The sequence below is a fragment of the Rhodoferax saidenbachensis genome, from assembly GCF_031457975.1.
In the GTDB taxonomy this organism is placed as follows: domain Bacteria; phylum Pseudomonadota; class Gammaproteobacteria; order Burkholderiales; family Burkholderiaceae_C; genus Allorhodoferax; species Allorhodoferax saidenbachensis_A.
Window position 1 is genome coordinate 56,792 of sequence record NZ_JAVDXO010000002.1, and the last position, 56,664, is coordinate 113,455.

Genomic DNA, 56,664 nt, shown 5'->3' on the forward strand with positions numbered 1-56,664 from the left:
GCACGGTGCCATGGCCGAGCTGCATGCCGGTGATGCGACTGCGCGCGAACGCGCCAGCAATGCCATCCAGCACTTCTTCCTGCGCAACAGCCGTTAGCGACGCTGCCCCGCAGCAGCCCTGCCCTTGGCGCGCGCCGGGGGCCTTCCCCAATTTTCCGTCTGAGTAGTGCCATGAAACCGTTTTTGCGCCAACAACTTGCCCGCTATGCCGACCGCCTGGGAGAGCTGGAATTTCTGCTGTCCCGCGAGGACATCATGAAAGACATGGAGCAGTTCCTCAAGCTTTCGCGCGAGCACACTGATGTGGCCGCCGTGGCCACCCGCTGGGCCCGCTACCAGCAGCGCGAGGCCGACCTGGCCAGCGCGCAGGACATGAAATCCGACCCCGACATGGCGGAAATGGCCGAGGAAGAAATCACCAGTGCCACGGCCGAACTGACCCAGCTGGAGACCGAGCTGCAGCGCATGCTGCTGCCCAAAGACCCGGACGATGCACGCCCCGCGTTTGTGGAAATTCGCGCAGGCACGGGGGGCGACGAATCGGCCCTGTTTGCGGGCGACCTGCTGCGCATGTACATGCGCTACGCCGACCGCTGCGGCTGGAAAAGTGAGATCGTCAGCGAATCGCAAAGCGAGCTGGGCGGCTACAAAGAAGTGGTGGTGCGTATGGAAGGCCACCACAACGGCACGGGCGCCTACGGCGCGCTGAAGTTTGAGTCCGGCGGCCACCGCGTGCAGCGCGTGCCCGCCACCGAAACCCAGGGCCGCATCCACACCAGCGCCTGCACGATTGCCGTGCTGGCCGAGCAAGACGAGGCTGAGGCGATCAAGATCAACCCATCCGACCTGCGCATCGACACCTACCGCGCCAGCGGTGCGGGTGGCCAGCACATCAACAAGACCGACTCGGCCGTGCGCATCACCCACATCCCCACCGGCATCGTGGCCGAGTGCCAGGACGGCCGCAGCCAGCACAGCAACAAGGCCCAAGCCCTGAAAGTGCTGACCGCGCGCATCCACGAAAAGGACCGGTCTGAGCGCGCCGCCAAAGATGCTGCCGAGCGCAAGAGCCTGGTGGGCAGTGGTGATCGCAGCGACCGCATCCGCACCTACAACTTCCCGCAGGGGCGCCTGACCGACCACCGCATCAACCTGACGCTGTACAAGCTGCTGACCATCATGGAAGGCGACCTGGACGACGTGGTGGAACCCCTGCAGGCCTACGAGGCGGCGGAGCAACTGGTGGCGCTGGAGAAGGGGCTGAACTAGCCATGATGCAGACCGTGACCGACGCACTGGCATACCTACACGCCATGGGACTGGATCGGCTGGATGCCCAGCTGCTGGCGCTGCATGTGGCGGGCCGCCCCGCCCACGACCGCGCCTGGCTGTTGACCCACGACACCGGCACCCTGCCCGCCCCCGCGCTGGCCAGCCTGCAGACGCTGGCGCAGCGCCGCCTGCAGGGCGAACCCATTGCCTACCTCACGGGCCACAAGGCGTTTTATGGGCTGGACCTGCAGGTGGACGCGCGCGTGCTGGTGCCCCGGCCGGATACGGAAACGCTGGTGGACTGGGCGCTGGAAGTGCTGGCCCCTACGCCGAACGCCACGGTGGTGGACCTGGGCACGGGCAGTGGTGCGATTGCGCTGGCGCTGAAGCACACGCGCCCCGCACTGCGGGTGCAAGCGGTGGACTACAGCGCCGATGCGCTGACCGTGGCGCAAGCCAATGCGCAGCGCCTGGGCCTGGAGGTGGCGTTTGCCCAGGGTTCTTGGCTATCGGGCGTTACCGGCCCGTTCCACGCCATCGTCTCCAACCCGCCCTACATCCGCGAAGACGACGAGCACATGCCTGCGCTGCGCCACGAACCGCGCCAAGCCCTGACTGCGGGTGCCGACGGGCTGGACGACATCCGCGCTATCGTCGACCAGGCGCGCCAGCGCCTGTTGCCTAACGGCTGGCTGCTGCTGGAGCATGGCTACGACCAAGCCCCCGCCGTGCGCGCGCTGCTCATGGCGGCCGGTTTCACCGAAGTGCAAAGCCGCCAGGATCTGGCGGGCATAGAACGCTGTAGTGGTGGAAACTGGGCCTAGCCCTCGTATTCGTTGCGCAAGCAGCTCTCTTTTTAATAGCAACCACTTAACTCAACCCATGTCTACCAGCCCCGCCTGCCCTCAATGCACTTTGGAAAACACCTATCCCGACGGCAGCAACTTCGTATGCGCCGACTGCGGCTTTGAATGGCCCCAAACGGAGGCCTCCAGTGCGGACGATGAAGCCGACGCCGTGGTGAAAGACTCCAACGGCCAGGTCCTGCAGGACGGTGACGCGGTGGTGCTGATCAAGGACCTGAAGGTCAAAGGCAGCTCTACCGTGCTGAAGATGGGCACCAAGGTCAAAAGCATCCGGCTAGTGGGCGGCGACCACGAGGTGGACTGCAAGATGGACGGTGGCAGCTTTATGCTGAAAGCCTGCTTTTTAAAGAAGGCCTGAAGCTGCGCACCGCCAGCCTGATCAGGCCACCTCGGTCTCCAGCGCGCCGGCCCGCACCAACCCCAGGCGGTTCACACCGCTGATGAGGGCCTGGATGGAGGCGGTGACGATGTTGGTGTCCATGCCCACGCCAAAGCGCTCCCCGCCCTTGCCGGTATCGCCATTGGCAGACACCAGCTCCAGGAAGGCACAGGCCTGGGCGTCGCCGCCATCGGTGCTAGCCTTCGTGGAGCGCTCTTCATAGCTGCGCACCTGCACTTTCACCCCCATGCCTTGCAACGCGTGCACCGCTGCGTCGATGGGGCCATTGCCTTCGCCACTGAGCAGCATGGGCTGGCCATTCACCTCTACGCCAATGCGGATGCCCTGCACATGCTTGCCCGTCTGGCCGGGGTGGTCGAACAGGTGGTGTTCCACATAACGCACCGCGGCGCCGGGGTTGTTGAGGTAGGTGGCATCGAACAGGTCCCAGATGTTTTGGGCCGTCATCTCGCCGCCATGGGCGTCGGTGTGGGCCTGCACCTCTGCGGAGAACTCCACCTGCAGGCGGCGCGGCATCACCACACCAAACTCGGCTTCCATCAAGTACGCCACGCCGCCCTTGCCGCTCTGGCTGTTCACGCGGATGACCGAGTCATAGCTGCGGCCCAGGTCAGCCGGGTCAATCGGCATGTAGGGCACGTTCCACAGGGTATTGGGCTGCTGGGCGGCGAAGCCTTTTTTGATCGCATCTTGGTGCGAGCCGCTGAAGGCGGTGAACACGAGGTCGCCCACATAGGGGTGGCGCGGGTGAATGGGCAGCTGGTTGCAGTGCTCCACGGTACGGGCCACGGCATTGATGTCCGAAAAATCCAGCCCCGGTGCGATGCCTTGGGTGTACATGTTCAGCGCGAGCGTGACCACGTCCACATTGCCGGTACGCTCGCCATTGCCAAACAGGCAGCCTTCCACGCGGTCGGCGCCGGCCATCAGCCCCAGCTCGGCTGCGGCCACACCGGAGCCGCGGTCGTTGTGCGGGTGCAGGCTCAAGATCACGCTGTCCCGGCGTGCCAGGTTGCGGTGCATCCATTCGATCTGGTCGGCATACACATTGGGGCTGGCCACTTCCACCGTGGCAGGCAGGTTGAGGATGACCTTGTTGGCGGGCGTAGCGCCCCACTCGGCGGTCACTGCGTTGCAGACCTCCAGCGCAAAGTCCAGCTCGGTGCTGGTGAACACTTCGGGGCTGTACTCCAGCACCCATTCGGTCTCGGGCGCCTGGGCGCACAGCTCTTTGATGAGACGCACGGACGACACGGCCAGCTCTTTCACCTCGCCGCGGCTCATGCCGAACACCACGTCGCGGAACACGGGGGCCGTGGCGTTGTACACGTGCACGATGGCGCGGCGCGCGCCCTTGAGCGACTCCATGGTGCGGCGGATCAGGTGTTCGCGGGACTGGGTGAGCACCTCGATGGTCACATCGTCAGGGATATGCCCACCTTCAATGAGGTTGCGGACGAAGTCAAAGTCGGTTTGCGAGGCGCTGGGGAACGCAACCTCAATCTCCTTGAACCCCACCTGGCACAGGGTGCGGAACATGCGCATCTTGCGCTCGGCGTTCATGGGCTCGAACAGCGACTGGTTGCCGTCCCGCAGGTCGGTGCTCATCCAGATCGGTGCCGCGGTGATGGTGCGGCTGGGCCACTGCCGGTCTGGCAGGTTGACGGGGGGAAAGGCGCGGTATTTGGTGGCGGGGTGGGTCAACATGGCTTACGTCTCCTCTGGGGCCGATACAGGTTTAAGTTCCTTGTATCGTAGGCCCACAGAGGGGGCAGTCGATTGCGAATGTGTGCTCACATCGCCATCAACGGAGCTGAATATGGCGTATATTTTTAAATATCAGCAATATTCAGCTTATCAACGGGGATATCAGGCAATCAGTGGTGATGGCCGTGGGCGCCGTGCACGTGGCCGTGGGCGATTTCCTCTTCGCTGGCGGCGCGCACTTCCAGCACCTTCACCGCAAAGCGCAGGGCCTTGCCGGCGTGCGGGTGGTTGCCATCCAGGTGCACCACGGGACCCTTGATCTTGGTCACGGTGAAGACGATGGTGTTGCCATCTTCGGCACGGCCTTCGAGCTGGCCGCCCACCTTCACACCGGGGGGAAACTGGGTTTTGGGGATGGTTTGCAGCAGGGCTTCGTTGTAGTCACCAAAGGCGTCAGCGGGCTGCAGTTCAATGGTGGCGGCAAAGCCTACGCCCTGGCCTTCCAGCGCTTCCTCAATCTTGGGGAAGGTGTTGCCGTAGCCGCCGTGCAGGTAAGAAATGGGCTCCTGGCTTTGGTCCAGCAGTTTGCCGGTGGTGTCGGAGACTTTGAATTGCAGTGTGACTGCGGTGTTTTTGGTGATGTTCATGGCCCCTATTATCCGAAAAATTCCGAAAAAGCCCTGCCCGCTGCGCGCCTTGTACGTCACCCCACGCACCGGGGCCAGCGAAGGTGAAATAATCGGGGGTATCTATTCTCAGGAAACTGCACCATGAGCGACGCACAGCAACGCATTGACGATCTCGTCAAATCCAACGACATCCTGCTCTTCATGAAGGGCACGGCCAGTTTTCCCCAGTGCGGTTTCTCCGGCCGCGCCATCCAGATCCTCAAGGCCTGCGGCGTGGATACCAAGACGGTGAAGACCGTGAACGTGCTGGAAGACGACGGTATCCGCCAGGGCATCAAGGAATACAGCAGTTGGCCCACGATTCCCCAGCTCTACATCAAGGGCGAGTTCATCGGCGGCTCGGACATCATGATGGAGATGTATGAGAACGGTGAGCTGCAACAGGTCATTGGGACTCCTGCGGCCTGATCTTTTTCTGCGCTGTTGAACAGCCACCTTCGGGTGGCTTTTTGTTTTGCGCCGTTCGTTGTTGGCGCCCGCCACAGGCCCGGGGTGAGTGCCGCCGCTCATGTCCCCCGGCCTACGGCCTCCTCCTTGACTTCGCTTTGGCACTCACCCCGGACCTGCGGCTTGGTAGCTGCGCGTGAGCGAGCGCTGACCGTGTGGTTCAGGTGGGTGGGGTGTTCTGCACAGTGAGGTCAAGGAGGAGGCCCCTCACGGGCCGGGGGACACGAACGGCGCAGAGCACCCACCCGCCTGAACCCGAAAAAACAGTACCTAACAAGGCTGTTCGAAGGCTTTGGGCTGGCACAGCCCATGCTTTAATGAATGCGTGGTTTGTTGACAAGGAGTACTTTATGGATTCCCGCAGTCTCGTTCCCCATGCCCCCGGCTTTCGCCTGCCGATAGCCAACATGCGCAACGTCTTCGCCCCCGACGACGTGGAGCGCAAGCTGGCCAAACTCCCCGACCGCGAATACGAAAACCTGCGCAGCACCTACCAGCGCATGCTGGAGCGTGGCCCCGAACGCTTCCAGGTCAAACCCTCCGGCATCCCCGACATGGGCGAGCTCTACGCCCAGTTGCCTAACTTCACCAACGTGCTCGACGACGTCAAACGGCACGTGGCACTCAGCCATGACTGCCAGGACGGGCTGGAAGTCACCCCCATCCTGCTGCTGGGCAACCCCGGCATTGGCAAAACCCACTTTGCCAAGAAACTGGCCCAGCTGCTGGGCACCGGCATGAACCTGGTGCCCATGAGCTCCATGACCGCGGGCTGGCTGCTGTCCGGGTCATCCTCCCAATGGAAGGGCGCCAAACCCGGCAAGGTGTTCGAGACGCTGGTGGATGGCCAGTACGCCAACCCGGTGATCGTGGTGGACGAGATCGACAAGGCGGCCTGCGACGCGCAGTACGACCCGCTGGGCGCGCTCTACAGCCTGCTGGAACACGACACGGCGGGCAGCTTTACCGACGAATTCGCGGAAGTCGCCATCGACGCCAGCCAGGTGATCTGGATCACCACGGCCAACGATGCACGCGCGATTCCAGACCCGATCTTGAACCGCATGAATGTGTTTGAGATTGACCCGCCCACGCCGGAGCAGGCCCGCGCAATTGCGCGCAACCTGTACCAAAGCATTCGGGGCGAACACGATTGGGGCCGCCACTTTGGCGCCGAGCCGCACAGCGATGTGCTGGACCAGCTAGCCGAACTCGCACCCCGGGAAATGCGCCGCGCGCTGATGACGGGCTTTGGCAATGCGCGCCTGGCGGGCAGCGAAGAAATTCGCAGCGACGACCTGCCCAAGGCCAGCACGGGCAAAAGCAAGATTGGATTTTTGCAGTAGGTGCCACGCGGCGCTTAACCGGCAAAGTCCCACAGCCGTTTGGCGCCCAGCACGGCGTTGGGGTACGGCGCTTTGCCGCGTGAGCCGTTGTAGCGGCCCAGCGCCATGAACACGTCACCACGCTCACGGTCCAGGTAGTGGCGCAGGATCACGCAGCCAAAGCGCAGGTTGGTGCCCATGTGGAACAGCTTGCCCGCGTCGCCATCGCCAAGCACGCGTGTCCAGAACGGCATGACCTGCATGTAGCCACGGGCACCCACACTACTCACTGCAAATTTGCGAAAGTTGCTTTCCACCTGGATCAGGCCCAGCACCAGGGACACATCCAGCCCCGCGCGCTTGCTCTCGTACCAGACGGTTTGCAGAAAGTCCTTGCGGGTCTGCCAGTCGGGCTTTTTCTTCTTGAGCCGCTCGCTCATGGCACCGAGCCAGCGCAGGTACTTGAGGCGAGACTCGGTGTCGGCAAACACCGGCTCGGGCGGCGCGGTATTGGCAATGGCCGCGCTCAACGCCGTGCGCACGGCGTCGGCCAAAGGCTCCTCCACCTGTGCACCGGCCTGCGCTTGCTCCGCAAATGAGAGCACCCCGCACAGCGCCAACAAGCGCTGCAGGCCAATTCGCCTTGAAACCGGTGGCTCGACCAGGTCTGGCGTCATGCCTTCAGGCGTGACAACAGCAAGCCGGCAATCTCCGCCACCGGCACCTTGGTTGCCTCAGTATCACGGCGGTGCTGGTACTCCACCACGCCTTCTTTCAGGGCGCGGTCGCCAATCGTCACGCGGTGCGGCACGCCAATCAGTTCCCAGTCGGCAAACATCGCGCCAGGGCGCTCATTGCGGTCGTCCAGGATCACGTCCACACCGGCGGCCAGCAGTTCGGCATACAGCGTGTCGGCCGCGGCCTTCACGTCGGCAAACCGGTCGGGGCTGATGGGGCACAGCACCACGGTGAAGGGCGCCAACGCGTCGGGCCAGATGATGCCCTTGTCGTCGTGGTTCTGTTCAATGGCCGCAGCGGGCAGGCGCGTGATGCCGATGCCGTAGCAACCCATTTCCATGAACTGGGGCTTGCCGTTTTCACCGAGGAAGGTGGCGTTCATCGCCTTGCTGTACTTGGTGCCCAGGTAGAACACATGGCCCACCTCGATGCCACGCTCGATCGCCAGCACACCCTTGCCGTCGGGCGAAGCATCGCCCGCCACCACATTGCGCAGGTCCGCCACCAAGTCAGGCTCGGGCAAGTCACGGCCCCAGTTGACGCCGCTCAAGTGGTAGTCCACCTCATTGGCGCCGCAGACCATGTCTGCCATCAACGCCACTTCGCGGTCCGCAATCACTTTGAGCGGCTTCTTCAAGCCCACCGGACCGAGATAGCCGGGCTCGCAACCAAAGTGCTCATCAATTTCAGCGAGTGTGGCAAAGCGGAAGTCTGCCAAGCCGGGGAGCTTGCCAACCTTGACCTCGTTCATGCTGCGGTCGCCACGGATCAGCAGCAGCCAGACCTGGGATTTCACCACCGCACCCTTGTCGTCGCGCACATCCGTCGCGACCACCAAGGACTTGAGCGACTGCGCCAAAGGCAAATTCAAATAGGTGGCCACATCCTCACAAGTGCTCTTGCCCGGCGTTGCTACCCTTTTCATAGCGGCTTGCGCAGCAGCTCTGGGGGCTGTAGGGGCTAAAGCCTCTGCCTTCTCCATATTGGCCGCGTATTCGCTGTCCGGGCAATAAACGATGGCGTCTTCGCCCGTGGCGGCAATCACCTGGAACTCTTCGCTCAGATCTCCACCAATGGCGCCACTGTCGGCGGCCACCGCGCGGTAGCGCAGGCCAAAGCGGTCAAAGATCTTGCGGTAGGCAGCAGCCATGACCTGGTAGCTGGCCTTGGCCGCGTCCTGGTCGCGGTCGAAGCTGTAGGCGTCCTTCATGATGAATTCGCGGCCACGCATCAGGCCAAAGCGAGGACGGCGTTCGTCGCGGAACTTGGTCTGGATCTGGTACAGGTTTTTGGGCAGCTGCTTGTAGCTCTTGATTTCCTGGCGCGCGATGTCGGTCACCACCTCTTCACTGGTGGGCTGGATGACGAAATCACGGTCATGGCGGTCCTTGATGCGCAACAGCTCGGGGCCCATCTTGTCAAAGCGACCGGTTTCCTGCCAGAGCTCGGCCGGTTGCACCACGGGCATGGTCAGCTCCACGGCGCCAGCGCGGTTCATTTCTTCCCGCACGATGGCTTCTACCTTGCGGATGACGCGCAGCCCCATGGGCATGTAGTTGTAAATGCCAGCGCCCAGCTTCTTGATCATGCCCGCGCGCATCATGAGTTTGTGACTGACCACCTCGGCGTCCGCAGGCGCGTCTTTGAGGGTGGAGATAAGGAATTGGGAGGCTTTCATGGGGGAACTCGCTGACGACGGAGGCGTTCTGCGCTTGATGCACTGCATTCGCTGTGCATAATGAACGAAGTTTAAAAATTGGGGTTTGATTATGCTCGACCGGGACGGATTTCGGCCCAATGTCGGCATCGTCCTGCTCAACCAGAAAAATCAGGTATTTTGGGGCAAGCGCATACGTACCCATTCGTGGCAGTTTCCGCAGGGCGGCATTGACCGGGGCGAAACTCCCGAGCAGGCCATGTTCCGCGAATTGCACGAGGAAGTGGGGCTCCAGCCGGAGCACGTGAGCATTGTGGCCCGTACCCGAGACTGGTTGCGCTACGAGGTGCCAGACCGGTACATCCGACGTGACGCACGCGGTCACTACAAAGGCCAAAAGCAGATCTGGTTTTTGCTCCAACTCGTGGGGCACGACTGGGATTTGAACCTGCGTGCCACCGACCATCCAGAGTTCGACGCTTGGCGCTGGAACGACTACTGGGTGCCGCTGGACGCGGTCGTCGAGTTCAAACGCGGCGTCTATGAAATGGCGTTGACCGAACTGGCGCGCTACTTGCCGCGGCACGAGCCACGCAACCGCTTTTTGCGCCATGGCCATCGGTCGCGGGAGATGGATGAATCCGCCCCCGACCACCTGGCACCACCGACCATGGAATTGCCCCCTGGCGCATCCTTTGAACCCGACCCCGGCACCAACCTGCCTACGCACCATGACTAAGGGATTTATCACTAAAAAAGGCGTCGCACTAGCGCTGTACTGGTTCGCTAGTGTTGTCAGTGCACAAAATACGTTGGACAACCCGGACTGGGTGGAGGAGAAAGAGCCCCCTCCACCTGCCTACTCCACTACCAAAGTCTTGGCATTGGAAATGCCTCACTACGTCTCCGTAAAGGTGTCCATAGATCCTTCCACCATTTTGGTTGGCAACGATGGCATCGTGCGTTATGTGGCCGTGATGACCAATCGCACAGGAACAACGAATGCCGTGTACGAAGGCATTCGCTGTGTCAGCGACGAAGTGAAAACTTACGCCCGCGCAGGATCTAGTGGGGAATGGTCCCTGGTATCTGAGCCTGCATGGAAGCCGGTCAATGACAACCTTCCGTCCAAGCATGCCTACGCGTTCGCTCGGCAAGCGGCATGCCAGTCCAGAGTGGCCAGTAGCAAATCTGAAATCATCAAGGCACTGCAAACCGGCATCAAACCGGGTCAGAGCAACCAAGTCTTTTACAACTGAGCAAGCCTCAGCGCGTCAGCACCAAGTTGTCCCGGTGCAGCATTTCCGGCTCTGCCGCATAGCCTAGCAGGCGCTCAAATTCTGACGAGGCCTTGCGGCAAAGCAATCGGGCCTCCGAACTGGAATAATTGGCCAAGCCACGCGCGATCTCCAGTCCGGCATCGTCGCGTACCGCGATTACGTCACCGCGCGAGAAATCACCGTCGACTTGGACCATACCAATCGGCAGCAGGCTCTTGCCCTCATCGCGCACTTTGATGGCTGCACCCGCGTCGACCACCACTGCACCACGCAACTGCAGATGGTCCGCCATCCACTGCTTGCGGGCCTGGCTCTTTTTGGTTTGCGCAATGAGCAAGGTGCCAATCGCATCGCCCTGCGTCAAACGCATCAAAGCATCGGTCTCACGGCCCCAAGCAATCACAGTAGACGCGCCTGAACCCGCAGCGCGCTTGGCCGCCAGGATTTTGGTCAACATGCCACCACGGCCTATGGAAGAACCAGCGCCGCCAGCCATCAGCTCCAGCGCGGGGTCGCCTGCCTTCGCTTCGTGCACAAATTCGGCCGCTGGGTCCTTGCGCGGATCGGCGGTGTACAGACCCTTTTGATCTGTCAGGATCACCAGCGCATCGGCTTCCACCAGGTTGGCAACCAAGGCCCCCAAGGTGTCGTTGTCGCCGAATTTGATTTCGTCGTTGACCACCGTGTCGTTTTCGTTGATCACCGGTACCACGCCCAGCTTCAACAAAGTCAGCAGGGTGGACCGGGCATTGAGGTAGCGCTCGCGATCCGCCAGGTCGGCATGGGTCAGCAGCACCTGGGCGCTGCCCAGGCCGTTGGCGCGTAACTTGGTCTCGTACATCTGGGCCAGGCCCATTTGGCCAACCGCAGCGGCCGCTTGCAACTCATGGATGGCTTTGGGGCGATTCACCCAGCCCAGGCGCTTCATACCTTCGGCAATCGCGCCACTGGACACCATGATGACTTCACGCCCATCGCGGATCAAGTGCGCCAGTTGCCGGCACCACTCTCCAATTGCCTGCTCATCCAGTCCGCGCCCCTCGTTGGTCACCAAGCTGGAGCCCACCTTGACCACCACACGCCGCGCGTCACGCAATACAGGAGAACTGAACTTCTGGGTCATTTTGGCCTGTAGCCCTTGAATTCACTGCGCAAGCAGCTACGAAATTGATAGTGCTTTAGGAAGCAGGAGTATCGGAGGAATCAGCAGAACCAGCGGTAAAGCGAGGATCCACTTCCACATGCGGCTGTTCCGCCAATTGCTGGGCTTTGACGTGCTTGTAGATTTCTTTGATCAGCGGCTCGCAGCCTTCGCGCGTCAAAGCAGAGATTTCAAACACTGGGCCCTTGAATTTGTAGCGTTTGACAAAATCCTTGATCAGCGCAGGACGTTCGTCGCCGGGCACCATGTCGAGCTTGTTCAGCACCAGCCAACGTGGTTTTTTGTACAGGTTTTCGTCGTACTTCTTGAGTTCGTTGACGATGGCCTTGGCCTGCGCCACCGTATCCACGCCTTCGTCAAACGGAGCCATGTCCACCACGTGCAACAGCAAACGGGTGCGCTGCAAATGGCGTAAAAACTGGTGGCCCAGACCCGCACCCTCGGCGGCGCCTTCAATCAGACCGGGCAAGTCGGCGACTACGAAGCTTTGTTCAGGCCCCACGCGCACCACACCCAGATTGGGGTGCAGGGTGGTAAACGGATAGTCCGCAATGCGGGGACGTGCATTGGAAACGGCGGAAATGAAAGTGGACTTGCCCGCGTTGGGCATGCCCAGCAGGCCCACATCGGCCAATACCTTGAGTTCGAGCTTGAGGTTGCGCTTCTCACCGGGCCAGCCCGGTGTTTTCTGGCGTGGCGCACGGTTGATCGCGCTTTTGAAGCGCATATTGCCAAAGCCGCCGTCGCCGCCCTTGGCGATGGTGATCACCTCGCCCGGGGTCAGCAGTTCAAACAGTACTTCGCCGGTTTCAGCATCCGTAATGATGGTGCCCACGGGCATCTTGAGCGTGATGTCATCACCCGCAGCCCCAAACATGTCTGAGCCCATGCCGTGCTCGCCACGCTTGGCGTCGTAGCGGCGCGCAAAGCGGTAGTCCACCAAGGTATTGAGGTTGATGTCCGCAACTGCGTAGACGTGACCCCCGCGGCCGCCATCCCCGCCATTGGGGCCACCGAATTCCTTGTACTTCTCATGCCGGAAAGAGACGCAGCCAGCGCCACCATCTCCCGCGGAGATATCAATGTAGGCTTCGTCAACAAACTTCATGGCATGTACCGAGGTTAGAAATGAAAAACCCCGCGCAAAGGGCGCAGGGTTTCTCGGGGAGCATGGGCAGATTACGCTGCGGTCACGCTCACTGTGTGCTTGTTCAGCGCGCCCTTGACGGCGAACGACACGTGGCCGTCTACCAGTGCAAACAGGGTGTGATCCACGCCGATACCGACGTTGTTGCCGGGGTGGAACTTGGTTCCACGTTGGCGCACGATGATGGAGCCAGCGCTGATCAACTCACCGCCGAAGGCCTTCACACCGAGCATCTTGGGCTTGGAATCGCGCCCGTTTCGCGTAGAGCCGCCGCCTTTTTTCTGTGCCATGACCTGTGCCCCTTATGCGGAAATCGCGCCGATTTGCAGTTCAGTGAACTGCTGGCGATGCCCTTGACGTTTCTGGTAGTGCTTACGACGACGCATTTTGAAAATGCGCACTTTGTCGTGCTTGCCATGAGAAATTACTGTGACCGTAACGGTCGCACCGGACACCAAGGGTGTGCCAACCTTCAATTCAGCGCCGTTTCCGACCGCCAGAACCTGATCAAACACAATCTCTTGGCCTACGTCCGCAGCAATCTGTTCTACTTTAATTTTTTCGCCGGCAGCAACGCGATATTGCTTACCGCCGGTTTTTATGACCGCGTACATGTTGACCTCTTCGACTAGGAATTCTGCAAAAGAATTTTTACAGAGCCTTGGAGTATACCATTTTGGCAAATTTGTCCAACCCCCGGCCCTGACCGCCAAAAGCGCGGTGGAGGGCTTCCTATAATGACGGGATAACAAACCGGTCATCGCCTTGCAAGTCACTATTCCCGGCTCATCGACGGGGCTCTCCATCGTCGAACAGGACATGCGTCATGTGGACAGGGTCATTGCCCAGAGGTTGGACTCTGGTGTGCCTCTGGTCGGCAGCGTTTCCCAATACATTATCGCGGCCGGCGGCAAGCGCCTGCGCCCCGCCCTACTGCTGCTGTGCTGTGGTGCGCTGGGCTACCAGGGCGAGCAACGCTACAACTTGGCCGCAGTGGTGGAATTCATTCACACCGCCACACTTTTGCACGATGACGTCGTAGACGACTCCGCACTGCGCCGCGGCCACGCCACCGCCAACGCCAAATTTGGCAATCCGGCCAGCGTGCTGGTGGGTGACTTTTTATATTCGCGTGCATTCCAGATGATGGTGGAAGCGCAAAGCATGCGCATCATGCAAGTGTTGGCGGATGCCACCAATGTGATTGCCGAAGGCGAGGTGCTGCAGTTGATGAACATGCACAACGCCGCGCTGGACGAAGCGGGCTACCTGCAGGTCATTCGCTCCAAGACCGCCAAGCTGTTCGAAGCCAGCGCCCGCGTAGGCGCCATTTTGTCGGGAGCCAGCGCAGTTCAGGAAGAGGCCTGTGCGGAATTCGGTCAAGCCCTGGGCACCGCGTTCCAAGTAATCGACGACGTACTGGACTACACCGGGGACGCAGCGGTGATGGGTAAAAACCTGGGCGACGACTTGCGTGAAGGCAAGACCACGCTGCCGCTGATAGCCGCCATGCAGCGCGGCACCCCAGCAGAACGCCTCGCCATCCAAACCGCCATCGAAACCGGCGAACTGAGCATGCTGGAGCAGGTCATCGCCATCGTCAAGAAGACGGGAGCTTTGGACGTAGCGCGCGAAGCGGCCTATGCCGAAGCACAACGCGCCGTCGCCGCCGCACAACGGCTTCCAGCGTCAGCACATACAGACTGCTTGCTACAATTAGCGACCCAATTGCTAGAGCGAGATCATTGATTTTTCGGGTTCCTAGAAGCCCACACCACGGGGTGTAGCTTAGCCTGGTAGAGCGCTACGTTCGGGACGTAGAGGCCGGAGGTTCGAATCCTCTCACCCCGACCATATTTGCATGGTTCGATCCCGATTTCCCATGAAAAAAGGGCTTGTCTTTCGACAAGCCCTTTTTGCTAAGCGTATGAATTACGCTTTTGCAGCTTGCTTACGGCGGCGAGCGATACCGCCCATCAAGCCCAAACCAGCCAACAGCATGGCGTAGGTTTCGGGTTCTGGTACTGCAGTCACCGTCACGCTACCGGTGTAGTTGCTGATAGCAGAACCAGACTTAGTTCCGGCAACGCTCAGCAACACAGGCTGTGTACCAGTGAATGTCACGCTTGCAAAACGAAATGCAGTGCCAGAAGCAAACAAATCCCAGGAATGTCCGTCCAACACGACAGAACTGAAGGACACATTGGTACCACTCAGATCACCTTGAATGTCGTAAGTACCGGCAGTTACACCGGTAAAAGACCAAGTGTCGTTGAAGCTGGTACCGGTATTGGCGGCATACCGCTTGAAAATGTTGGCAAAACCGTCGGAGTCAAAGCTCGTAGAGTAATTGCCGGCAAAACTGCTAACACTGGCCGCTGCAATTGCAACAGCAGCAAGAACTGACTTAATTTTCATATATTCCCTTTGTTTAAATACCTTGGCACTGGCCAAGCCCATTGATAAAACCGCTTTCACAGTTTTATTGTGAAACTTTTTGTAAAAGCACTCTATAGCCCGAAGGGACTACCCAGGACAGAAATCTGTGCGGTAAGTCACGTTATGGCCTAGCAAACCTACCGGCCGTAGACATCTTCAAAACGAACAATGTCGTCTTCGCCTAAATAACTGCCGGACTGGACTTCAATCATCTCCAGCTCCACTTTCCCAGGGTTCTGCAGGCGGTGCGTGGTGCCAAGCGGGATGTAGGTTGATTCGTTTTCAGAGAGCAGGAAGGTTTTCTCACCCTGCGTCACTTTGGCGGTACCGCTGACCACAATCCAGTGCTCTGCCCGGTGGTGGTGCATCTGCAGCGACAGAGCTGCACCGGGTTTGACCACAATGCGTTTGACCTGAAAGCGCTCACCCGAGTCCACACTGTCGTACCAGCCCCAGGGCCGGAAAACCTTACGATGTATCTGTCCCTCGCTACGACCAGCACTCTTCAGGCGATCCACAATCTTCTTCACATCCTGCGTCTTGTTCTTGTGAGCCACCAAAATTGCATCGGCGGTCTCCACCACAATCAAATCGTCCACGCCCACGCAGGCGATCAAACGCCCTTCCGACAAAGCCAGGGTGTTGCGACTGTCTTGCATCAACACGTCACCCTGCGCCACATTGCCCTCAGCATCTTTGGGCAATACATTCCACAACGCCTCCCAGGCGCCCACATCCGACCACCCGGCAGACAGTGGAATCACCACCCCCACAGGCAAGCTGGCGTTTTGGCCAGCCGCGATCCGTTCCATCACCGCGTAATCGATGGAATCGCTGGGGCACTGGCTGAATGCATCCTTGCCCACCCGCACAAACTCGCCATCCGCACTGCCTTGTGTCCAGGCAGTTTCGCAAGCTGCGGCAATATCAGGTCGGCAAGCCTCCAAAGCCGCTAACCACACTGACGCGCGCATCATGAACAGTCCACTGTTCCAGGAATAGCTCCCCTCGTCCAAATAGGCCTGCGCGGTCTCCACATTGGGTTTTTCCACGAAACGGGCAATCCGCTTGGCCCCGTCACTGCCAAAGCTCTCCCCTGACTGGATATAGCCGTAGCCAGTCTCGGGTGCATCCGGAGTAATGCCGAAGGTCACTACCACGCCATCATTCGCCAAGGCCGCGCCTTTGCGAACCACATCCTGGAAGGCCTGGGTGTCCACGATTACATGGTCTGCCGGCATGACCAACAGCACAGGATCTGCTCCGTTTTTCATAGCTGCTCGCGCAGCAATGGTGAGGGCTGGGGCCGTATTTCTACCAGCGGGCTCCAGCACCACCGTGCCGGGCTTTCCCATCAGCCGCAGCTGCTCCGCTATCACGAAGCGGTATTCCTCGTTGCACACCACCAGGGGTGCAGCCAATTCAACGCCCGCAATGCCCTCTACACGACGTACCGTCGCTTGCAGCAACGAGTCATCTCCGATCAAGGGCAACAACTGCTTGGGATACTTTTCGCGGGACAGGGGCCACAAGCGGGTTCCGGATCCACCTGACAGCACGACCGGCTGAATCAGCATACTAATCCCTCAGAAAGTTAAATAGCGTTCTATCACGCGCGCGCGTCACCCCAACGCAATCGCGCCGTGTCATCCCCACGGTACAGCGTCTCACCATGGCGATTTACGCAATAGTGACGCGACACGATCATCTCGAAAAAGTGCATGTCGGCTGGAATACGCGTGTATTCAAACAACACCCCGCGCGTAATGCGCGCGCCCGTTCTGACCACGCTACCATGCCCAATCCACGCGGGGCCGATGATAGTCGCTCCAGGCTCAATCTTCACACTGGAGCCGATATACACCGGCCCTTCAATCTTCACTTGGTCCCAAGGGATTTGTGTATTCAAACCCACCCACACACCCGGCTTCACTTCCCTACCCGGCATGCGCATGTAGTCGATTTCGCCCTTCAACACTCTCTGCAGCACCGACCAATAGTCACTCACCCGGCCAATGTCCAGCCAATTGAAGGGGCGGTTTTGCACAAAGAAGGGCAGCTTTTCATCTGCCAGCTGGGGGAACAACTGAGAGCCGATGTCGTACACCTTGCCCGCGGGCACCTTGTCCAGCACCGCAGGTTCAAAGATGTAAATGCCTGTGCTGGCCAGCGTGGATTTAGCCTCTTCGGGTTTGGGTTTTTCCTGGAAAGACTGAATGCGCCCATCAGCATCTGCCACCACCATGCCATAGGAAGACACTTCTTCCAATGGCACCTCCAGCGCCACCACACTGGCCAAAGCGCCTTTGGCTTTGTGCTCTGCCAATGCGGCCGTGATATCAAGATCAATCAACGCATCGCCGCACAGCACCAATGTGGTGTCGTCAAAGAAACCGCTGAAATCCTGAATGTGGCGCATGCCCCCTGCTGAGCCCAAAGGACGGGGGAGGATATCCCCATGCTCCCGCACTCCCTCATAGGAGTAACCGATTTCCACCCCCCAACGATGCCCGTCGCCAAAGTACTCTTCGATGCGCTGGTGGTGGTAAGCCACATTCACCATGATTTCTTTGATGCCATGGCGCGCCAGGTGCTCGATCAAGTACTCCATCACCGGCTTGCCCAGAATGGGCACCATGGGCTTGGGCAAGTCGCGCGTCAGTGGACGCACCCGGGTTCCTTGACCCGCCGCCAGAATCATTCCTTTTGCCATTTAATTTCCTCCCTTATATCCATTTGGATTCATTTCTTGCCATCTCCATGTGTCTTCACACATTTGGGCAAGGCTCCGCTCTGCCCGCCACCCCAGCAGTTCGACCGCCCGGGAAGCATCCGCCCAATACGCATCTAGATCACCCGCTCTGCGGGGGCCTATTTCATAGGGAATGGATTTGCCGCTTGCCGCTTCAAAAGCCTGCACCAAGTCCAGCACGCTGCTTCCGACACCAGCCCCGAGGTTGATTGCCTCACAACCCGAGTGCCCCTCCAAGTACTGAATTGCCTTGACGTGTCCGATAGCCAAATCCACAACATGGATGTAATCCCGTACCCCGGTTCCATCTGGCGTGGGGTAATCGTTACCCCATACGCTCAGATGGGTCCGACGCCCCACAGCCACTTGTGCCACATAAGGCATCAGGTTGTTGGGCACTCCTTGAGGGTCTTCCCCCATCAGGCCGGTGGGGTGGGCACCCACGGGGTTGAAGTACCGCAACACAGCGATCCGCCAAGTCGCGTCGCTACGGTGCAAGTCCCGCAACATGTTCTCAATGACCAACTTGGTGGTGCCATATGTGTTGGTCGCGGACAGGCGGTGATCCTCGGTGTACGGCAGGTTCTCGGGCACACCGTAAACCGTCGCAGACGAACTAAACACCAAGTTTTTAACGCCACAGGCCTGCATGGCTTCCAGTAGGCGCAGGGTGCCAACCACATTGTTGTCGTAGTAAGTGAGCGGGACGGCTTCCGACTCACCCACTGCTTTCAAACCCGCAAAATGCACGACAGCCTTCGCACCAGATTGGCGCAAAGCCTGTTCCAGGCCAACGCGATCGCGTATGTCACCTTGGATCACTTGTACAGCCTTTCCGGTAATGCGTCGCACCCGCTCGATGGCCTCTGCCTCGCTATTGGAGAAGTTGTCATACACAGTGACGTTCATCCCCGCATTCAGCAATTCCACGCACGTGTGTGAACCAATGTAGCCCGCACCGCCAGTCACGAAGATCATGCAGTCACTCCCATATTTTTACGCCGGCCGAGTGTACTGGTTACCCCCTAGTCCATATGGACTACAACCTCGTACTCATGTGTAACGAACATGCAAAAACAGCGCCAGCCTCCGTCACAAGGATGCAATCTCATCGCGCCCTCATACGCCACGCAATAGCCCTTTTTGTCAGTCTGTTACCAAAGCGGGAAAGAGGGGATTTCCTTTTGTAACACTGTGAACAAATGTGCATTTGTTCACATTTGCCTTCTGCTTCGTACTATTTGGAACAAATTCACCCGTTTGGGGGATGGGCACATAGTCGTCACATCCTTATCATCGCGCACTGGCCTGCCTATCAGCGTTAACCCTAATACCTGCGTACCTACCCTCCATGCTGTTCCTTCCCTCGCTCTCTACCGAGGACCTCCACCACTACCACCGGGTTGTGACACATTCTGTGGAGGTGCGCAGCCATTTTGATGTGCTCATTTGGTTGCAAGGTGATATGCAACGCTATCTGCCACACGACATCTTGATAGCCGCCTGGGGAGACTTCTCCAGCGGAGCGGTGCAACATGACGTCATTTCCGCCATGGCGGGTGTGCGTTCTCACGTGTCGCATGCGCCTGCCATCACCCCCCTGTTGGTGACGCTGTTCAACCGCTGGGCTGAATTCGGGAACAAACCTTTCAGCCTGAATGCGGGCGAAAGCGGGTTTCTATTGAACGACTCTGGCCTGAAAAGTGCTTTGGGGGGGGCATTGCAAAAAATGCGCTCTGCCACGGTGCATGGCATTCGGGATGAGCGAGGGAGTCACGATTGTCTCTACGTTGCCTTCAGCGTCAAAGACATCTTCACCGAGGTGGAGCGAGGAGCCATGTCCATGGTGCTCCCCTACATTGATACGGCTCTACGCCAGGTGGAGCACCTGCCCCACCAAGCACAACTGCAATCGCAGGCATCTGCAAAAAATGGACTCCTGAGCATTGAGCACGATCTCACTGACCGGGAGGCAGAAATTCTGAAGTGGGTGGCATTGGGGAAAACCAATCCAGAAATCGGCAGCATTCTGGAAATCAGCACCTTCACAGTCAAAAACCACATGCAACGTGTTTTCAAGAAACTGGACGTATCCAACCGTGCGCAAGCGGTGGGTAAATTTCGAGCTTGGGTGAACCATGCCTAAGGCCCACGTGACACTTTCCGCCGCAGCGCTCAACCGAAGCGCTGAGCATCCCACGCTTGGCAAAGACAATTTGCTAAGCCTATTTGAGTCTGCTATCTGTCCGGGTGCGCTGATCACATCTTTGTGGGCAACCGCCTACTACTTTGAGGGCGAGATACTACCCGCGTATCTGCTGCTCGCAGTATTGACTTTTGCACTCACATTTCCCGGCGAATCCAGACTACAAAATACTTTCGGAGCGGTACTCATAGACATCTTCAGCAACTGGGTATGGATTGCGGGGCTTCTAGGTGTTACGGGCTACGCCACGGGCTACATCAAAGAGTTTTCCCTGAATGCCTTGACCACATGGCTATGGGCGGCCCCCGCCACCGAGATAGTGGCCAGCTTGGGCCTGCAGCTTGCCGCACCGTGGGTGCTCAAACTCCAAGGCCATAAGCAGCGCGCATTGATCGTAGGCATGAATGAACAAGGCTTAGCCTTGGCCACAAAACTCCAAAACTCAAAGTATTCACGCATAGAGTTCGCAGGCTTTATCGACAGTCGAAACACCGAGAGGCTGAACACAACCCCAAGCCATACCTTGCTTGGGAAAATCAGTGAGCTGGCTCATATCGCCCAGCACAGCCGCATACAGATCATCTATTTGTCCTTGCCAATGGCCTCTCAGCCACGCATCCTACAAATTCTGGACGAGCTCAAGGACACGACAGCATCGATCTACTTTGTGCCAGACATGTTTGTTACTGATTTGATCCAAGGTCACCCTAGCTCCGTGTGTGGCATGCCAGTCATTTCGGTGTGCGAAACCCCCTTCAGAGGCTTCGACGGCGTCGTCAAGCGTATGAGCGACATCGTTTTTTCGATCCTCATCCTGCTGATGATCGCGCCTATCTTGGTCGTAATCGCCGTCGCCGTGAAACTGGGGTCTCCTGGACCCATTATTTTCAAGCAACGACGGTACGGGCTCGATGGCGAGGAAATCCTGGTCTACAAATTCCGATCCATGACCGTCACTGAAGACGGTGGCGTAGTTACTCAGGCCAAAAAGAATGACAGCCGCATCACCCCGCTTGGGGCGATCTTACGCAGGACCTCGCTGGATGAACTCCCGCAGTTCATCAACGTGCTGCAGGGCCGTATGAGCATCGTAGGCCCCCGCCCCCATGCCGTGGCCCATAACGAGCTGTATCGCAAGCTCATCAAAGGCTACATGGTGCGCCACAAAGTCAAGCCAGGCATTACCGGCTGGGCTCAAGTGAATGGCTACCGAGGCGAGACAGAAACGTTGGACAAAATGCAAGGGCGTATCGACTACGACCTCGACTATTTGCGCAATTGGTCGCTGCGACTGGACATTCATATCATCCTCAAGACCGTGCGTTTGGTCGCAAAAGACCAGCAGGCCTACTGAGCATGTGTTTTTTCCACTCTCAATGCCTCCCAATAGCGCTGCTCACCCTGGCAGCAGGAACCGCTATGGCCCAGGAGTCTCCTCTGACTTTGAGCGCTGGCTATACCGTGCAAACCGATAGCAACTTGTTTCGTCTTCCCTCAAACGCAAATGTTCAGGCATTGACCGGCCAAGGCAGCAAGGCTGAAAACATCGGCGTAACCACCTTGGGCATTGGTTTTAATACCCAACAAAGCCTGCAGAAATTTGAGTTTGATTTGAGCTTGGTGGACTACAGGTACCAAAACTTTAACTACCTAAGCTTCACCGCCAGCAACTACTCTGCGGCATGGCGTTGGGCACTCACCCCACGCTGGACGGGGAATTTCACCTCGGACCGCAAAGAAACACTCAACAGCTTCAGCGACTACCAAGGCTACACCCAACGTAACCTGCGAGTAGACACAACAACCCGGCTGGACACACTATACGAGCTAGATGGTCCGTGGCGAGCACTCGCTGGTGCCAGCACCACACGCCAGTCCAATCAGCAAGCTCTTACTGCTGGTGGCGACTACGCCTACACCTCTGCAGATGGCGGTCTTCGCTACGCTTTTGCGTCAGGCAGCAGCATCACATATCAAGCCCGCATTGGCAACGGCAACTATCTGAATCGCACTATTCCCAACACCGGGCAGTTTGATGACAGTTTCAAACAAATCGACAACGACTTGCGGCTCCGTTGGGTTATTGGCGGTGGCAGCGTCGCAGAAATTTATGGAACACACATTAACCGTACCCACCCCAACTACAGCCAACGCGATTACAACGGATTCAACACAGGAGCAAACCTGAACTGGGCTCTAAGTGGCAAATCGTCAGTGTTCATTGGCTTTAGCCACACACTAGATGCATACGCCACGGCTAACACGAATTACAGCCAAACCGACAAATTCAGCATCGGTCCGCTCTGGCAATTCAGCCCCAAAGCCAGCGTTCGGTTGCGACACGACTGGGCGCAACGCAGCTATCTTGGCGCTCCCTCTGGCGCCACCAGCAGCGACCGCAGTGACATTACGCGCGACACCAGCCTGTCAATTGACTGGGCTCCGCATCAAAAAATCGCGCTCAGCGCGGGACTGCAAAGCGCAACGCGTGGCTCCAACCAAGCAGGCCTGGACTATGAGAGCACCGTCTTGTTCCTCACAGCCCAACTCAACTATTGATCACCTAACACCATGACTACCACGCCCACACGCTTTTCTGCCACGCTTTTGACAATCGCGTTGGTATTCGCTCTTGCCGCATGCGGCAACAAAGAAGACAAGAAAATTGCCACCCAAGTAGCCGCCAAAGTCGGCTCTGAAGAAATCTCGGTACACCAGATCAACCAAGTTCTCAGCCGCACCAGTACAAATGGCGCAAATCAAGAAACCGTGCAGAAAATGGGGCGCGAGGTGCTGGAAAAATTGATTGATCAACAGCTTGCGGTAGACCAAGCTACTGAGAACAAGCTTCAGCGTTCGCCAGAAGTAGTCGCACAAATCGAAGCAGCACGCCGTGACATTTTGGCTCGTGCCTACATTCAGCAAATCACCAGCAACGTCTCCAAACCCACAGAAGAAGAGACAAAGAAATACTTCATTGAACACCCCCAACTTTTCAGTGAACGCCGTGTGTACAACGTCCAAGAAATTGTGGTGCCCAATGCGCCGGGGCTGGCCGAACAACTGCGACCGCTCGCAGCGGCAGGCAAACCTATTGAAGACACTGCCAGCCTGCTCAAGTCCAAAAATATCCAGTTTGGTGGTGGCTCGGCCACGCGCGCGGCCGAGCAAATACCGCTGGAAATCTTGCCTCGCATCCACGCACTCAAAGACGGGCAAAGCACATTGATCGAAACCCCACAAAACCTCACCTTGCTGCGCGTGGTCTCATCCCAATCAGCCCCTATTCCTCAGGAAGCTGCACTGCCCCGCATTGAACAATTCTTGATGAACCAACGTGCCGGGGAAGCGGTCACGGCCAACATCAAACAACTGCGTAGCAGCACCCAAATAACCTACATGGGTGACTTTTCCAAGCCAGACGAAAACAGCTCAACGACTGATTCGCCCTCCAAATCCACCATCGAAAAAGGTGTTGCTGGACTCAAGTGAGCCGGAACAGCACTTCCCTTGATTGCCTCTATGAAATTCAACCGACTTCTCCATTTGTTGATCACCACGCTGTTGTGCCTATGCAGCATGGCTGCGCACGCTCAGGGCAAAGCAGACTACCCGCTCGGCGCGGGAGACACCATCCGTGTGCAGGTATTTCAAAACCCAGACCTCACCATTGAAACGCGTGTTTCCGAGAGCGGTAGCATCACCTATCCTCTGATTGGTGCAGTGGAGATAGGTGGTTTGTCTGTTGCGGTATCCGAGAAGAAGATCGCTGACGCGCTGCAAAGCGGCGGCTTCATCCAAAAGCCACAAGTCAACATTACGCTCATTCAAATTCGCGGCAATCAAGTGTCAGTGCTTGGCCAAGTGGCTCGCCCTGGACGCTTCCCCCTTGAAACCGTGAACACCCGACTCAGCGACATGCTGGCCAACGCTGGCGGTGCTACGCCCACAGGAGATGACATCGCCATTGTTACCGGCGTACGAAATGGAAAAATTTTCCGTAAGGAAATTGACATTCCGTCCATATTCCTGAACGATAAATCTCAAGACAACCTGTTGCTCCAAGGCGGTGACACCATTTACGTGCATCGTGCACCCATGTTCTTCATTTACGGTGAAGCACAACGCCCTGGTTCGTACCGTATCGAGCGCGACATGACCGTCATGCAAGCACTGGCCCAAGGCGGTGGGCCGACTGCACGCGGCAGCGAAAAGCGGCTGCGCCTCAACCGCAAATTGCCGGATGGCCGCGTCCAACAAATCGAACCGCAATTGACCGACCCTGTGCTCCCGAACGATGTGCTCTACGTCAAAGAAAGCATCTTCTAATCATGACCATTCAGCAGTTTCTCCTCATCCTACGGGCGCGGTACAAAACCGCTTTTGCAGTACTGGTTATCACCGTACTGGCGGCACTCACCGTCAGCTTGATCTTGCCAAAGCAATACACAGCCAGCGCCGCAGTAGTCGTAGATGTCAAGTCACCTGACTTGGTAAGCGGCCTACTGATGCAAGGCATGATGGCGCCGGGCTACATGGCCACCCAAGTCGACATCATCAACAGCGACAGAGTTGCAACCGCGGTCGTAAAACTGCTCAAGATGGATGCAAGCCCCGCAGTCCAAGCCCAGTGGCGTGACGCCACGCAAGGCCAAGGCAACATCACCGACTGGCTCGCAAATCTGCTCCAGCGCAACCTGGACGTGCGCCCCTCGCGCGAAAGCAACGTCATCAACATCAACTACACCGGCACTGACCCCCAGTTCGTAGCGGCTGTTGCCAACGCCTTCGCGCAAGCCTATATCGATGTCAACCTGGATTTGCGTGTTGCCCCTGCCCGCCAATATGCAACTTTCTTTGAAGACCAAACCAAGGCAGCTCGCGAGAAACTAGAAAAAGCCCAGCAATCCCTGTCGGACTACCAACAGAAAAACGGCATCACATCCACCGATGAACGCATGGACTTTGAGACCGCAAAATTGAATGAAACCAGCAGCCAATTGACGAGCGTACAAGGCCAAACCACAGACAGCCAGAGCAAGCGACAAAGCTCCAAGTCCGACACGATTGCCGATGTCATGCAAAGTCCACTGATCAATGGGCTCAAGGCAGACATTGCGCGACTAGAAGGCAAACTCAACGACAGCAATGTCAACCTGGGAAAGAACCACCCACAAACGATTCGTGCGGAATCTGAACTCGCAACACTCAAAGCACAGCTGGACACTGAAACCAAGAAGATCACTTCCTCTATTGACACTGCCTATCAGGTCAGCAAGCAGCGTGAAGCCCAATTGCAAAGCTCACTTGCCGCTCAAAAAGCCCGCGTGCTCGTGCTGAATAAGCAGCGTGACGAACTGAACGTATTGCGCCGCGACATTGAGTCTGCGCAGCGTTCGTTTGAATTGGTTAGCCAGCGCGCATCGCAAACCAATATTGAAAGCCAGACAACACAGACCAACATAGCAGTTCTGAACTCGGCGTCGGCGCCAACGTCGTCATCCAAGCCCAAAGTCTTGATCAATGTGCTGGTCTCCGTATTCTTGGGCACTTTTTTGGGCATTGGCTTGGCTCTGGTACTGGAACTCGCCAACCGCCGTGTGCGATCCATTGAAGATTTGGTGGAAGCACTTGAACTTCCCGTGCTTGGCTCTATCAGCTCTGCCTCCGGCATGTTGAAGCTAGCCCACAGCCCCTCAGGAGCTAACCGATGAACTCCCCCGTGCCACGCACCAATGGCTCATCTCGCTCCATTGGCGACATCCTTGTCGCCACGGGCCGACTGAGCTCTGAAGACGCAGTGCGCGTTGCGCAACGCCAACAAAAAGACAATGTCCAATTTGGCGAAGCCGCCATTGCGCTCAAAGTACTTACCAAAGACGACATCGACTTTGCGCTCTCCAAGCAATTTGACTATTCCTATCTCAGCGACACCGACCTTAGCCTTAGCCCTGATCTCGTTGCCGCCTACAAACCCTTCAGCCGCGTTGGGGAAAATCTCCGCGCAGTACGTAGCCAACTCATGCTGCGCTGGTTTGGTACCGACCCATCGCACAAAGTACTGGCAGTAGTTAGCGCGGGTCGCTCCGATGGCAAAAGTTTTTTGGCAGGCAACTTAGCCGTGGTGTTCGCACAGCAAGGGCAGCGCACACTCCTGATTGACGGTGATTTGCGCTCACAACCAGGCCGTGGTCAACATGGCATGTTCAAGCTGGGCAAGAATGCCGGCCTTTCAGGCGTACTAGCAGGCCGTGCCGGCCTGGAAGTGGCACAACTGGTCCCCGGCTTGCCGGGTTTGGCCATCTTATCGTCCGGAGCCGTCCCACCCAACCCGCAGGAGTTGTTGGGGCGCGCGGCATTTGGTGACTTACTCAAGATCGCCAGCGTCCAATTTGACATCATCATCGTCGACACCCCGTCAAGTGAAGATTTTGCAGATGCAGAAATCATCGCATCCCGCGCCGGAGCTGCATTGATGGTTGCCCGCAAAAACCAAAGCATGCTTCCCCAAGCAGTGCAACTTGCGCGGCGGCTGCAAGAAGGTGGTGTGGCGTTAGTCGGTTCCGTGTTGAACGACGCGTGAGCTTGCACGGCCCACACCATGCCAAGTTTGGCATGGGTCAGAAACTGCTTGGCTGGCTACCTGTCGTCGCCGGTTTGGTAGCGCTCTACCTGCCCAGCTTGGCAGGACTATTCCGCGGTATATGGTCACAAGACGAACAAATGCACGGACCCGTGGTCCTGGGCATCGCTTGTTGGCTTATTTATCGCAAATGGCCCGATATGGAAGCCCAGCGCCACCAAGACAGCCCAACACCATGGGGTTGGCTGTTCTTTGCAATAGCCCTGGCCTTGTACGTCATTGGACGATCTCAAGGAATTCTGCTGTTTGAAATAGGCTCTCTCATCTGGTTACTGATAGGTATCGTACTGATACTGCGCGGACCGAAATCTCTGAAGGCACAGTGGTTTTCGCTGTTCTTCATGCTGTTCATGGTGCCACTGCCGAGTCCCATTGTGGACACCGTCACCATGCCCATGAAGATGGCAGTCTCCTATGCTGCTGAGCAAATCCTCTACGCCGTGGGCTACCCCATTGCCCGCACTGGCGTCACCTTACAAATTGGACAATACATGCTGTTGGTTGCCGACGCCTGCGCAGGGCTGCACACCTTGCTCACCCTGGAAGCTTTAGGCCTGCTCTACCTCAACATCGTCCACCGCGACTCCGGCTTCCGCAACGTCGGCCTCGCCATCCTCATCGTTCCCATCTCATTTACCGCCAATGTCATCCGCGTCATCACACTAATCTTGATCACGTACCACTTTGGCGACGAAGCCGGCCAAGGCTTTCTGCATGGCTTCGCCGGTATGGTTCTGTTCTTGAGCGCACTCTTGTTGATCTTCGGCCTCGACAGCCTATTGCAAAGCGTCGAGAACTACCGCCAACGTTCGCAAGGCAGCCTCGCATGACATCGCTGATCAACCGCGCTCAATGGGCCATGCTCACCCTCATGGTTTTGGCCGCTGTCGCCGCATGGCGTTTTACGCCCACGATACTACTGGCGGACAAGCTTGCCCCGATACATCTCGACGCTGTGGTCCCCTCCGCCTTTGGCGACTGGAAAGAACTGACCAATCAAGCGGCACAGATTGTTGATCCCTCCCGGCAAAAACTCATCGACGAGATTTACACCGAGACACTCAGCCGCACCTATGTCAACGCCAAAGGCTACCGCATCATGCTGGCCATCGCCTATGGACGCGACCAGCGCGATTCTCTCCAACTCCATCAGCCGGAAGTTTGTTACCCGGCGCAGGGATTCACCTTGCTGGGCAAACACACCGACATGCTGCCTCTGCCCCAACGCAATGTTGCCATTACGCGCATAGAAACACGACTCGGCAACCGCGCCGAGCCGGTGACCTACTGGACCATGGTCGGAGAGACCGTATTCAGAGGCGGAATCAACAAGAAGCTAGGCGAAATGCAATATGGGCGGCAGGGCTACATTCCCGATGGCATGCTGGTTCGCATATCGTCGATTGACCCTAACAACGCCAACGCCTACCAACTTCAAAAGCAATTTGCTTCTGACCTGGTGCAGGCACTGCCTCCAGCTTTCGTTAAACGCTTTGCGGGACCGGAAAACAGTCTGTAAACCATGGCACTACCAATCTGGAAGGCAAACTGGCGGAGCCTCATTGACAAAATACGCTTGGTGCACACCGACGCGGAATTGCACAACCAAATAGCAGAGTTTGCGAATGTCAAAGCACCGCACGTGCTTGCGTTTGTCAATGCCCACGCCATGAACAGCGCAGCGGAATCTCAGGCCTTTTTTGAAGCACTGGACGCTGCAGACACCATCTACCGCGATGGCATTGGCATGGCACTCATGTACAAAATGCGTGGCACGGCCCCAGGGCTCAATCTCAACGGTACCGACTTGATCCCCAAGTTGATCGCCCAATTCAACGGGCACCCCATAGCGCTGTACGGCACCCAAGAGCCTTTCTTGGCCAATGCGCAACGCGCCATCAACCAGACCCTCGCCCCTGCAAGCACTATCAACACTGCCAATGGCTTCCTGCCTGTCGCGCAGTATGCCGAACTGGCGGGCGCGCAATATCCCAGGCTGATCGTCTTGGGTATGGGCATGCCCAAGCAGGAACAAGTAGCCATACAACTGCGCTGGCGACTGGCTGGCACGCCATGTTTGATCGTATGCGGTGGCGCAATCATCGACTTTCTGGGCGGCAAGGTTGTACGCGCCCCACAGTGGATGCGCAGCAGTGGCCTGGAATGGCTGTACCGCCTTGCGCTGGAACCCAAGCGGCTGTTCAAGCGCTATGTGATGGGGAACCCGAAGTTTTTAATGCGTGCAGTGAAATTACATTGAGGAGCCCTAATTGGCTCGTCGAGTAAGCGAATCTCTAGCCGGCGCTATTTGCAGTCCCGACACGCATCTTTGTACGCATTTTGTGGTGAAGGTCGCGAACCTTACTTGCCAACGGTTTTTCAATATATTTAAAAACAAATACGCCAGTGGCTGAACAGGCGATCAAACATACAAACATGAATATCCAACCATGGAAATTATCTTGAATCACAAAACCGATCAATTTGGAAAGAACGCGCAGTCCGGCCAAACAAAAGATATGGCTCAAATATATTGAATAGGAAGCATCGCCCAACGTTTCAAGCCAAGCAAGAAAGCGAGTTCCAACATTAGGAGTAACTAGAGCGCCCAAAACAATGATGGTCGCCGGCATTCCTGCACTCCAAAGGCGATGCCCAGTCTCCGCACTCTGCAAGAATATCCATAACATTATTCCCGCACTCAAAAGGAGTGTTCCCATAAACGCATTTTTGGCGGGCGCTATACGGGCCATGAAGTAACCGACCATCGCCCCTGCCAGAAAAATTAAGATGATTGCGTCGGAATAAAACTTCCAGACACCGTTAAGTTGCCAAAAGATTCCGCCAATGACTACACCAACAAGGCAAATGCCCAGCAATACGATTCGCCACACGCCATGTGCAAGCAAGGAAACTGAAAACAGTAAATAGAATGCCATTTCGTAATTCAGGGTCCAACCCGGAATATGCAATGGCCAATAATTATTGGGGAATGCTGGCGACAACATAGGCAGAAACGCAAGACTGGCCAGTATGTGCGGCCCACTAAGAACCGTACTCTTCAATAGCGCAGGCGCCACGGCTGCAACACATAGAATTGCCAAGGTTGCAGCCCAATATAGCGGAGCAATTCTTTCAATCCGTCGCAGCATGAAATCCAAAGGTGAGATTTTTTTGCCGTAGGTCGTGTAGACCATGATGAAACCGCTGATGACAAAAAAAAGATCAACGCCAGCGGCACCTGCTCCCGATGGAAATTGAATCTTCAACCAGTCAAATTGATCCCGCGCATGAACCCAGACCACCATGAGGGCCGCAATGGCTCTCAGGTACTGAACGTTTATAAGCGTTTGCCTATTTTCCATATGGGGTGCAGTTAATTTATAACTTCATCATAATTCCTGGCAACACCCTTGGCCATAGAAATATCCGAGAAGTATTCGCGCTGCCTTGTATGCGCTGACAGCACCATGGCCGGTATTTTCCCGGCATTCGCAATTAGCTTCTTGACCCCCGCCTCTAAAGCATCTGCATTGTTGGGCTCAACGAGCACTCCATAATCTTCGGAACAAATGACCTCGGGGATGCCTTCCACATTGGAAGCGGCAACTGGAATGCCCACCGACATTGCCTCGATAACGACCATAGGCAACCCCTCTCCAAACAAACTGGGTAGTACAAAAGCGTGCATGCTTTCCATTTCGGCATGCACATTTGAAGTGAATCCTGTCCAGTGAACACGATCTTGAAGATTCAAGTCTTCGACAAGTTTTTTAACTTGCACTTCATATTCCATCGTTTCAAACGATCCAACGCCCTTGAAACACACATCTTCGCCAGAGTCCACTAACTGCCGCACAGCCTGAAGCAGGACCTCCACCCCTTTTCGGGGGCGAAATAATGCGACAGTTCCAATGATCCAACGTGACTGAGGTGCGTGCCACACAGGTTGGTCCCCGTAAATTGGCACCCCGTTTGTCACAACGGTAGTCTTGGAGGCTGGAACCTTTTTTTGCAGAAGATATTGTTTCAGGCTGGAAGAAACCGCAATCAACCTGTTGGCCGATGGGAATATGAAATAGTCTTCCATCACTGAATTGACGACATTGCGGACTCGACTCTCAGTATCCCGACCGGCTGGGCTATGCACATGATGAATAAAAGGCAAGCGCAGTTTTTTGGCAACGAAACGCCCAATCAGGGCACTGCGGGCTGTATGCGTGTGTATGGCTGAGTAAGCCCCTTCTGACGCAATTTGAGCTATGCGGCCAACTATCGAGAAGTCGAACCTGGAATGCATTTGCACGACATGCAAAGGTGTTTGAGAACGCCTGTATTTTCCAAAAACACCCTCTTTTAAACAAACAAACCCACATTCATACCCAAACTCTGGAAGCCGCAACGCAAGCAGATCCTGAACGCGCTCGGCTCCAGCAAAAAATTCACCATTAATAATATGCAAAACTTTTTTCATAAATTACCCAGCTTGGCGTTCATCTTTTTGAGCAACGGGTTTTCAAAAAATTTAAAAATCACCATTCCAACGAAGGTGCACAAAATGACCATGCCCGCGGAGTAGAGCATTGCAACTCCGTCAAGGTGGAAAATATGCAGCAGCCTTGCTGCCGACCCCATGACAAACCCGTGCGTAAGGTAGGTGCTGTAGGAACCGTCGCCGGCCCAAACGACTACATGCCGCAGTTTGGAGTTGTGTTCAGCAGTACTTGTGGCCATCACACTTAAAAGAACGCACATGCCACAAACAGCAATTTCCAGTGCCAGCACCTGTCCCGAAGAGAGACGCAGCATGCTGCTTGCGCTTACCAACCCAATTAGCGCAAACACAACTACGCCGCAGGCAATGTGCCACTTCAAACTTAGAAAAGAACGAAGAGTCTTCAGCTTGCTGATGGGGGCAATAAAAATACCCACAACAAAAAACAGCAAGTATGTGTCGGAGAGCAAGTAGAGGGCGTCGCCCCAAAACCCTGCACCTTCCACAATCAATCCGTTGGCACGGGCCCAGGCAAGCGCAAGCATTGCCACTGGCACGAGAATCAACCGCAAGGCACGTGGCGCAAATAACGCCACACCAAGCACCAGATAAAAGAACATTTCGTAGTTGAGTGTCCACCCGACACCCAATACGGGCCGCATCAGCCCCGCGGCATCTTTGAATGGAATGAACAGCAATGAATAGGCGAGCGAACTGCCTTCAGGAGCATTCCCTTGCAACGCCAATTTGGCGGCATAAATAAGGGTGGCACACCAATACAGCGGTGCAATGCGTATAAGCCTGCGCCGGATGAAATAGCTGAAAGACGTCCGCCCTGGTTGCAGAGATTCTGTGGATGCAAAAATGATGAAACCGCTGATGCAAAAGAACAGCTTTACGCCAAGCTCGCCCAATCCAAAATTGAATGTGCTCGGCATGAGTGCATCAACCTTGTCCCTGTACGTGGACAGGGCGTGCACAAAGACGACCATGCCGGCCGCAATGGCGCGGAGAACTTGCAGCGCTTCCAGGCGACTCTTATTTGTGCTCATGAACACCAGGCAGCAATCGTTGCCGCATATTCACGGCTCTTGATCCAGGCGCTATTCACCTCAAAAGCTTGCGCCGTAATTTTGGCTCGCGCAGTGTGATCCTGCAGATATTCAGCAACTTTGTCCGCAAAGTCTGACAAGTCCCACTGCAGGGGCACATAGGTTTCATAGGGGACGAAAATATCGGGAAGTACCCTCAGGTGCGACATATCCGGTTTCAACAGCAGCGCACCGGTCGCGTGCGCTTCGTAGTCTCGCCAGCACACCTCACCATAGCCAAACGGGCTAAAGCACAATTTGCTGCGCACCATTTCAGCAAAGAACTGATGCCGCCGTACCCGCCCTTCAGACGCGATGTTTAAGTTGCTCAGTTTTTGCACCGCGTCTTTGGCTTCCTGCCGCATCACTTGGTACCAGGGCACTCCGTTGACAGCGATCCGGGCATGCAAATCAATATCCCGGTTGGATTGTGTGGGCGAAGCTCCCAGAAACCAATCCACCATCAAGGCCGATAGACCGAAGTTGCTGCCCAAGCGCAACTTGTGCTCAAACCCGGGCGGCAGCGTGAACTGCTGCGGAGCATCCGGAAGGCCGTGGCGCTTCGCGTAATAGTCGTTCAGATTGGTATCACCCAGCGTGGGTTTGCTGTACTCCGCAAAATTGGCATACGTCTGCTTTTTGACGTAAATATCAATATAAGGGTCTGCATACAGGGCCGGCCGAATATGCAGCGGTGCGTACCAGTCCAAATAAGCAATCTTGGCATTGGGATACGCGTGCGCCAACCTCTGCAGCGCCTGCACGGCCTGTTCAGGCGGCATCTCAAATGCAGGCTGAAAGAAAACGCGCTTCACTTGCTTGTGCTGCTCCGTTCCATGCAGATGGCCTGCCTCGGGTCCCACCAACGATTCCACTTCTATTTGCGTGTATCGCAACCCGTGTTTTTGGGCGAGTACGTCGCGGTAAAAGTGAAACGGGTACAGCTGCGTTTCCGCCAGCTCGTGCCGCGTCGTGGTCAACACCACGTTTGCACTCAGAGGGGTGTTCGCAATGGAAGACACGCGGTTGAGCCAACTGCCTGCTCGATGGGCCAGCTTGCGGCGTAAAAATTTCAAATGCGCTTGCATAGCGTTCACCTAATAAGTATTTCGGACCTGCACACTGGCGATGCGGTCGCACGCAGGCTGTTGGGGGCGCAGCATTCCGCGCAACAAACCAGCTGCGTTAAAACACCATGACACTACTGAAAAAATGGCTTTGCTGGCGCTGCGCTTGCGCCAGGTCATAAGCACGAATGGGGCCACTGCAATAAACAAAAACAGCGCTAGCCCCTGTGGCCATTGCGCAGGCAGCACCCAAATTGATAGCAAAACCAGCCACCACAGCAGCACCGCTGCATACAACCGCAGCTCCCGCACTCCTGTCAGCACCAGCTTGAAATGCGAGCGCCCCCAAGCGGCTCGCAGCACCTCGCCCAAGCCGCAGATATAGCCACTGCGCCAGCGCCGCATCAGCAATTGGTAGGGCGGAGCATCGTGCCCATGGTGCTGCACAGCCTCTACCGCCAAGCGCCAGAGGCGCCAGCTGTTGGCGCGCAAACGTACGGCCAAGTCAAACTCTTCATAGCTGTGCAAATTGCGGTCTGAAAAATACCCCGCCTGCTCCACTGCGGCACGGCGGTACAGCCCCCCCATGTCCAGGCGGTCCACCTCCCCCGCCTGCATATGGGACATGCCGCGCTCCACACGCGCCAGATACTCCAAGCTGGTGGTGTTCATTTCCACCACCTGGCCACCCACCCCGCCTACGTCCGGATGCGTTTCCATGAACGCCAACGCCTGCGGCAAAAAACCCGGCAGCATCTTCATGTCACCGTCCAGGATGTAAACGAACTCGCCGCGCGCATGCTGGTAACCCAGTTGTGGGCCAATGCCGCAGCAACGCTCGCTGGCATTTGCCAGTTGAACAATACGGATGGGGTAAGCCGAGGCAAGCTCCACCGTGCGGTCTGTGGAGCAAGAGTCCGCCAAAATCACTTCACCGCCAAAAATCTGCACGGCCGCCAGCGCACTTTCCACCGCGTCCACAATGCGTTTTTCCTCGTTCAGAGCCTTGATAATGATGCTCACCTTGCAGGAGGTGGCTTGAGATTCAGGATGGTTCATGGTCTTTGGTCCGCAAAATGATTCGGGCGGGCACTCCGACAGCAATTGCGCCCGCAGGCACATCCGTAATGACAACTGCGTTGGCGCCGATCTCCGCGTCATCCCCCACACGCACAGCGCCCAATATCTTGGCGCCGGCACCTATGTTGACGCGGTGGCCTATGTGCGGCGCCTCCAGGGGGCGGTCCATTCGGCGGTTCCCTATCGTGACCCCTTGGCGGATGATGCAGTCGTCCCCCAGCACCGCATTGCCATGCACCACGATGGCGCCAGAGTGTTCAATGACCAAGCGACGCCCAATCTTGGCGGACACACCAATCGTGACGCCACACAGCATTTCCGCCAGCTTGGCCAGCACGATGTGCAACACCCCCAATGGATAGCGAATCCATTTGGTTTGGAAGCGGTAGCGCAGATGCCCCAGGCGGTACACCTGCAGGGCCCAAAAACCGAGTGACAAGACTCCCTCTTGGGCAACACGTAGATCTTCTAAAAATGACATCTATTTATTCTCTTGAACCGTCAGGCCACTGAGGTACGCACATTGCGCCAGCGCTCCCACCGCTGGACAAGCGCGGAAGGAAGCGCTCCCGCCATCAAAAGGGACATGCACCACCGTTTAGTGCCCGCCGCATAGCGGCCACGCCACAACCATTGAAACGCCTCCCAACGATCACCACCTATCAGGGCTTCGCGGGCCAAAGTCACACGCTGCTGTGCAACGAACCGCAATGCGGCTGCCTGCTTGGACATAGGCATTGCGTTACTGCGCGCCCGCCTCTCCATGCGCAGCAAATATGGGGCCATAGAACGTTGGGCGTGTTGGCTCATCAGACTGCCCATAGCGGCTGTACGGTAAGCGACCAACGCGGCTTGGGTGTGGGCGATAGCCGTGTGTTCCGCAAGCCGAAACCATAAATCCAGGTCTTCGCCATGGGACTCCCCCACGGCAAAGCAGGTTTGCATTGCAAGCAGACGCGTTCTACGCACCGCCACAGATGAAGTAAAAAAAGGAATGCCTTGCATCCAACGATGCGGCAAATCGTCAATAAGCACCACAGCGGGGTGTGGATCCTGCGGTGGCCACGGCAGAGGAGACCAATCCTGTGCATCGGGGATTCTGCGCAACATAGTCGCCACCACATCTACATCGGGGTGGGCCTGGACCGCGCGATGCTGCATGCTCAGATAGTCCGAGTGCCACCAATCATCCGCATCTAGAAAGGCTACCCATTCGCCACGGGCTTCTGCAATCCCCCTATTCCTGGCAGCTGCCACGCCAGCATTGCTTTGTTTCACTAAACGAATGCGGCCGTCATTCAGAGCTAACTCACAGACAGCGTGTGGCCCCAGGTCAGTAGAACCGTCATCCACAACAATGATCTCGAAATCGGAAAAGGCCTGTTGCACCACAGATCGCAGTGTCGTTTCTATATACAACGCTTTGTTATAGAGAGGAATGACAATCGAAAAAAACATAATGAATATTCAGCAATTCATCTGACCAGCTTTTTTGTGGTGAGGCACGTTGAAAGTATTACCCTTACGCGAGGCTCCAATAGCATTAAAAAATGCGCCACAAGCACAGATAGCAACGTAGAAAGAAATAGTGACACCGCCCCTCTTTCCACCATGGAACTCATGATGGGTTCCCAAAGGCGGTACAGCGGATAATGGGTAATGTAGAGAGGGAAAGAAATACCACCGAGCCATGTCAAAAGACGCGCCTCAAATGTATTGGAAGCTATAGCCGTCTTGCTACCCACGAACACTATCAGCGGGGCAACAAAAAGTAACATTGAACATATGATGAATACATTTCCAACATTAAATATCAGAAGCGCCACAACAAGAAGGATATAAATCCATCTTCTATGAAAGTCCACTTTCACTTTTTGCATTTTAAAAATACAGCATCCTAGTGAAAAATGAAAAACAACTCTAGCGAATCCACCCCAAAAATTATTTTGCGAATAGCCACTATGCAGGCCCCATACGTTAATTGAAATAACATAACACAATAGGAGCAACAGCATCAGAATGACCACTGATCTCCTGCCTATGAAAAATATACGCGCGGTAACAAAAAAGAGGATGTTGGCGAAGATTTCAAAAAAAAGTGACCATGCTGGATCATTGAATGGAAAAACAACCGCTTGATTTAATAAATTTCCTGATTCCCATGGAAATGATCCGAAATAAGGAACAGAAAATATTCCTACAAACAGCATCTTGAAAACATCTGGAGTCAAGCTCAAGTTCGATGGTCCATATGCCCATAGTGCAGCGACTCCCAATAAGAGCCCCATAAAATACATGGGGTACAACCTTAGCAGGCGAATTTTGAAAAACTCAAAAAAACTCAACCCTTCCAAAATTCGATGCGTATAACTTAATGCGATTACAAAGCCTGAAAGTATAAAAAAAGCATCAACTGCCAACCAAGCGGAGCGCATCAAGTGACCACCTTGGAGTTGAGAGTAGTGATGAAGCACCACAGCTATGGCAAAGACACCTCGCAGACCATCAAGCGCGACAAAGCGCTCTGAATTCCTCATTAACTCTCCATTTTTAGAAAACTGGGTTTCGGGTCTGACAATTTCATATTTGCAGCAATCATTCCTAACAGAAGATAATATGGCAAGGTATCCAAACTAATTGACGCCAATGTTATCGGAACCTCCGAAATCATGCGCACCAGAAGAGATAAAGCCAACACCCAGCTTAAACCTTGAGTTTTGTGCCGAAATAGATAACCAAGAATAGTGACAGCTAAAAAATGAACTACCGAGGCTATTGCTCCGATCAAACCAGAACGCCCAAGATTGTCGATAATTTGGTTATGTCCAGATGTGGCGAAAAACATGCCGACTGCATTACGGTGATCGGGCCCGAACAAGGGAAGTCCATACCCAAGAAGCGGGGAGCGCTCCCACTCTGAAAGAGCAACGGCCCAGATCTGTTCGCGCCCTGTGAATGTGAGTAACTGACTGCCTTGCTCAGACCTTAAAATACCAGCAAGGAAACGATCCAAATTACCAAACACGACGAGATACAATCCCCCTAAACCCAGGAAAAATCCCAAAATCAATACTACAAAATATAAAAATCGCCCCTTGGAATGGTTAATTTTAAACCACTCAGAGAAATCCGATCTGTAATACATCAAGATCGGCATGGATATAAAAAAAGATATCCATATGTTTTTCGCTTGCGACAGAAATAAGGCAATCATGCCAATCATTGAAAATGCAATAGTCAATTTTCGGGATTGAAATGGTTGAAGAAAAAGACACCACAACGCTAGAGATGCAATCATTCCCATAAGAATGGCATGGGGAGCAAGGCCGGCAAAGCGGGGCAGCCCTGGAATGTAGCCTTGAGCATAATTGGTTTGCAACACCAAACTCGGCTTAATAAAAATTAATACAAGACTAACAAAACAAAAAGAAAGCGTTGCGTTTCGAAAGTGTTCGATGAACTTATATCCGTCAACGCCAGAGATTAGTATTAATCCACACCCTAAAACCAATGAGTAAGTCCAACTTAACTCCATTGATGCCCTATGGGGGGAAAAATATGCAGGCAAAATTATATTGCACACCCAAAAAGCAGCAAAAGAGAGAAATAGGAAGACTCGACTGAAGTAGAATTTTTTATTGCTTTTAAAAAATCTAACAAATTGATCAACGGCAGCAATCATTACAAAGAGCGATGCCACCTTAATCGCCAATGCAGCGACGGGATTGCTTAGCGTGGATTCGGAAAACAACTCCCCAGTATCCAAATAATTTCTTGTTGAGAGCAAAACAGCAACCCCGTTGCCCATCAACAACGCGTAGCAATAGTATGGAAGCAATCCAGATTTATATTTTCCAGTAAAATTTAACGCACCGACACCGGCAAGAGATATCGCGATTGCGGCGGCAAATGCAACAAATAACAAAACTGCCGGAAACAAATATTCCATACTGATTCAATATTGAGTGTTCAAAATGCAAATAATATTATTTGCCATTCCTAGTAAGCATGACTGTTATTTTTGGAAAAAATCTGGCAATCATTGCGACGGTCTCCAATCCTATCGTTTGGGGCCAATAGAACACGACGAAACCCAAAGTTAAAATCGTTAGGATGCCACTTACCATCAGAGAAAGGAACGGTGAGTTTTCTTTAAAAACGAGAAACATTCCTAAATATGCAGAGCCGGCAACCAATACGCTGAATCCCCCTCCTCTGACAATCGGGGTAATGGCGTCTGACAGACTCAAACCGAGCAACTGGAAAACGGACCAGCATACAAGCGACATCCGCCCCACAACAAGTAAGGCAGCTACCAGAGCAAATGCCTGTATACCGTAGGGCAAAGAATAATAGAAGCCTATGACCCCCAAAAAGAGTACAGGCAATTGCAACAATGACTCATGGTGTTTGCGTCCTGCATTCCACAACACTGGCGTAGACAGCCCCAAACAGACAAATGCCGGTACGCTTAAGAATAATAAACATAAAACCCAACCGGTATCCAGCCATTTGGGGCCATAAAGAAACTTGACCAAGTCAAATGATATGACGGAAAGAAACACAAACATCGGCAAAACCAGTACCCAGACTGTTGCAAATATCTGCATATACACCGTACGCATTCGATTCGGATCATCTTGAATTTTTGAGGATGCTGCGGTAAAAGCAGGCTGTAAGGAGCCCATAAGCAAGGTGGAGGGCATGGTTGCCAAGTTATAGCCAACCGAATACACGCCCACAGAATGGGCATTGGCAAACTTGCTAAGCAGGAAGCGGTCCATGCTATTTAGACACCAATTAATGATGTTTGTAACAAAAACGGTACCTCCCGTTTGTAGGGCATCAGCTGCGCCAGCATAATGAAATAGTGGTTTCACCGAATGTGGATGAGCCCAGAAACTTCCCAGTGCAATGAACGTGACCTGCACTAGCCACGCGGCCACAAGTGCATGCACTCCATAGCCCAATAGCGCCAACGGTATGCCCACCAATAAGTAGCCGGCAACATACCCCCCAATCTGGATCAATCCTGCCGCCTTAAAGTTGAGATCTCTGTGCATCAGATTGCCAGCGGGAGACGACATGGCACTGATCACACAAGTCAGGGCAAGCCAGCGAATGACGCTCTCCACGCGAGGCTCATGAAAAAAAACGGAAAGCGTGGGTGCCAATAGAAAGAGCCCCAGCGTGGCAGCCCCGCCTACTACAAGCTGCCAGGTAAAGGCAAAGCGAATATCCTCTTCAGAGACTGTCTTGCGGTGCAGCAAGCTCCAACCAAAGCCGAAATTTGAAAAGACATTGGTGAGGGTGAGAACGACCATGCCTATGCCAAAAACGCCATAGTTCTCTGGTCCCAGTAGGCGGGCCAGCAATACCTGCGCCGCAAATTGCATTGCGAAACGGGCTACCGTAGCAATGGCGCTCCACTTGACGGCTTTGACGCCTTGTTTGGCGAGGGTCATCGCATGCAGAACGAAGAGACAGGCCAATCGTTGACCGAGGGCACCCAATCCATCACAGAATCCTCCATTAGCAAAAATTATTGTTTTTCGCTGCACTGCAGCATAAACTGATGATACAACAGCACCGGTCCAAGCACCGTTCCACATCATGCGCATTACTTCATCGGGTTCCGCACTTTTTCGCCTTCTGATAGGGGGCTGGCTGCTCGTAGTTGCCATGCAAGCCTCATCTCAGCAAAGCTGCATATCCGTAACTCCGGAAACCTGCGCCATAGCGCAGGCGCTCGGGCGTGGCATCAATTTCGGAAACATGCTGGAAGCTCCCCGCGAGGGAGACTGGGGCGTACGGTTGGATCCTGCGTACATTGACATCGTGGCGCAGGACTTTAAAACGGCGAGAGTGCCCGTCCGCTGGACGAACCACGCATCCGCAGATGGCAACGCTACGATTGACGAGGTTTTCGCGACACGGGTAGACAAGGCGATCGACGCACTGCTAGCCAAAGGCATGTATGTCATTTTGAACGTTCATCACTACAACCAGCTCTTCGGCGACGCATTGGCCCCCAATGAATTTGCAGTGGATCCAACGGTACTCGAAACCAGGCTTATCAATATATGGACTCAATTGGCCCTAAGGTATAAGAATCGTTCTCCTAAACTATTATTTGAACTACTAAACGAGCCCCACGGCAAACTCAGCAGCGACGCTTGGAATTCTTTATCCGTCAAGTTGCTGCGGGCTGTGCGAGAGACCAACCCAACCCGGACAGTGATGATCGGACCGACATCCTGGAACCATCCCAAGGACCTCATCAAATTACGCTTACCCGCTGATCGAAATTTAATTGTCCCCATACATACATACGATCCGTACAACTTTACTCACCAGGGTTTGTCCTGGATGCCCCAATTTCCCAAAGGCGCTCAATGTTGTGATGCGTTGCAAACCAAAACAATAAAGGATGTTTTTTTAGTGGCAACTCAGTGGAATGCAAGCATCGGTGTCCCACTCCATTTGGGAGAGTTTGGCTCTTTCAAGGCAGGAGATCTCGCATCCAGAGCAACTTATACGCGGTTGGCGAGAACGACGGCAGAGGTCGCGGGCATTAATTGGACGTACTGGGAGTTTGCATCTGATTTTGGTATTTACTCTCCGCAAACCCAAACCTGGATAACACCCTTGCGATCAGCACTTCTAGATTAGCCTACAGATGCACGCGCGCTAGTAAATGGCTACGAACCATTTCCGGCAGCAATCGTCGCGGTCCGATTGTGCCGCGTGCATCAAAACTTTCGTCTTTGACAACATCGCCGACACGCACGCGGCTGGCCCGGACATCAAGCTGACGCAACCCCACGTTCTTGAGTCGTAAGGTCTCTCTTAAAAGGCGCTCAGCATGCAACGGCCGATTGCCACGGCTGCAATAGTTCAATATGTTCTCTATACGTGTTCCGTAATGCAGATATGCATTGCGCCCGCATACGGAGAATCTATCGTTGTACCCTCCCCACCATTGCCAATGGGGTAAAAAGCATCGATCAGGGTGTGTGGCAGCATTCCGAATAATCCAGGATGGAATCTTGTCGTGATAAAGTAAATCTGGCCGCGCAAAAATTACCGCATCAGGTTGGTATAACTGAACATTTTTCGTGACGGTTTTCAACGAATGCAACTGATGAATGAGGTTTCTCACTGATTTGAAGTCATCTCCATAGTAATCACCGTAGCGCATGAATGCCTCCACGTTGTACTCGGACAAACATTGTTCGGGGGGCTCTGTGACCACGTTGAAATCCCGATAAATATTAAAATTCTCTTGATCTAGAGCACCACCCTCACCAGAACGTGCATTGGTAACTTGCTTTACGGTAAAGAAATGTCCAAAAAGCCTAACCTCTCCAACGGCTTTCGCCTGCTTCACAATATTTTCTATAAAGGGGGCAAAGGTCAACTTGGCTCCCCGAGGAATTCCAAATATGGCTACAGCTATTCTTAATTGAGTTGATTTCATTTAGATACGATTATTTGCAAATCCATAATCTTTACAAATATATCTTACAGAGCGGTCATAGCGATGCAATTAATTTTATCAAGAATACCCATCACCTATCAACTAGTCCGCAGTGGCTGGCATAACTCATGCTTATCCTACTGAGAAACACCATACATACTGTTACAAACACCAGTGCGTTAAACTTCTTGGGATTTTTCATCGAATTGATCCATTTAATTTGTTACTTGCAGGGAACTAAATAATGAAAATTACGGTAATTGGTACTGGCTATGTGGGGTTGGTGTCAGGCGCTTGCTTTGCCGATGTGGGCAACGACGTGTTGTGCCTAGATGTAGACCCGGCCAAGATCCAAATTTTGGAAGATGGGGGCATTCCCATCTATGAGCCCGGCCTGCAAGAGATGGTGAAGCGCAATGTGGCCGCGGGCCGCCTGCACTTCACCACCGATGTGGAGAAAGCCGCCCACTTTGGCACCGTGCAGTTCATCGCTGTGGGCACACCGCCGGATGAAGACGGCTCGGCCGACATGAAATATGTGATCGCAGCGGCGCGCAACATCGGCAAATACATGACCGACTACAAGGTGGTCGTGGACAAGAGTACGGTGCCTGTGGGCACGGCGGACCGGGTGAAGGCGGCCATTGCCGACGAGCTGGCCAAGCGCGGTGTGACCACACCATTTAGCGTGGTGAGCAACCCCGAATTCTTGAAAGAAGGCGCCGCCATTGACGACTTCATGCGGCCCGACCGCATTGTGGTGGGATGCGAGGACGAGCAGGCCGCACTGAACATGCGTGCGCTGTACGCCCCCATTCAGCGCAACCACGACCGCCTGATCGTGATGGACATCCGCAGCGCGGAGCTGACCAAGTACGCTGCCAACGCGATGCTGGCCACGCGCATCAGCTTCATGAACGAGCTGGCCAACTTGGCCGAAAAGCTGGGTGCGGACATTGAAAATGTGCGCAAGGGCATTGGGTCAGACCCACGCATTGGCTACGACTTTTTGTACGCTGGTGCGGGCTACGGTGGCTCCTGCTTCCCCAAAGACGTGCAGGCGCTGGTGAAGACCGCGCAGGACGATGCGGATATCCATTTGCAAGTTCTGACGGCAGTGGAAGCGGCCAACGATGCGCAGAAGCGCGTGTTGGGCCGGAAAGTAATCAAACGTTTTGGCCCGGACTTGAAAGGCAAACACTTTGCGCTTTGGGGCTTGGCCTTCAAGGCCAACACCGACGACATGCGTAAGGCCACCAGCCGTGATGTGATTCAGGACCTGCTGGACGCGGGCGCCACGGTGACTGCCTATGACCCGGTGGCGATGAAGGAATCGAAGCATTGCTTCCCTGATGAGCCCCGCCTGAGCTACGCCGAGAACCAGACCGCTGCGCTGGAAGGCGCAGATGCCCTGATCATCGTGACCGAGTGGCGCGAGTTCCGCAGTCCAGACTTTGACACCATCAAGACCAAGCTGAAACAGCCCGTGATCTTTGATGGCCGTAACCTGTACGACCCGAAGCTAGTGCGCAGCATGGGGATTGAATACCAGGCGATTGGGCGTTGAAGGAATCGGCGGCCCCGGGCCGCCGATAATGAGGAGTTGTTTTTCAGAATTTGAGGCTCCTCATGAAAAAAATTGCACTCATTACCGGCGTGACCGGCCAGGACGGCGCGTACTTGGCCGAATTCCTGTTGAAGAAGGGCTACGAGGTGCACGGCATCAAGCGCCGGGCCTCCAGCTTCAATACAGACCGCATTGACCACCTGTACCAAGACCCCCATGTGTCGGCCCGCAACTTCACGCTGCACTACGGTGACTTGACCGACAGCAGCAACCTGATTCGCATCATCCAGCAGGTGCAGCCGGACGAAATCTATAACCTGGGGGCAATGAGCCATGTGGCGGTGAGCTTCGAGAGCCCCGAGTACACGGCCGATGCAGATGGCATGGGCACGCTGCGCATTCTGGAAGCCATCCGCATTTTGGGGCTGGAGAAGAAAACGCGCTTCTACCAGGCGTCCACCTCCGAGTTGTATGGGCTGGTGCAGGAAATACCGCAGAAGGAAACCACACCCTTCTACCCCCGTAGCCCCTATGCGGTGGCCAAGATGTATGCCTACTGGATTACGGTGAACTACCGTGAGGCCTATGGCATTTACGCCTGCAACGGCATTTTGTTCAACCACGAGAGCCCGTTGCGCGGCGAGACGTTTGTTACCCGCAAAATCACACGCGCCATCAGTCGTATCGCGCTGGGCCTGCAAGACTGTCTGCACTTGGGCAATATAAGTGCGCTACGCGACTGGGGCCATGCCCGTGACTATGTGGAAATGCAGTGGCTGATGCTGCAACAAGATCATGCGGAAGACTTTGTGATTGCCACAGGTGTGCAATACAGCGTGCGCCAGTTTGTGGAGTTTGCCGCGGAAGAACTGGGCATCCAGTTGGCTTGGACGGGCGAGGGCGAAAACGAGACAGGTACCGTGGTGGCCGTGAGCGGCAAGGATGCCAAGTGCAAGGTGGGTGATGTGATTGTGCGGGTAGACCCCCGCTACTACCGCCCGACCGAAGTGGAAACCTTGCTGGGAGACCCTACCAAAGCCAAGGAAAAGCTGGGTTGGGTGCCCAAAACGACCCTGAAAGAGCTTGTGGTGGAAATGGTGCAAGCCGACTTCACCAGTGCCAAACGTGACGCTTTGGTCAAATCGGCCGGCTTTCAGACCTACGACCACCACGAATGACCCTGCACATGGAAAAGACAGCAAAGATTTACGTGGCGGGCCACCGGGGCTTGGTGGGGTCTGCCATTGTGCGCAACTTGCAGGCGGCAGGGTATACCAACCTGCTGCTGCGCACGCACGCCGAACTGGAGCTGACCAATCAAGCGGCGACATCCGCCTTCTTTGAAGCAGAGCGTCCGCAATATGTGTTTTTGGCCGCAGCCAAAGTGGGCGGCATTCTGGCCAACAACATTTATTCTGCAGACTTTATCCGCGACAACCTGGCGATTCAGTGCAACATCATTCACTCCGCCTATGAAACCGGCGTGCAGCGGCTGATGTTTTTAGGGTCCAGCTGCATTTATCCTAAATTGGCTCCCCAGCCCATGAAAGAAGAGTCGTTGTTAACGGGCCCGCTGGAGCCGACCAACCGGTCGTATGCATTGGCCAAAATTGCGGGGATTGAAATGTGCTGGAGCTACAACCGCCAGTACGGCACCAAGTACCTGGCAGCGATGCCCACCAACCTGTACGGCCCGGGGGACAACTACCACCCCGACAACAGCCACGTGATTCCCGCATTGCTGCGCAAATTCAATGAGGCCAAGGTGGCGCAGGCCAAAGAGGTGGTGGTGTGGGGCACGGGCACGCCACATCGCGAGTTCATGTACAGCGAGGACATGGCTGCGGCGTGCGTCCACATCATGAACCTGCCGGACGATCAGTACGAACCGCTGTTGGGCAGCGACGAAAACAAGACGGGGCGGTTTGAACCTCCCCTGATCAACATTGGGGTGGGTGAGGACCTATCTATTAAGGCACTGGCGCAGGCGATACAAACCGTGGTCGGCTATACGGGCGACGTGGTGTTTGACACCGGCAAGCCTGATGGCACGCCCAGAAAGCTGATGGATGTCTCTAAGCTGCGCAGCACCGGCTTTTACGCATCGACCCCCTTGCTTATCGGTCTGAAAAAGGCGAACGCGGATTTTGTGCGATCACAAGGTTTGCGCTGAATAGCTTGCTATCAAAAGAGAAGCTCTCTACGCATATTTCATGCGGGCTGCAGGCCTATCCATTACATAAACCCGAAGGAACTATAGACGCAGCCCCGCAGCCCTTTTAGGATGCCGCCCCATGAACGTTTCTACCCTGCAAGACATTGCTGCCCAATCGGGCGTGGCCTTTGGCACCAGCGGCGCGCGCGGCCTGGTGGCCGACATGACGCCTGCGCTGTGCCATGCATACACCACCGCTTTCATTAACGCGGTGGCCCCCAAGGCGACCACCGTGGTGCTGGGGCATGACCTGCGCCCCAGCAGCCCAGCCATTGCCGCGGCCTGCGCTGCGGCCCTAACAGACTTGGGCCTGACGGTGGTGTATGGCGGCGCCCTGCCCACACCGGCCCTGGCCTTGTATGGCGCACAAACTGGCGCCCCCACGGTGGTGGTGACGGGCAGCCACATTCCGTTTGACCGCAATGGCATCAAGTTCTACCGGGAAGACGGCGAGATTTCCAAACCCGACGAACAGGCCATGCTGGGCTATCTGGTGGGGTTGCCCAAGAATCTGACAGTGTCCGCCCTGCCCTCACCTGCGCCGCAGGTAGAGCAGGCCTATGTGCGCCGCTACGTGGATTTCTTTGGTGCTGGCACGCTGAAAGGCGTGACGGTGGCGGTATATGAGCATTCCAGTGTGGGGCGCGACGTGCTGCGCCATATTCTGGAGGCGCTGGGCGCCGAAGTGATCTCGCTGGGTCGCACCGATACCTTTGTGCCCATTGACACCGAAGCTGTGCGCCATGAGGACGTGGAACAGGCGAAGGAATGGGCAGAGCTGTACGACTTTGACGCCATCGTCTCGACCGACGGCGATGCAGATCGCCCGCTGATTGGTGACGAGCTGGGCCAGTGGCTGCGTGGCGATGTGGTGGGCATTTTGTGCGCCCAGTACCTGCAGGCGCATGCCGTGGTGACCCCGGTGAGCAGCAATACGGCGCTGGAGCAAAGCAAGGCCTTTCCTCAGGTGGTGCGCACGCGCATTGGCTCGCCCTATGTGATTGCTGGCATGGAAGACGCGCTAGCCAGCGGATCGGAGCTGGTGGTGGGCTATGAGGCCAACGGCGGTTTTTTGCTGGGCAGCCAGGTGCTGCGCGACGGCCAGCGCCTGGGCCCCCTGCCCACGCGCGACGCGGTGTTGCCCATCGTGGCGCTGCTGTGTGCGGCCAAGGAGCGGGGACTGAAAATGTCGGAGTTGGCCCACGACCTGCCCAAGCGCTTTACGGCCAGCGATCGGTTGCAAAACTTTGCCACACTGAAAAGTATTGGCCTGATTGCCCGCCTGAAGGCGGATGCCCGCTTGTTGAGTGACCTGCTGGCGCCAGGTGCGGGTCCGGTGGAATCGCTGGATGAGACCGATGGCCTGCGCGCCACATTCACCTCAGGCGACATCGTGCACCTGCGTCCTTCGGGCAACGCACCAGAACTGCGCTGCTATGCCGAATCTAACTCCGCCAAACAGGCCCGCGCTTTGTGCGATGCCTGCCTATTGCAGGTGTTGAAGGTGGCGGGCTGAATTTTTAAGACTGGGGAATGCGACGGCGTACCGTCCACCCCACCAAACCCAAACCAGCCAACAACATGGCAAGCGTTTCTGGCTCCGGTACCGGGGAAACATTAATGTTGTCGACGGCCACATAGGCGCCGGCAAAACTGCCGAGGCGTACCGAGGCCAAATTGGTGAAGCCCGTCAATGCGAACGAAGTAAATACGCCGGGAGCCACTGAGATGGTGTTGGTGACGTTGAGGCCACTTGTCCGGTAGCCGGTAATTTCTATAGAAAGCGGATTGGGCCCAAAGTTGTGCCAGCCACCTAAATCAATGCTGTTGACATTGAACGCCGTGCCTGACACAGCCGCAAAGGACTCAGTGCCCGCGCCACTGGACCGGTACACCAGGAAATGTGTGCCATTGCTGGCACCAAAGCCACTGGCATCAAAAATACCGTGCAAATCGGTCGTGCTGAACTGGTAGCCGGTGCTAACCAAGGTAGTACTGGTTGCGGCCAAAGGACTGGAAAGGTCTTCGAAGCTGACGGTGCTGGCAACCGCTTGGCCGCCTGCCAGCAAGGTGGCAAGACCGATGCACGCCTCAAGGGCTTTGATTGCAGTTTTCATTGTGTTTTCTCCCATCAAATCTCAAGGAATGCCCGTGATGTAGGCCGTTGCAGACGTGTTTTTGGGTCCACTTACTGTGCAACCCGTTGTCACATTGGCGCCAATGGCCGTAGGAAAACCTGGTGGCCCCATGCTGTAGTTTCCAGGCAAACCTCCTTGCAGCAAGCTCCCTGCATCCTCGCACTGGGTAATGGCCACTCCCTTGCCGGAATTTGCTGCGCGCGCAGCGTAATTGATAGCCGATGCCGAAGAAATACCTCCTGCAACACCTTGCGTCGTAGCTACTTGGGCATCCAAACTCAAATCCACAAACTTGGGAATAGTCACTGCCGCCAACACGCCCAATATGACGATGATCATGACAAGCTCAATGAGCGTGAACCCTCGCTGGTTTCGAGAAATACCGATTAATTGCGAATCGTGACTCAAAATCTGCATAAGTAACAATTTGTTACTTGCCATGATAAGCAGAAAGAGCTGCTTTGCAAATAGGCCATCGGGACTAGATAAATCCGCCCTTTCGGCACCAAATTTGCTGTGGGTTCACGATAGTCTGATCGGACTAGCCGGAGTACGTAGGACCTAAACCACGGTTGTCGACAGCGATAATCGAACTCGCTCTTAGCGCTTCAGGGATTTATTCACAATGACTATTTTGGTTACCGGCGGCGCCGGCTTTATCGGCAGCAACTTTGTTCTGGACTGGCCGGCTGGCTCCACCGAGACGGTGGTCAACCTGGACAAGCTGACCTACGCGGGCAATCTGGAGAATCTGGCCAGTTTGGCCAGCAACCCGAGCCATATTTTCGTCAAAGGCGACTTTGGCGACACTGCGTTGGTGAAACAGTTGTTGGCCACCCACCAGCCGCGCGCAGTGGTCAACTTCGCGGCAGAGAGCCACGTGGACCGCTCCATCCATGGCCCCGAAGACTTTATCCAGACCAATATCGTGGGCACTTTCCATTTGCTGGAAAACGTGCGCGGGTACTGGGGGGGGCTGGAAGGAGACGCCAAAGCTGCGTTTCGCTTTTTGCATGTCTCCACCGACGAGGTCTATGGCTCGTTGGCCAAAACCGATCCTGCCTTTACTGAAACCAACAGGTACGAGCCCAACAGCCCTTACAGTGCCAGCAAGGCGGCCAGCGACCACTTGGTGCGTGCCTACCACCATACCTACGGCCTGCCGGTGTTGACGACCAATTGCAGCAACAACTACGGGCCTTTCCATTTTCCAGAGAAGCTGATTCCGCTGATGATCGTCAACGCCCAGGCCGGCAAGCCGCTACCGGTGTATGGCGACGGCCAGCAGGTGCGCGACTGGCTGTATGTCAAAGACCATTGCAGCGCCATCCGCCGGGTACTGGAGGCGGGAGCGGTTGGCGAGGTTTACAACGTGGGCGGATGGAACGAAAAGCCCAATTTGGACATCGTGCACACGGTGTGTGCATTGTTAGACGAACTGAAGCCCCGCACAGACGGCAAACCTTACAAAGAACAGATCACGTACGTCACTGACCGCCCTGGACACGACCGCCGCTACGCGATTGACGCCCGCAAGATCGAGCAGCAACTGGGCTGGAAACCCGCAGAGACGTTCGAGTCCGGCATCCGCAAGACGGTGCAGTGGTACCTAGATAACCCCGCGTGGGTCAGCAATGTACTGAGCGGCGGCTACCGCGACTGGGTGAGCAAACAGTACGGCAACACAGCCAAGGCTGCGGCATGAAGATTTTGCTGCTGGGCTGCAACGGCCAGGTGGGCTGGGAGCTGCAACGAGCCCTCGGTGTGCTGGGGGAAGTGATCGCCCTGGGTTCGGATACCGCACGCAATCCAGGCGGACTGTGCGGCAACCTGACAGACCTGCGAGGCCTGACGGAAACCGTGGAGCGTGTGGCACCGGACGTGATCGTGAATGCCGCGGCCCATACCGCGGTGGACAAAGCGGAAAGCGAACCCGAGCTTGCACACACTATCAATGCGCTAGCCCCCGCCGTGCTTGCGCAAGCAGCTACAAAAATAGGAGCATGGCTGGTACATTACAGCACCGACTATGTGTTTGACGGCAGCGGCTCCACGCCGTGGAAAGAAACAGATGCCACAGGCCCTTTGAGCGTATATGGCCAAACCAAGCTGGCAGGCGAGCAGGCTGTAGCCACCACGCCCAAGCACCTGATCCTGCGCACCAGTTGGGTCTACGCCGCACGTGGCGGCAACTTTGCAAAAACCATGCTGCGGCTGGCCGCCGAGCGCGATGCTTTGACCGTCATCAATGACCAGTATGGCGCGCCTACTTCGGCAGAGTTGCTCGCAGATGTGACTGCCCATGCCGTGCGCACATTGCGCCAGCGGCCAGAGTTGGCCGGCTTGTACCACTGCATCGCCAGTGGCGAGACCACGTGGCACGGGTATGCCCAATTTGTGCTAACCCAGGCGCAAGTGCTGGGACTTCCGCTGAAGGCTGGGCCCGCCCAAGTCACTCCAACCTCTACCAGCAGCTACCCTACACCCGCCAAACGCCCATTGAACTCACGCCTGGACACCCATAAGCTGCAAGCGGCTTTTGGTCTCTCCCTGCCACACTGGCAGCCGGGTGTGGCGCGTATGTTGACCGAAATTTCAGGGAAATAAGCACATGACAAGCACTCACACCAAACAGCGCAAAGGCATCATTCTGGCGGGCGGCTCAGGCACCCGCCTGTACCCTGCCACGCAGGCTGTCAGCAAGCAACTGCTGCCCATTTACGACAAGCCCATGATCTACTACCCGCTCAGCGTTCTGCTGCTGGCGGGCATACGGGAGGTGCTGGTCATCAGCACGCCACAAGACACCCCGCGCTTTGAACAGCTGCTGGGCAACGGTGGCCAATGGGGCATTCAAATTACCTATGCTGTACAGCCCTCACCCGATGGTTTGGCCCAGGCATTTTTGATTGGCGAGAAGTTTCTGGACGGCGCCCCCAGTGCCTTGGTGCTGGGCGACAACATTTTTTACGGCCATGACTTCGCGGGCTTGCTGGAAAGCGCTACACAGCAGACCACCGGTGCCACCGTGTTTGCCTATGCCGTGCAAGACCCGGAGCGTTATGGCGTGGTGGAGTTCAATGCAGAAGGCCGTGCCATCAGTCTCGAAGAGAAGCCCAAGGCACCGAAGTCTCGCTACGCGGTGACGGGCTTGTACTTTTACGACGATCAGGTAGTAGAGCTTGCCAAGCAGGTCAAGCCCTCAGACCGCGGTGAACTGGAAATCACCGACCTGAACCGCCTGTACCTGGAGCGCGGCCAGCTGGATGTGCAAACCATGGGGCGCGGCTATGCCTGGCTGGACACGGGCACGCATGAGTCCATGCTAGAAGCCAGCCAGTTCATCTACACCATTGAAAACCGGCAAGGGCTGAAGGTGGCTGCGCCGGAAGAAATAGCCTGGCGCAGCGGATGGATTGATGATGCGCAACTGCAAAAACTGGCACAGCCGCTCGCAAAATCGGGCTACGGCCAGTATCTGCTCCGCTTGCTCAAAGACAAGGTGTATTGATGAAAGTAACCCCTACGGCGATTGCCGATGTGCTGCTGCTGGAACCCAAGGTGTTTGGAGACGAGCGCGGTTTCTTCTTCGAAAGCTTTAACGAGCGGGTGTTTCGTGAAGCCACGGGGGTAACGCTTCCGTTTGTGCAGGACAACCACTCGAAGTCTGACCAAGGCGTATTACGCGGGTTGCATTACCAACTCAAGCAAGCGCAGGGCAAATTGGTACGGGTGGTCGCGGGAGAGGTATTTGATGTCGCAGTCGATATCCGGTCGCAGTCACCGACTTACGGAAAATGGGTAGGTGAGATTTTGTCGGGAACCAACAAGCGCCAGCTGTGGGTGCCACCAGGGCTGGCACATGGTTTTCTCGTGCTATCCGATACCGCGGAGTTCTTGTACAAAACCACGGACTATTACGCCCCGGAATTTGAACGCTGCATCGCCTGGAATGACCCTACATTGGCGATTGCTTGGCCCGCCATGGCCCAACCGCCCAAACTATCGGCCAAGGATGCGTCAGGCGTACCTTTTGCACAGGCCCCATTGCATTTGGACTGAGTGCCTTCGCAAGGGAGAGGAAAAGGTGGGGAATTTGCCACGCACCAATTGGTAAATTTGTTACTTGGCACCAGCTTTGGCGCGCTATTGCGCCTGTCATCGTATATCCTAGTTGGCTATGGCGTCTGCTGATACCCTGAACCGCGAAACTGCCACCGTAGCCCTGCCTGGCATCGGCCGCGCCTTGGTTGCCGCCGGCAAGCTGGGGCAGAAAGCCGCCGAAGAGATTTACCGCAAAGCTGTGGGCGGCAAAAACAGCTTCATGGCCGAACTGGTGGGCTCGGGATCTGTGTCCCCAGCAGACCTGGCACACACCCTGTCTCAGGCCTTTGCTGCGCCCTTGGTAGACCTGGATGCCGTGGACGTGCAGCGCCTCCCCAAGGGGCTGCTGGACCCCAAAATTTGTGCCGACTTCCGTGTATTGGTTCTGAGCAAACGGGGCAACCGCCTGATCATTGCCACCGCCGACCCTTCAGATCAGGCGGCGGCTGAACGCATCAAGTTCTCGACCCAGATGGGCTTTGACTGGGTCATCGCCGAATACGACAAACTGTCCAAACTGGTCGATGCAAACGCCACCACCGCCACCGAGGCGATGGAGGACATCATCGGCGGCGATTTTGAATTCGATGAAACTGCGACAGAAGTCACAACTGAGACCAACAACAACGCTGCGGAGGTAGAAGACGCCCCCGTCGTTCGCTTTCTGCACAAGATGTTGATGGACGCATTCAGCATGCGCGCATCAGACTTGCACTTTGAGCCGTACGAACACACGTACCGGGTGCGCTTCCGCATCGACGGAGAGTTACGCGAAATCGCCAGCCCCCCGATTGCCATCAAAGACAAGTTGGCGTCGCGGATCAAAGTGATCTCGCGCATGGATATCTCCGAGAAGCGCGTGCCCCAAGACGGACGCATGAAACTCAAAGTGGGTGCAGACCGGGTCATCGACTTCCGCGTCAGCACGCTGCCCACACTGTTTGGTGAAAAGATTGTGATCCGGATTTTGGATCCGAGCAGCGCCAAGCTGGGTATTGACGCGCTGGGCTACGAGGCTGAAGAGAAAGAGCGCCTCATCAAGGCCATTGGTCGGCCGTACGGCATGATTTTGGTGACGGGCCCTACCGGCTCGGGAAAAACGGTGTCGTTGTACACCTGCCTGAACATGCTGAACCAGCCAGGCGTGAACATTGCAACCGCTGAAGACCCGTCTGAAATCAACTTACCTGGCGTGAACCAGGTAAACGTGAATGAGAAGGCGGGGCTGACCTTTGCAGCGGCGCTGAAATCTTTTCTGCGCCAGGATCCCGACATCATCATGGTGGGGGAAATTCGCGACCTGGAAACGGCCGATATCTCCATCAAGGCTGCGCAAACGGGGCACTTGGTGCTGTCGACCCTGCACACCAATGATGCGCCCACCACGCTCACGCGCATGCGCAACATGGGCATACAGCCTTTCAACATTGCATCCAGCGTGATCCTCATCACGGCGCAGCGCTTGGCGCGTCGCCTGTGCCTGAACTGCAAACAACTGGCTGACGTACCAAAACAAGCTTTGCTGGACGCAGGCTTCAAGGACGGGGAGTTGGATGGCAGCTGGAAGCCCTACCGCGCAGTCGGTTGCTCGATGTGTAACAACGGTTACAAAGGTCGCCTTGGTATCTACCAAGTGATGCCCATCAGCGATGAGATTCAGCGCATCATCCTGCGTGACGGAAGTGCGATGGACATTGCCGCGCAGTCGGAGCTAGAAGGCGTGCGGTCACTGCGCCAGTCAGGCCTACACAAAGTCAAATTGGGGCTAACTTCGTTGGAAGAAGTGCTGGCCGTCACCAACGAATAAAAACCACCCAGGGGATCCTATGGCTACAGCAAAACCTGCTGCGAATAAAGACGCAGTTTTCGAGTGGGAAGGCAAGGACCGTAACGGCAAGCAGGTGCGCGGTGAAACACGTGCGGCCGGAGAAAACCAGGTCAAGTCTTCGCTGCGTCGCCAAGGTGTTACTCCCACCAAGATCAAGAAGCGCCGCATGCGCTCTGGCAAGAGCATCAAGCCAAAAGATCTGGCGATTTTTACGCGCCAACTGGCCACCATGATGAAGGCCGGTGTGCCGCTGTTGCAGGCGTTTGACATTGTGGGCCGAGGCAACCCCAACCCCAGCGTCACCAAACTGCTCAATGACATTCGCCAGGACGTAGAAACCGGCACCTCCCTGAACGCGGCATTCCGCAAGTTCCCCCTGTACTTTGACAATCTGTATTGCAATCTGGTTGAGGCTGGCGAGTCGGCCGGTATTTTGGACCAGCTGCTAGACCGGCTCGCGGTCTACATGGAAAAGACCGAGGCCATCAAGTCCAAGATCAAGTCAGCGCTGATGTACCCCATCGCGGTGCTGGTCGTAGCTTTTGTGGTGGTGTCGGTCATCATGATTTTTGTGATTCCGTCGTTCAAGCAAGTCTTCACCTCGTTTGGTGGAGAGTTGCCAGCACCCACATTAATCGTAATTGCGATGAGTGAGTTTTTTATCAGCTATTGGTACCTGATTTTTGGCGGCATCGGTGGCGGACTCTACTTCTTTCTGCAGGCCTGGAAACGCAACGAAAAAGTGCAAGCCTTTATGGACCGCGTAATGCTCAAACTGCCCATCTTTGGCGTCATGGTCGACAAAAGCTGCGTCGCGCGCTGGACTCGCACACTGTCCACCATGTTTGCAGCCGGCGTGCCTTTGGTAGAAGCATTGGACTCGGTCGGCGGCGCTTCGGGCAACATCGTGTATCAATTGGCGACGCAGAAGATCCAGCAGGAGGTTTCAACCGGCACTGCGTTGACCGCGGCCATGACCAACGCCAACCTGTTTCCCAGCATGGTGCTGCAGATGTGTGCGATCGGCGAAGAATCTGGCTCCATTGACCACATGTTGGGCAAAGCGGCCGACTTCTTTGAAGCCGAAGTGGACGACATGGTTGCCGGTATTTCCAGCCTGATGGAGCCCATCATCATCGTGGTGCTAGGCACGATCATCGGCGGTATTGTGGTGTCCATGTATCTGCCCATCTTCAAGTTGGGACAAGTGGTTTGATGCTAAGCGGCGTGCAATGGCTGGATGCCAGCTTGGTCGGTTTGCTGGGACTCTTATTTGGCAGTTTCCTCAATGTGGTGGTGTACCGATTGCCTAAAATGATGGAACGGCAATGGGCGGCGGAATGCGCGGAACTCTCCGGCAAAGAATCTCCTGAATCGCCCCCGTTCAACCTGATGGTGCCTCGCTCGCGCTGCCCGCACTGCGGGCACGCGATCCGTTGGTTTGAAAACATTCCGATCGCCAGCTATCTGGTACTGGGTGGAAAATGCTCCGCTTGCAAAGCGGGAATCAGCCCGCGCTATCCGGTAGTGGAGCTGGCTACCGGCGCCCTGTTTTTCTGGTGTGCCTGGCAATGGGGCGTGGGCGCCACTGGCCTCGCATGGTGCGCATTCAGCGCCATGCTGCTGGCCTTGGCACTGATCGACTGGGATACCACGCTTCTGCCGGATGACATCACCCTGCCCTTGCTGTGGCTAGGCCTGATCGCTGCCGCCTTGCAATGGACTACTGTGCCGCTCAGCACTTCGCTGTGGGGCGCCGTGGCCGGTTATCTGTCGCTATGGACCATCTACTGGGCCTTCAAACTGGTGACAGGTAAAGAAGGCATGGGCTACGGTGATTTCAAGCTGTTTGCAGCCTTGGGCGCTTGGTTTGGTTGGCCACTGTTGATTCCCATGATTTTGCTGGCGTCTGTCATTGGTGCCATCGTTGGCATTGGCATGAAATTCACCAGTGGCCTGCGAGAAGGTGGTTATGTGCCCTTCGGTCCCTTCCTCGCTGGCGCAGGCCTAACGGCGTTGCTGCTTGGCCCGCAAGTGATGCGTCAGGCCGTAGGTCTCTAAAAGCATGCCGGGTGCCCTGCGTTTGGGCCTCACAGGAGGCATAGGCAGTGGCAAAAGCACCGTGGCGGCCTTGCTGGCTAGCCTTGGGGCTACCGTGATTGACGCCGATGCCTTGGCGCGTGCCACCACCGCACCTGATGGGGCCGCAATCGCGCAGATTAGAACCACCTTTGGCCCATCAATGCTCACACCCGAGGGCGCCTTGGACCGAGAAAGAATGCGTCAACTAGTTTTTGCAGATTCTTCCGCCAGAGCCCGACTCGAAGCCATTGTTCACCCCCTTGTCGGCCAAGCCATAGGACAGGCTACGCAGACAGCAAACACGGCGGGCGCCACACTTATCGTCTACGACATTCCTTTACTCGTAGAGTCAGCGCACTGGCGGCATGACCTACCACGGGTGCTCGTGGTTGATTGCAGCCCGCAGACCCAAATCCAGCGGGTTATGACCCGCAGCGGCCTTTCTGAGGTCGAAGTGACCCGCATCATGGCAGCTCAAGCCCCACGCGCGCCGCGCTTACGAGCCGCCGACATTGTGGTGTTCAACGACGGAATCTCTCTGGCAGAACTTGCGCAGCAAGTGCAGCAAATTGGCCAACAGTTCGGGCTATGATTCGCCGACCGGAAAATACAGCGTGATCCTCTACGAATACCCCTTCAACGAACGCATTCGCACCTATTTGCGACTCGAGCACCTGTTTTTGCGCTTGGCAGAACTAATGTCACGCTCCGAGCCGCTGGACCACCATTTCGCGCTGACCACCATCTTTGAAGTGATGGATGTCGGGGCCCGGGCAGACTTGAAATC

Annotated in this window: 58 protein-coding genes and 1 tRNA gene (2 of these 59 only partly in view); 34 read left to right on the forward strand and 25 right to left on the reverse strand. The window is 56.0% G+C overall.

Going from position 1 to position 56,664, the window contains the following annotated elements; genetic code table 11:
* From hemA to J2X15_RS04345, 4 genes are all read left to right on the forward strand, one after another.
* Nucleotides 1–97: the end of a glutamyl-tRNA reductase gene (gene hemA, locus J2X15_RS04330; protein WP_310339791.1), read on the forward strand. The gene continues 1,163 nt to the left of window position 1, outside the view; the window shows 97 of its 1,260 coding nt (coding positions 1,164–1,260); its start codon lies off the left edge, out of view; its stop codon occupies nucleotides 95–97.
* A 74-nt stretch (nucleotides 98–171) separates the two neighbouring features.
* Entirely contained in the window at nucleotides 172–1,269 is a 1,098-nt protein-coding gene (prfA, locus tag J2X15_RS04335) for a peptide chain release factor 1 (RefSeq protein WP_310339793.1), read from the forward strand.
* 5 nt (nucleotides 1,270–1,274) lie between these two features.
* Nucleotides 1,275–2,096 (forward strand): peptide chain release factor N(5)-glutamine methyltransferase, encoded by an 822-nt coding sequence (gene prmC, locus J2X15_RS04340; protein WP_310341201.1) that lies wholly within the window; start codon nucleotides 1,275–1,277, stop codon nucleotides 2,094–2,096.
* 58 nt (nucleotides 2,097–2,154) lie between these two features.
* A complete protein-coding gene (locus J2X15_RS04345; protein WP_310339795.1) occupies nucleotides 2,155–2,496 on the forward strand; it encodes a zinc ribbon domain-containing protein YjdM in 342 nt (113 codons plus the stop codon).
* A gap of 21 nt (nucleotides 2,497–2,517) precedes the next feature.
* Here the strand turns inward: J2X15_RS04345 and leuA are convergent, their stop codons facing one another.
* On the reverse strand, nucleotides 2,518–4,245 hold the full coding sequence (gene leuA / locus J2X15_RS04350; protein ID WP_310339796.1) for a 2-isopropylmalate synthase: 1,728 nt from the start codon (nucleotides 4,243–4,245) through the stop codon (nucleotides 2,518–2,520).
* Nucleotides 4,246–4,415: 170 nt separating this feature from the next.
* Nucleotides 4,416–4,892 (reverse strand): FKBP-type peptidyl-prolyl cis-trans isomerase, encoded by a 477-nt coding sequence (locus J2X15_RS04355; RefSeq protein WP_310339797.1) that lies wholly within the window; start codon nucleotides 4,890–4,892, stop codon nucleotides 4,416–4,418.
* 123 nt (nucleotides 4,893–5,015) lie between these two features.
* On the opposite strand from J2X15_RS04355, the gene grxD reads away from it, so the two are divergent.
* Both grxD and J2X15_RS04365 read left to right on the forward strand, forming a co-directional pair.
* Nucleotides 5,016–5,342: a Grx4 family monothiol glutaredoxin gene (grxD, locus tag J2X15_RS04360; protein WP_310339798.1), complete on the forward strand. Its 327-nt coding sequence runs from the start codon at nucleotides 5,016–5,018 to the stop codon at nucleotides 5,340–5,342.
* Between the two features lie 389 nt (nucleotides 5,343–5,731).
* Nucleotides 5,732–6,727 carry an AAA family ATPase gene (locus J2X15_RS04365; protein WP_310339800.1) on the forward strand — a complete coding sequence of 332 codons (996 nt, stop codon included), beginning with the start codon at nucleotides 5,732–5,734 and terminating at the stop codon, nucleotides 6,725–6,727.
* A 14-nt stretch (nucleotides 6,728–6,741) separates the two neighbouring features.
* Here J2X15_RS04365 and J2X15_RS04370 read toward each other — a convergent pair whose 3' ends face one another.
* On the reverse strand, nucleotides 6,742–7,383 hold the full coding sequence (locus tag J2X15_RS04370; RefSeq protein ID WP_310339801.1) for a lytic transglycosylase domain-containing protein: 642 nt from the start codon (nucleotides 7,381–7,383) through the stop codon (nucleotides 6,742–6,744).
* Complete coding sequence (locus J2X15_RS04375; RefSeq protein ID WP_310339802.1) at nucleotides 7,380–9,122, reverse strand: proline--tRNA ligase; 1,743 nt, start codon at nucleotides 9,120–9,122, stop codon at nucleotides 7,380–7,382. The genes J2X15_RS04370 and J2X15_RS04375 overlap by 4 nt, the downstream gene beginning before the upstream one ends.
* A gap of 91 nt (nucleotides 9,123–9,213) precedes the next feature.
* Between J2X15_RS04375 and J2X15_RS04380 the strand changes: the two genes are divergently transcribed.
* Nucleotides 9,214–9,840 (forward strand): RNA pyrophosphohydrolase, encoded by a 627-nt coding sequence (locus tag J2X15_RS04380; protein WP_310339803.1) that lies wholly within the window; start codon nucleotides 9,214–9,216, stop codon nucleotides 9,838–9,840.
* The gene (locus tag J2X15_RS04385) at nucleotides 9,833–10,360 is read left to right on the forward strand and encodes a CNP1-like family protein (protein ID WP_310339804.1); all 528 of its coding nucleotides are present in this window, start codon (nucleotides 9,833–9,835) and stop codon (nucleotides 10,358–10,360) included. The genes J2X15_RS04380 and J2X15_RS04385 overlap by 8 nt, the downstream gene beginning before the upstream one ends.
* Nucleotides 10,361–10,367: 7 nt before the next feature.
* Here the strand turns inward: J2X15_RS04385 and proB are convergent, their stop codons facing one another.
* From proB to rplU, 4 genes are all read right to left on the reverse strand, one after another.
* On the reverse strand, nucleotides 10,368–11,504 hold the full coding sequence (gene proB / locus J2X15_RS04390; protein ID WP_310339805.1) for a glutamate 5-kinase: 1,137 nt from the start codon (nucleotides 11,502–11,504) through the stop codon (nucleotides 10,368–10,370).
* 55 nt (nucleotides 11,505–11,559) lie between these two features.
* Entirely contained in the window at nucleotides 11,560–12,651 is a 1,092-nt protein-coding gene (gene cgtA / locus J2X15_RS04395) for an Obg family GTPase CgtA (protein ID WP_310339807.1), read from the reverse strand.
* A 71-nt stretch (nucleotides 12,652–12,722) separates the two neighbouring features.
* On the reverse strand, nucleotides 12,723–12,980 hold the full coding sequence (gene rpmA, locus J2X15_RS04400) for a 50S ribosomal protein L27 (protein WP_310339809.1): 258 nt from the start codon (nucleotides 12,978–12,980) through the stop codon (nucleotides 12,723–12,725).
* Between the two features lie 12 nt (nucleotides 12,981–12,992).
* Nucleotides 12,993–13,304, reverse strand: coding sequence for a 50S ribosomal protein L21 (rplU, locus tag J2X15_RS04405; protein WP_310339810.1), 312 nt, complete (start codon nucleotides 13,302–13,304; stop codon nucleotides 12,993–12,995).
* A 205-nt stretch (nucleotides 13,305–13,509) separates the two neighbouring features.
* Here rplU and J2X15_RS04410 point away from each other — a divergent pair, with 205 nt between their 5' ends.
* Together J2X15_RS04410 and J2X15_RS04415 are read left to right on the forward strand one after the other, a co-directional pair.
* Nucleotides 13,510–14,439, forward strand: a complete 930-nt coding sequence (locus J2X15_RS04410; protein ID WP_310341202.1) for a polyprenyl synthetase family protein — start codon at nucleotides 13,510–13,512, stop codon at nucleotides 14,437–14,439.
* A 28-nt stretch (nucleotides 14,440–14,467) separates the two neighbouring features.
* Nucleotides 14,468–14,544 (forward strand) — tRNA-Pro (locus tag J2X15_RS04415).
* 78 nt (nucleotides 14,545–14,622) lie between these two features.
* Here the strand turns inward: J2X15_RS04415 and J2X15_RS04420 are convergent.
* From J2X15_RS04420 to galE, 4 genes are all read right to left on the reverse strand, one after another.
* Nucleotides 14,623–15,168, reverse strand: coding sequence for an FxDxF family PEP-CTERM protein (locus tag J2X15_RS04420; protein WP_310339812.1), 546 nt, complete (start codon nucleotides 15,166–15,168; stop codon nucleotides 14,623–14,625).
* Between the two features lie 98 nt (nucleotides 15,169–15,266).
* On the reverse strand, nucleotides 15,267–16,706 hold the full coding sequence (locus J2X15_RS04425) for a mannose-1-phosphate guanylyltransferase/mannose-6-phosphate isomerase (RefSeq protein WP_310339813.1): 1,440 nt from the start codon (nucleotides 16,704–16,706) through the stop codon (nucleotides 15,267–15,269).
* A gap of 32 nt (nucleotides 16,707–16,738) precedes the next feature.
* On the reverse strand, nucleotides 16,739–17,842 hold the full coding sequence (locus tag J2X15_RS04430; protein ID WP_310339814.1) for a nucleotidyltransferase family protein: 1,104 nt from the start codon (nucleotides 17,840–17,842) through the stop codon (nucleotides 16,739–16,741).
* On the reverse strand, nucleotides 17,843–18,859 hold the full coding sequence (gene galE / locus J2X15_RS04435) for a UDP-glucose 4-epimerase GalE (RefSeq protein ID WP_310339815.1): 1,017 nt from the start codon (nucleotides 18,857–18,859) through the stop codon (nucleotides 17,843–17,845).
* Between the two features lie 373 nt (nucleotides 18,860–19,232).
* Between galE and epsA the strand changes: the two genes are divergently transcribed.
* From epsA to J2X15_RS04485, 10 genes are all read left to right on the forward strand, one after another.
* Entirely contained in the window at nucleotides 19,233–20,027 is a 795-nt protein-coding gene (gene epsA / locus J2X15_RS04440; RefSeq protein WP_310339817.1) for an XrtB/PEP-CTERM-associated transcriptional regulator EpsA, read from the forward strand.
* Nucleotides 20,020–21,441, forward strand: a complete 1,422-nt coding sequence (locus J2X15_RS04445) for an undecaprenyl-phosphate glucose phosphotransferase (RefSeq protein WP_310339819.1) — start codon at nucleotides 20,020–20,022, stop codon at nucleotides 21,439–21,441. The genes epsA and J2X15_RS04445 overlap by 8 nt, the downstream gene beginning before the upstream one ends.
* Before the next feature lie 2 nt (nucleotides 21,442–21,443).
* The gene (gene epsL / locus J2X15_RS04450) at nucleotides 21,444–22,646 is read left to right on the forward strand and encodes an XrtB/PEP-CTERM-associated polysaccharide biosynthesis outer membrane protein EpsL (protein ID WP_409034250.1); all 1,203 of its coding nucleotides are present in this window, start codon (nucleotides 21,444–21,446) and stop codon (nucleotides 22,644–22,646) included.
* A gap of 12 nt (nucleotides 22,647–22,658) precedes the next feature.
* Entirely contained in the window at nucleotides 22,659–23,579 is a 921-nt protein-coding gene (locus J2X15_RS04455; RefSeq protein ID WP_310339821.1) for an EpsD family peptidyl-prolyl cis-trans isomerase, read from the forward strand.
* 30 nt (nucleotides 23,580–23,609) lie between these two features.
* A complete protein-coding gene (gene epsE, locus J2X15_RS04460) occupies nucleotides 23,610–24,416 on the forward strand; it encodes a polysaccharide export protein EpsE (protein WP_310339822.1) in 807 nt (268 codons plus the stop codon).
* Nucleotides 24,417–24,418: 2 nt separating this feature from the next.
* Entirely contained in the window at nucleotides 24,419–25,801 is a 1,383-nt protein-coding gene (gene epsF, locus J2X15_RS04465; RefSeq protein ID WP_310339824.1) for a chain length determinant protein EpsF, read from the forward strand.
* Nucleotides 25,798–26,670, forward strand: coding sequence for a chain length determinant protein tyrosine kinase EpsG (epsG, locus tag J2X15_RS04470; RefSeq protein WP_310339825.1), 873 nt, complete (start codon nucleotides 25,798–25,800; stop codon nucleotides 26,668–26,670). Before epsF ends, epsG begins: the two co-directional genes overlap by 4 nt.
* A 32-nt stretch (nucleotides 26,671–26,702) precedes the next feature.
* Complete coding sequence (gene xrtB / locus J2X15_RS04475; RefSeq protein WP_310339826.1) at nucleotides 26,703–27,560, forward strand: exosortase B; 858 nt, start codon at nucleotides 26,703–26,705, stop codon at nucleotides 27,558–27,560.
* Nucleotides 27,557–28,249: an exosortase-associated protein EpsI, B-type gene (gene epsI, locus J2X15_RS04480; RefSeq protein ID WP_310339828.1), complete on the forward strand. Its 693-nt coding sequence runs from the start codon at nucleotides 27,557–27,559 to the stop codon at nucleotides 28,247–28,249. Before xrtB ends, epsI begins: the two co-directional genes overlap by 4 nt.
* Nucleotides 28,250–28,399: 150 nt before the next feature.
* Nucleotides 28,400–28,990, forward strand: a complete 591-nt coding sequence (locus tag J2X15_RS04485; RefSeq protein ID WP_310339830.1) for a WecB/TagA/CpsF family glycosyltransferase — start codon at nucleotides 28,400–28,402, stop codon at nucleotides 28,988–28,990.
* Between the two features lie 34 nt (nucleotides 28,991–29,024).
* Here the strand turns inward: J2X15_RS04485 and J2X15_RS04490 are convergent, their stop codons facing one another.
* The 10 genes from J2X15_RS04490 to J2X15_RS04535 all read right to left on the reverse strand — a co-directional run bounded on the left by J2X15_RS04490 (nucleotide 29,025) and on the right by J2X15_RS04535 (nucleotide 40,147).
* On the reverse strand, nucleotides 29,025–30,095 hold the full coding sequence (locus J2X15_RS04490; protein WP_310339831.1) for an acyltransferase family protein: 1,071 nt from the start codon (nucleotides 30,093–30,095) through the stop codon (nucleotides 29,025–29,027).
* A gap of 11 nt (nucleotides 30,096–30,106) precedes the next feature.
* A complete protein-coding gene (locus J2X15_RS04495; RefSeq protein WP_310339833.1) occupies nucleotides 30,107–31,204 on the reverse strand; it encodes a glycosyltransferase in 1,098 nt (365 codons plus the stop codon).
* Entirely contained in the window at nucleotides 31,201–32,277 is a 1,077-nt protein-coding gene (locus J2X15_RS04500; protein ID WP_310339835.1) for an acyltransferase family protein, read from the reverse strand. Before J2X15_RS04500 ends, J2X15_RS04495 begins: the two co-directional genes overlap by 4 nt.
* The gene (locus tag J2X15_RS04505) at nucleotides 32,274–33,404 is read right to left on the reverse strand and encodes a hypothetical protein (protein ID WP_310339836.1); all 1,131 of its coding nucleotides are present in this window, start codon (nucleotides 33,402–33,404) and stop codon (nucleotides 32,274–32,276) included. Before J2X15_RS04505 ends, J2X15_RS04500 begins: the two co-directional genes overlap by 4 nt.
* Before the next feature lie 9 nt (nucleotides 33,405–33,413).
* Nucleotides 33,414–34,442 carry a glycosyltransferase family 2 protein gene (locus J2X15_RS04510; protein ID WP_310339837.1) on the reverse strand — a complete coding sequence of 343 codons (1,029 nt, stop codon included), beginning with the start codon at nucleotides 34,440–34,442 and terminating at the stop codon, nucleotides 33,414–33,416.
* Nucleotides 34,429–34,902, reverse strand: coding sequence for a serine O-acetyltransferase (locus J2X15_RS04515; RefSeq protein WP_310339839.1), 474 nt, complete (start codon nucleotides 34,900–34,902; stop codon nucleotides 34,429–34,431). Before J2X15_RS04515 ends, J2X15_RS04510 begins: the two co-directional genes overlap by 14 nt.
* A gap of 62 nt (nucleotides 34,903–34,964) precedes the next feature.
* Entirely contained in the window at nucleotides 34,965–35,921 is a 957-nt protein-coding gene (locus J2X15_RS04520; protein ID WP_310339840.1) for a glycosyltransferase family 2 protein, read from the reverse strand.
* Between the two features lie 17 nt (nucleotides 35,922–35,938).
* Nucleotides 35,939–37,000 (reverse strand): acyltransferase family protein, encoded by a 1,062-nt coding sequence (locus J2X15_RS04525; RefSeq protein WP_310339842.1) that lies wholly within the window; start codon nucleotides 36,998–37,000, stop codon nucleotides 35,939–35,941.
* Entirely contained in the window at nucleotides 37,000–38,412 is a 1,413-nt protein-coding gene (locus J2X15_RS04530) for an O-antigen ligase family protein (protein ID WP_310339844.1), read from the reverse strand. The genes J2X15_RS04525 and J2X15_RS04530 overlap by 1 nt, the downstream gene beginning before the upstream one ends.
* Nucleotides 38,413–38,449: 37 nt before the next feature.
* Entirely contained in the window at nucleotides 38,450–40,147 is a 1,698-nt protein-coding gene (locus tag J2X15_RS04535; protein WP_310339845.1) for a lipopolysaccharide biosynthesis protein, read from the reverse strand.
* Between J2X15_RS04535 and J2X15_RS04540 the strand changes: the two genes are divergently transcribed.
* Nucleotides 40,146–41,135 (forward strand): glycoside hydrolase family 5 protein, encoded by a 990-nt coding sequence (locus J2X15_RS04540; RefSeq protein WP_310339847.1) that lies wholly within the window; start codon nucleotides 40,146–40,148, stop codon nucleotides 41,133–41,135. The two genes, J2X15_RS04535 and J2X15_RS04540, sit on opposite strands and share 2 nt — an antisense overlap.
* Nucleotide 41,136: 1 nt before the next feature.
* Here J2X15_RS04540 and J2X15_RS04545 read toward each other — a convergent pair whose 3' ends face one another.
* Nucleotides 41,137–41,883, reverse strand: a complete 747-nt coding sequence (locus tag J2X15_RS04545) for a hypothetical protein (RefSeq protein WP_310339848.1) — start codon at nucleotides 41,881–41,883, stop codon at nucleotides 41,137–41,139.
* Between the two features lie 304 nt (nucleotides 41,884–42,187).
* Between J2X15_RS04545 and J2X15_RS04550 the strand changes: the two genes are divergently transcribed.
* The 4 genes from J2X15_RS04550 (at nucleotide 42,188) to J2X15_RS04565 (ending at nucleotide 47,241) form a co-directional block, all read left to right on the forward strand.
* Nucleotides 42,188–43,510 (forward strand): UDP-glucose dehydrogenase family protein, encoded by a 1,323-nt coding sequence (locus J2X15_RS04550; protein ID WP_310339850.1) that lies wholly within the window; start codon nucleotides 42,188–42,190, stop codon nucleotides 43,508–43,510.
* 62 nt (nucleotides 43,511–43,572) lie between these two features.
* Nucleotides 43,573–44,688, forward strand: a complete 1,116-nt coding sequence (gmd, locus tag J2X15_RS04555) for a GDP-mannose 4,6-dehydratase (RefSeq protein WP_310339852.1) — start codon at nucleotides 43,573–43,575, stop codon at nucleotides 44,686–44,688.
* A gap of 8 nt (nucleotides 44,689–44,696) precedes the next feature.
* Nucleotides 44,697–45,683, forward strand: coding sequence for a GDP-L-fucose synthase family protein (locus J2X15_RS04560; RefSeq protein WP_310339853.1), 987 nt, complete (start codon nucleotides 44,697–44,699; stop codon nucleotides 45,681–45,683).
* A 121-nt stretch (nucleotides 45,684–45,804) separates the two neighbouring features.
* Entirely contained in the window at nucleotides 45,805–47,241 is a 1,437-nt protein-coding gene (locus tag J2X15_RS04565) for a phosphomannomutase (RefSeq protein ID WP_310339854.1), read from the forward strand.
* A 4-nt stretch (nucleotides 47,242–47,245) separates the two neighbouring features.
* On the opposite strand, the gene J2X15_RS04570 is transcribed toward J2X15_RS04565, so the two are convergent.
* Together J2X15_RS04570 and J2X15_RS04575 are read right to left on the reverse strand one after the other, a co-directional pair.
* Nucleotides 47,246–47,842 carry a PEP-CTERM sorting domain-containing protein gene (locus tag J2X15_RS04570; RefSeq protein WP_310339856.1) on the reverse strand — a complete coding sequence of 199 codons (597 nt, stop codon included), beginning with the start codon at nucleotides 47,840–47,842 and terminating at the stop codon, nucleotides 47,246–47,248.
* Nucleotides 47,843–47,863: 21 nt separating this feature from the next.
* Complete coding sequence (locus J2X15_RS04575; protein ID WP_310339857.1) at nucleotides 47,864–48,304, reverse strand: prepilin-type N-terminal cleavage/methylation domain-containing protein; 441 nt, start codon at nucleotides 48,302–48,304, stop codon at nucleotides 47,864–47,866.
* Nucleotides 48,305–48,488: 184 nt separating this feature from the next.
* Here J2X15_RS04575 and rfbB point away from each other — a divergent pair, with 184 nt between their 5' ends.
* From rfbB to zapD, 9 genes are all read left to right on the forward strand, one after another.
* Entirely contained in the window at nucleotides 48,489–49,568 is a 1,080-nt protein-coding gene (gene rfbB / locus J2X15_RS04580) for a dTDP-glucose 4,6-dehydratase (protein WP_310339858.1), read from the forward strand.
* A complete protein-coding gene (rfbD, locus tag J2X15_RS04585) occupies nucleotides 49,565–50,470 on the forward strand; it encodes a dTDP-4-dehydrorhamnose reductase (RefSeq protein WP_310339859.1) in 906 nt (301 codons plus the stop codon). Before rfbB ends, rfbD begins: the two co-directional genes overlap by 4 nt.
* A gap of 4 nt (nucleotides 50,471–50,474) precedes the next feature.
* On the forward strand, nucleotides 50,475–51,374 hold the full coding sequence (gene rfbA, locus J2X15_RS04590; protein ID WP_310339860.1) for a glucose-1-phosphate thymidylyltransferase RfbA: 900 nt from the start codon (nucleotides 50,475–50,477) through the stop codon (nucleotides 51,372–51,374).
* Nucleotides 51,374–51,925: a dTDP-4-dehydrorhamnose 3,5-epimerase gene (gene rfbC / locus J2X15_RS04595; protein WP_310341203.1), complete on the forward strand. Its 552-nt coding sequence runs from the start codon at nucleotides 51,374–51,376 to the stop codon at nucleotides 51,923–51,925. Before rfbA ends, rfbC begins: the two co-directional genes overlap by 1 nt.
* Before the next feature lie 118 nt (nucleotides 51,926–52,043).
* Nucleotides 52,044–53,774: a type IV-A pilus assembly ATPase PilB gene (pilB, locus tag J2X15_RS04600; protein WP_310339862.1), complete on the forward strand. Its 1,731-nt coding sequence runs from the start codon at nucleotides 52,044–52,046 to the stop codon at nucleotides 53,772–53,774.
* A gap of 19 nt (nucleotides 53,775–53,793) precedes the next feature.
* Nucleotides 53,794–55,011 carry a type II secretion system F family protein gene (locus J2X15_RS04605; RefSeq protein ID WP_310339864.1) on the forward strand — a complete coding sequence of 406 codons (1,218 nt, stop codon included), beginning with the start codon at nucleotides 53,794–53,796 and terminating at the stop codon, nucleotides 55,009–55,011.
* A complete protein-coding gene (locus tag J2X15_RS04610; RefSeq protein ID WP_310339866.1) occupies nucleotides 55,011–55,856 on the forward strand; it encodes a prepilin peptidase in 846 nt (281 codons plus the stop codon). The genes J2X15_RS04605 and J2X15_RS04610 overlap by 1 nt, the downstream gene beginning before the upstream one ends.
* Nucleotides 55,857–55,860: 4 nt before the next feature.
* Nucleotides 55,861–56,469: a dephospho-CoA kinase gene (gene coaE / locus J2X15_RS04615; protein ID WP_310339868.1), complete on the forward strand. Its 609-nt coding sequence runs from the start codon at nucleotides 55,861–55,863 to the stop codon at nucleotides 56,467–56,469.
* Nucleotides 56,470–56,491: 22 nt separating this feature from the next.
* Nucleotides 56,492–56,664: the 5' portion of a cell division protein ZapD gene (gene zapD, locus J2X15_RS04620; RefSeq protein ID WP_310339869.1), read on the forward strand. 583 nt of this gene lie beyond the right edge of the window; the window shows 173 of its 756 coding nt (coding positions 1–173); the start codon lies at nucleotides 56,492–56,494; its stop codon lies off the right edge, out of view.

Coding starts and splice junctions, on each gene's coding strand:
- J2X15_RS04575 (WP_310339857.1), bottom strand. CDS start 48,304: ATGGCAAGTAACAAATTGTTACTTATGCAGATTTTGAGTCACGATTCG.
- epsE (WP_310339822.1), top strand. CDS start 23,610: ATGAAATTCAACCGACTTCTCCATTTGTTGATCACCACGCTGTTGTGC.
- J2X15_RS04345 (WP_310339795.1), top strand. CDS start 2,155: ATGTCTACCAGCCCCGCCTGCCCTCAATGCACTTTGGAAAACACCTAT.
- J2X15_RS04385 (WP_310339804.1), top strand. CDS start 9,833: ATGACTAAGGGATTTATCACTAAAAAAGGCGTCGCACTAGCGCTGTAC.
- J2X15_RS04570 (WP_310339856.1), bottom strand. CDS start 47,842: ATGAAAACTGCAATCAAAGCCCTTGAGGCGTGCATCGGTCTTGCCACC.
- J2X15_RS04495 (WP_310339833.1), bottom strand. CDS start 31,204: ATGAAAAAAGTTTTGCATATTATTAATGGTGAATTTTTTGCTGGAGCC.
- rplU (WP_310339810.1), bottom strand. CDS start 13,304: ATGTACGCGGTCATAAAAACCGGCGGTAAGCAATATCGCGTTGCTGCC.
- J2X15_RS04510 (WP_310339837.1), bottom strand. CDS start 34,442: ATGAACCATCCTGAATCTCAAGCCACCTCCTGCAAGGTGAGCATCATT.
- J2X15_RS04375 (WP_310339802.1), bottom strand. CDS start 9,122: ATGAAAGCCTCCCAATTCCTTATCTCCACCCTCAAAGACGCGCCTGCG.
- coaE (WP_310339868.1), top strand. CDS start 55,861: ATGCCGGGTGCCCTGCGTTTGGGCCTCACAGGAGGCATAGGCAGTGGC.
- galE (WP_310339815.1), bottom strand. CDS start 18,859: ATGATCTTCGTGACTGGCGGTGCGGGCTACATTGGTTCACACACGTGC.
- J2X15_RS04430 (WP_310339814.1), bottom strand. CDS start 17,842: ATGGCAAAAGGAATGATTCTGGCGGCGGGTCAAGGAACCCGGGTGCGT.
- rfbB (WP_310339858.1), top strand. CDS start 48,489: ATGACTATTTTGGTTACCGGCGGCGCCGGCTTTATCGGCAGCAACTTT.
- J2X15_RS04445 (WP_310339819.1), top strand. CDS start 20,020: ATGCCTAAGGCCCACGTGACACTTTCCGCCGCAGCGCTCAACCGAAGC.
- rfbC (WP_310341203.1), top strand. CDS start 51,374: ATGAAAGTAACCCCTACGGCGATTGCCGATGTGCTGCTGCTGGAACCC.
- prfA (WP_310339793.1), top strand. CDS start 172: ATGAAACCGTTTTTGCGCCAACAACTTGCCCGCTATGCCGACCGCCTG.
- pilB (WP_310339862.1), top strand. CDS start 52,044: ATGGCGTCTGCTGATACCCTGAACCGCGAAACTGCCACCGTAGCCCTG.
- gmd (WP_310339852.1), top strand. CDS start 43,573: ATGAAAAAAATTGCACTCATTACCGGCGTGACCGGCCAGGACGGCGCG.
- J2X15_RS04425 (WP_310339813.1), bottom strand. CDS start 16,706: ATGCTGATTCAGCCGGTCGTGCTGTCAGGTGGATCCGGAACCCGCTTG.
- rpmA (WP_310339809.1), bottom strand. CDS start 12,980: ATGGCACAGAAAAAAGGCGGCGGCTCTACGCGAAACGGGCGCGATTCC.
- J2X15_RS04355 (WP_310339797.1), bottom strand. CDS start 4,892: ATGAACATCACCAAAAACACCGCAGTCACACTGCAATTCAAAGTCTCC.
- proB (WP_310339805.1), bottom strand. CDS start 11,504: ATGACCCAGAAGTTCAGTTCTCCTGTATTGCGTGACGCGCGGCGTGTG.
- J2X15_RS04540 (WP_310339847.1), top strand. CDS start 40,146: ATGCAAGCCTCATCTCAGCAAAGCTGCATATCCGTAACTCCGGAAACC.
- grxD (WP_310339798.1), top strand. CDS start 5,016: ATGAGCGACGCACAGCAACGCATTGACGATCTCGTCAAATCCAACGAC.
- epsI (WP_310339828.1), top strand. CDS start 27,557: ATGACATCGCTGATCAACCGCGCTCAATGGGCCATGCTCACCCTCATG.
- J2X15_RS04610 (WP_310339866.1), top strand. CDS start 55,011: ATGCTAAGCGGCGTGCAATGGCTGGATGCCAGCTTGGTCGGTTTGCTG.
- J2X15_RS04485 (WP_310339830.1), top strand. CDS start 28,400: ATGAACAGCGCAGCGGAATCTCAGGCCTTTTTTGAAGCACTGGACGCT.
- prmC (WP_310341201.1), top strand. CDS start 1,275: ATGCAGACCGTGACCGACGCACTGGCATACCTACACGCCATGGGACTG.
- J2X15_RS04605 (WP_310339864.1), top strand. CDS start 53,794: ATGGCTACAGCAAAACCTGCTGCGAATAAAGACGCAGTTTTCGAGTGG.
- J2X15_RS04500 (WP_310339835.1), bottom strand. CDS start 32,277: ATGAGCACAAATAAGAGTCGCCTGGAAGCGCTGCAAGTTCTCCGCGCC.
- cgtA (WP_310339807.1), bottom strand. CDS start 12,651: ATGAAGTTTGTTGACGAAGCCTACATTGATATCTCCGCGGGAGATGGT.
- epsG (WP_310339825.1), top strand. CDS start 25,798: ATGAACTCCCCCGTGCCACGCACCAATGGCTCATCTCGCTCCATTGGC.
- J2X15_RS04490 (WP_310339831.1), bottom strand. CDS start 30,095: ATGGAAAATAGGCAAACGCTTATAAACGTTCAGTACCTGAGAGCCATT.
- rfbA (WP_310339860.1), top strand. CDS start 50,475: ATGACAAGCACTCACACCAAACAGCGCAAAGGCATCATTCTGGCGGGC.
- J2X15_RS04380 (WP_310339803.1), top strand. CDS start 9,214: ATGCTCGACCGGGACGGATTTCGGCCCAATGTCGGCATCGTCCTGCTC.
- J2X15_RS04525 (WP_310339842.1), bottom strand. CDS start 37,000: ATGAGGAATTCAGAGCGCTTTGTCGCGCTTGATGGTCTGCGAGGTGTC.
- J2X15_RS04550 (WP_310339850.1), top strand. CDS start 42,188: ATGAAAATTACGGTAATTGGTACTGGCTATGTGGGGTTGGTGTCAGGC.
- J2X15_RS04535 (WP_310339845.1), bottom strand. CDS start 40,147: ATGGCAACTACGAGCAGCCAGCCCCCTATCAGAAGGCGAAAAAGTGCG.
- J2X15_RS04410 (WP_310341202.1), top strand. CDS start 13,510: ATGCGTCATGTGGACAGGGTCATTGCCCAGAGGTTGGACTCTGGTGTG.
- J2X15_RS04365 (WP_310339800.1), top strand. CDS start 5,732: ATGGATTCCCGCAGTCTCGTTCCCCATGCCCCCGGCTTTCGCCTGCCG.
- J2X15_RS04370 (WP_310339801.1), bottom strand. CDS start 7,383: ATGACGCCAGACCTGGTCGAGCCACCGGTTTCAAGGCGAATTGGCCTG.
- xrtB (WP_310339826.1), top strand. CDS start 26,703: ATGGGTCAGAAACTGCTTGGCTGGCTACCTGTCGTCGCCGGTTTGGTA.
- rfbD (WP_310339859.1), top strand. CDS start 49,565: ATGAAGATTTTGCTGCTGGGCTGCAACGGCCAGGTGGGCTGGGAGCTG.
- J2X15_RS04560 (WP_310339853.1), top strand. CDS start 44,697: ATGGAAAAGACAGCAAAGATTTACGTGGCGGGCCACCGGGGCTTGGTG.
- J2X15_RS04565 (WP_310339854.1), top strand. CDS start 45,805: ATGAACGTTTCTACCCTGCAAGACATTGCTGCCCAATCGGGCGTGGCC.
- J2X15_RS04455 (WP_310339821.1), top strand. CDS start 22,659: ATGACTACCACGCCCACACGCTTTTCTGCCACGCTTTTGACAATCGCG.
- J2X15_RS04530 (WP_310339844.1), bottom strand. CDS start 38,412: ATGGAATATTTGTTTCCGGCAGTTTTGTTATTTGTTGCATTTGCCGCC.
- J2X15_RS04505 (WP_310339836.1), bottom strand. CDS start 33,404: ATGCAAGCGCATTTGAAATTTTTACGCCGCAAGCTGGCCCATCGAGCA.
- leuA (WP_310339796.1), bottom strand. CDS start 4,245: ATGTTGACCCACCCCGCCACCAAATACCGCGCCTTTCCCCCCGTCAAC.
- epsL (WP_409034250.1), top strand. CDS start 21,444: ATGTGTTTTTTCCACTCTCAATGCCTCCCAATAGCGCTGCTCACCCTG.
- J2X15_RS04520 (WP_310339840.1), bottom strand. CDS start 35,921: ATGTTTTTTTCGATTGTCATTCCTCTCTATAACAAAGCGTTGTATATA.
- epsA (WP_310339817.1), top strand. CDS start 19,233: ATGCTGTTCCTTCCCTCGCTCTCTACCGAGGACCTCCACCACTACCAC.
- epsF (WP_310339824.1), top strand. CDS start 24,419: ATGACCATTCAGCAGTTTCTCCTCATCCTACGGGCGCGGTACAAAACC.